This window comes from Pseudoduganella umbonata (genome assembly GCF_014192225.1).
GTDB lineage: Bacteria > Pseudomonadota > Gammaproteobacteria > Burkholderiales > Burkholderiaceae_D > Rugamonas > Rugamonas umbonata.
On record NZ_JACHXS010000005.1, the window covers coordinates 346,029 to 403,699 of the forward strand.

Below are 57,671 nucleotides of genomic sequence, written 5' to 3' on the forward strand. Positions count from 1 at the left end.
AGACATCGGGATTGCTGTCGGGCTGGTAGGCATCCCGCACCACGACTTCGACCTTGCAGTTCATGCGCGCAAGTTCCGTGTACAGGTGCTCGGCGTGCGTTTCGACACCGCCCTGTACATGAGGGAAACCGCGCAGTCCCAGGACCATTACCGAAATGTTCTTTTCCATCCCTGCTCTCATCAATTTGGGTGGACTTCGAGCGCTGCGCGGTGGCGCGAAGTCTTAGTTCAATTAAGAAATTTATAATTCTTAGAACAAATTGTAAAGGAGAAATGCATATTGTCAACTTATAGTTACTGTTATCATAAAATATGTCCGATATTCAGTTGCAGCTCGTAAACTGTGTTGGCCGAGCGATACAACTTTTGTTTTGCTAGCTATATTGCAAAGCGCGTCGAACGGATGCTTCCTGACATCAACGGACGCTTGCGCTATAGTTTGCAAATTCTCATCGAGAACTAACATTGTCTTGCTGAAAGCCCCGAGTACATCACGCTCGACCTGCAGTTGCGATCCCGCCATCTCTTCCGTGCCTACCCACCATGCAACCGAAAAAAAACCCGCGCGTCGTTCTATTTCAGTACCGAATGTTTCACTACAGAACGGAGTTGGTACAACTGCTGCGTGACAAGCTCGCGGCCGCCGGTGTCCGGCTCGAACTGGTGTATGGCCAGGCCTACGGGAAGGAAGTGCTGAAGAAGGACGAGACCGAGATCGAATGGGGCCACAAGGTGCGCAACCGGTACTTCCCGATCAAGGAAAAGAAGGACCTGTGCTGGCAGCCGCTGCCGCGCGCCGTGCAGCATCCGGACATGGTCATCTTCATGCAGGAAAATCGCCTGCTGGCGAATTACTGGTGGATCCTCCAGGGCAAGCTGGGGCGTACCCGCACCGCGTTCTGGGGACATGGCCGCGATTTCCAGAGCCGCGCGCCCGGCGGGCTGCGCGAGCGCTGGAAGCAGGCCACGATCCGGTCGGTCGACTGGTGGTTTGCCTATACGTCGATCACGCTCGGCGTGCTCGAGGAAAGCGGTTTCGACAGCAATCGCGTCACGCTGCTGAACAACTCGATCGATACGGCCGGCTTCCGGCGCGAGGCCGAGGCGGTTCCGGCGGCGCGCCTGATGGAACTGCGCGCCGGTTTCGGCATCGCCGACGGCGCGCCTGTGGGGCTGTTCTGCGGCTCCATCTATCCGGACAAGAAGCCCGAGTTCATGGTCGCCGCGGCCGACCTGATCCACGCGCAATATCCGGATTTCCATTTCATCGTCATCGGCGACGGCCAGAGCGCGCCCGTGATGCAGGAAGCCGCCAGGTCGCGGCCCTGGATGCACTGCGTGGGCGCGAAGCGCGGTGCCGAAAAGGCCGCGCTGTTCCGCCTGGCGACCTTCGTCATCAACCCCGGCTCGGTGGGCCTGCACGTGCTCGACGCCTTCGCGCTGTCGCTGCCGATGCTCACCACCATCACCGCATTGCACGGTCCCGAGATCGCCTACCTGGAGCACGGCAAGACCGGCTTCGTGACCGAGGAAGATGTCGGCGCGTATGCGGAATGCGCGCTGTCGCTGATCCGCGATCCGGCATACGCCGCCGCCGTTCGCGCCAACTGCCACGAGGCCAGCCTGGAATACACCGTCGACCGCATGGCGACGCGCTTCGCCGACGGCATCCTGCGCTGCCTGCGCGAAGTGCCGAAGGGCGGACACGCGCTGTCGCCTGCACTGCACCAGCCGGAAACCAGGTAGCGGCCGGCGGAAGCCGCAGCGGTAGAATGGCGCTGAACCGGGCCGGCCCACGAAGCCGGCCCTTGCCAGGAGCCCGACATGATCTTCCGCCAGCTGTTCGACCCCACATCATCGACCTACACGTACCTGCTTGCCGACGGCGGCGAGGCGCTGCTGATCGATCCCGTCTACGAGCAGGTGCCGCGCGACCTGGCGCTGCTGCACGAGCTTGGCCTGGAGCTGCTGGCCACGCTCGATACGCACGTGCATGCCGATCACGTGACCGGTGCCTGGCGTCTGCACCAGCGTTGCGGCAGCCGCATCGCGCTGGCTGCCGAGGCGGGCGCGGAACTGGTCGACCGTCCGCTGCGGCACAGCGACCGTATCGCCTTCGGCGCGCGCCACCTGGACGTGCGGGCCACGCCGGGCCACACCAACGGCTGCCTGACCTACGTGCTCGATGACGCGAGCATGGCGTTCACCGGCGACAGCCTGCTGATCCGCGGCTGCGGCCGCACCGACTTCCAGCAGGGCAGCCCGCAGCAGTTGTTCACATCCGTGCGCGAGCAGATCCTGTCGCTGCCAGACAGCTGCCTGCTGTACCCGGCGCACGACTATCGCGGCATCACGGTGACCAGCGTGGCCGAGGAACGCCGTTTCAACCCGCGCCTGGGCGGCGAAGTGGACGTGGGCGATTTCACCGGCCACATGAACAACCTGCACCTGCCGCATCCGAAACTGATCGCGGTGGCCGTACCCGCCAACCTGCGCTGCGGCCAGCCGGAAGGCGGCGCGCTGCCGCCCGAAGCACCGGATTGGGCGCCACTGACGCTGCGCTTTTCCGGCGTGTGGGAAATCGAGCCGATGGCGCTGCTCGAACATGGGCCCAAGGCGCAGATCGTCGACGTGCGCGAGGCGCCGGAGTTCATCGACGAACTGGGCCACCTGCCTGGGGCGCGGCTGGTGCCGCTGTCGCAATTGACCGGGCACCTGGAAGAACTGGACAAGGAGCGGCCGGTGGTCGCCGTGTGCCGCTCCGGCGTGCGCTCGGCGCAGGCTTGCGTGCTGCTGGCCAAGGCGGGATTCGGCCAGGTGGCCAACCTGGCGGGTGGCATGCTGCGGTGGAAAATCGAAGGCATGCCGGTGGCGGCGGAGACGGATGCTGCTCCCATCCAAGCGTAAATCGAGCACCGGACAGCTCAGTTATAATCGCCCGTTGCCTTCCTTTCACCAAAATGCCCATGTCCGTACAGTCCCGAAACAACGTCCACGTCGCGGGTAACGGGTCGGCCACCATGGTGTTCGCGCACGGCTTCGGCTGCGACCAGACCATGTGGCGCTTCCTCGCTCCCGCATTCGCCGAGCGCTTTCGCACGATCTCGTTCGATCTCGTCGGCAGCGGTCGTTCCGACCTGGCGGCCTACGATCGCGTCAAGTACGGCAGCTTGCACGGTTATGCGGACGATCTGCTGGAAATCCTCGAAGAATTCGCCACCGGGCCGGTGGTGTTCGTCGGCCACTCGGTCAGCACGATGATCGGCCTGCTGGCCACGATCAAGGCGCCGGAACGCTTCGTTGCCCAGGTGATGGTCGGGCCTTCGCCGTGCTATATCAACGACGGCGACTACATCGGCGGTTTCAGCCGCGAAGACATCGACGAGCTGCTGGAAACGATGGATGCCAATTACCTGGGCTGGTCGAGCAGCCTGGCGCCGGCCATCATGGGCGCACCGGGGCAGCCGGAACTGCGGGCCGAGCTGACCGACAGTTTTTGCCGCAACGATCCCGAGATCGCCCGGCATTTCGCCCGCGTGACGTTCCTCTCCGATCACCGGGCCGACCTGCCGCTGTCCACCGTGCCGTCGCTGATCCTGCAATGCAGCGACGACCTGGTGGCGCCGCAGGAAGTCGGCCGCTACCTGCAGCGCCACCTGCCGAACAGTACGCTGCACGTGATCGACAATGTGGGCCACTGCCCGCACATGAGCGCACCGGCCGAGAGTTCGCGCGCCATCGAGACCTTCCTCGCGCAGACACTGCGCTGATCCACGTGAACCCCGCGCCTCCGGGAGACGATCGCCTGTTCGACCACGCCGCCTGTGCCCTGGTGCTGGCCGGCGAGGATGGCGTGATCCTGAAGGCGAATGCCACCGCCTGCGCCTGGCTCGGCTACGACGAGGCCGAACTGGCCGGCAAGGTGCGCATGCGCGACCTGCTGCCGGTCGGCGCCCGCCTGTTCTATCACACGCATTGCCAGCCGATCCTGGAAGTGCAGGGGTCGGTGGCGGAAATCCAGGTCAGCCTCGTCAATCGCCGCAAGGAACGGCTGCCCATGCTGGTCAACATCGTGCGCCGCCGCGAGGGCGACGCCAGTGTCGATCACTGGGCCCTGTTCAAGTCCGCCGACCGCCATGCCTACGAACGCGAACTGCTGGCGGCCCGCAAGGCGGCCGAGGCGGCGCTGGAAGCGCGCCGCGAAGCCGAAACGCGGCTGCAGGCCGCGAACGCCCAGCTGTCGGCGGCCGACCGGCGCAAGGATGAATTCCTGGCCACGCTGTCGCACGAGTTGCGCAATCCGCTGGCGCCGATGCGCAGCGCGCTGGACATCCTGAAATTCAAGCTGGGGAACAATACCGACCCGCGCCTGATCCAGGCCTTCGACCGCCAGCTGCACCACCTCACGCGGCTGGTCGACGACCTGATGGAAGTCTCGCGCATCACGCAGGGGCGCATGCAGCTGAGCCGCGCGACGGTGGAGCTCACTTCGCTGGTGCGCAGCGCCACCCAGGACGTCGCGGCAATGATGACCGCGGCGCGGCATACCTTGCACGTCAATCTCGCGGAGGCGCCGGTGTTCGTGGATGGCGATGCGACCCGCCTGGCCCAGGTGGTGATCAACCTGCTCACCAACGCGGCGAAGTACACGCCCGACGGCGGCACCATCGCACTGCAACTTGCCTGCACGCCCGGCGTGGCGGAGATCCGGATACGCGACAACGGCATCGGCATTCCCGCCGCCGCGCTGCCCACCGTGTTCGACATGTTCTCGCAGCTGGAACCGGCGCTGGAGCGTGCCAAGGGCGGGCTCGGCATCGGCCTGGCGCTGGTGCGCGGCATTGTCGGACTGCATGGCGGCACGGTGGAAGCGGCAAGCGACGGCCCGGGCCGCGGCAGCGAATTCACCGTGCGCCTGCCGCTGGCGGCGGCCGCGGACTGCCCGGCTGCCGGGCCGGCGGAGGATGGCGCCCCCGCCACGGTCACCACCGCCGATTCCATGCGCATCCTAGTCGTGGACGACAACCGCGATGCGGCCGACATGCTGACGATGGCGCTGGAAGTGTTCGGCTGCGAAACCCGCACTGTCCACACGGCCGCCGACGCCCTGGCCATCGTGCCCCGCTTCCAGCCCGGCGTGGCGCTGCTCGACATCGGGCTTCCCGACATGAACGGCTACGAACTGGCGCGCCGCCTGCGCCAGACGCCCGGCGGCAGCACCATGCAGCTGATCGCGATCACGGGGTGGGGGCAGCAGAAGGACCGCGAGCGGGCGCTGGAAGCCGGGTTCGACCACCACATGACAAAACCCATCGAGCTTGGCGTGCTGCGCGGCCTGCTGCGCAAGGATTCCCCGGACCGGTAAGCGGCATGCCGGCTGCGGCATGGCGGCCGGGCGCCTGATTCCGGCTCAGCGAATGGCCAGCAATGCAAACATCCTGTGGAGTTCGCGCACGACGGTGCGCTCCGGCGCGCCGGGCGATGCGGCTTCGCCTGATTGCTGCTGCGCAGCCGGATCGCATGGTGCGATCCGGTCCGAATGGTTACTGGGCGGTTCAGCGGCGGGTTGCTGGCGCACGGCGGCATTGTTCTTCATTTTATTTTCCCCGGTGACGACGTTATCGATCAATCCATGAATCCAGTATACCGGACGATATAATCTTGTATACTGGATTTTGTGTTCGATGTTTTTTTGCACAGGAGCCTTGCCTTGTCCCAGTCGCCACCTTCCATCGCACCCGACGACGAACCCGGCTGGAATGTCATCCGCCGGCAGTACACCCCATCGCCCGATTTCATCAACCTGGAAAACGGCTACTTCGGTGCGCCGGCCATTCCGGTACAGGCGGCATTGCGCCGCTACCAGGAACAGGTGGACCGCGAGAATTCGTACTTCCTGCGCGTGCGCTTTCCCGAACGGCTGGAACGGGTAATGGCGGCGCTGGCCGCGTTCACCGGGGCGGGCAGGGACGAGCTTCTGATCACCCGCAACGCGATGGAATCGCTGAACATCCTGATCCAGGGCTACCCGTTCGTGGCGGGCGATGCGGTCCTGCTGGCGCAACATGACTACGACAGCCCCATCGACACGTTCGGCATGGTCAGGGAGCGCAAGGGACTGGAACTGGCCGCCGTCGACATCCCGCTCGACCCGGACAGCGACGAGGAGATCGTGGCGTTGTACGAACGGGCGATCACGCCGCGCACGCGCCTCGTGCTCGTCACCCACGTGGTCCACCGCACCGGCCAGGTCATGCCGGTGGCGAAGATCGCCGCGATGGCACGCGGGCGCGGGGTCGACGTGATCGCCGATGCGGCGCATTCGCTGGCCCACCTCGACTACAAGGTGCCGGAACTGGGTGTGCAATTCGCCGCGTTCAACCTGCACAAATGGGTCGGCGCACCGCTCGGCACCGGGCTGCTGTATATCGCCAGGGACCGCATCGCCGACATCGCAGCCCTGTACGGCGATGTCGGGCATGCGCCCGGCGACATCGGCAGGCTCGGGCACTTCAGCGCGGTGCCGCCGGCGCCGATCCTGGCGATCGAGGATGCGCTGCGCTTTCACGGGTCGATCGGCACGCGCAACAAGGAAGAGCGGCTGCGCTACCTGGCCCGCTACTGGATGGAACGCGTGCGTGACGTACCGGGCGTCCGGCTGTACACGCCGCGCGATCCGCGGCGCCACGGCGCGCTGGCGTCGTTCGGCATCGCCGGCATCGCGGCGCGCGAAGTGGCGCAACGGCTGATGGACGACTACCGCATCTTCACCGTGGTGCGCGGCATCGGCGCCGAAGAATGCGTGCGCGTGACGCCGCACCTCTACACGTCGCTGGACGATCTCGATGCGCTGGTCGTGGCGATCCGCGCGCTGGCGGGCTAGTGCCTCACTGGCGTTCCACCACGGTGCGGGGAACGACGGGCGCCTGCATGACCTGGGCGATCAGGTAGCGCGCCGCGACGGCGCCGGGATTGTGATAGGTGCTCGGTTCGTCGAGGCGCATGAGAAGGCAGTCGCCGGCGGCCAGGTTCCAGCAGGTGTCGCCGACGGTGATTTCCATCTGTCCTTCGATCATCCACAGTTGCCGGTCGATGTCCTGGGACGAGGTTTCATAGGCGACCCGCGCACCCGCCGGAAAAGTGATTTCGACCATCTGGATCAGCGAAGGCACCGTGGGCGACAGCGTGCGGCGTACATAACCCGAACCCGGGTCGGTCCACACGGGCTGCTCATCGGCCCGCGCGACGGGCGAAGTGGCATCGACCGGCCTTTCGAACAGCGAAGCCACCGGCACGCCGAGGGCGGCGGCCAGCTTGTCGAGCACGGTCGCGGTGGCGCTGCTTTCGCCGCGTTCGATCAGCGAGATGTTCGACCGGCTCACGCCGCTGTGTTCGGCCAGCACCGCGAGGGTCATGCCGCGGGCGTTGCGCAGTTCGCGCAGGCGCTGGGCGATGATGTGATTGATATCCATGGGGCGCGAGTATACAGCTCACCGCCCAGCCGCACCGCCCAACCGCGCCGCCGCGGACCCGCTTCCGTGCCGGCTTGCCGCTAGAATATCGCCATGCCCCGCAAAACTCCGATCTTTCCCGGCCCCCGCACCGCCCGCGGCGCCGTGCTGGCCGTGCTGCTGTCCAACACCGACCAGGCCGGCGCCGAACCGCTGCGCGGGCGCGTCACGCTCGCCGCGATCGTGCGCGCGCTGAAGCGCAAATACCACTGGCCGATCGACACGACGAGCTTTCCGTCCAACGCCGCCGACGGCCGCGCCACGTGGGCCACGGTCTACAGCCTGCCGCCCGAGGTCATCGAGGCCGCGCTCGACGACAAGGGGCGGGACTGGCTGAAGGCGGCGTCGTAAACCGCCTGCCCGCGGTGCGGCCGATCAGATCTGGCCCTGGCCGCCATCGACGTACAGTTCGGAGCCGTTGACGAAGCTGGCATCGTCCGACGCCAGGAAGACAACCGCCTTGGCCACTTCATCCGGCTCGCCGACGCGGCCCAGCGGGATCTGCGTAGTGAGGTAATCCAGCAGGCCTTGCTGCGCCTGCGCATCGGTGCCGGCCAGTTCCACCAGCCCCGGCGTGCGGATCGGGCCCGGCACGACGGTGTTGATGCGGATGCCGCGCTCCTTCGTATCGAGGATCCAGTTGCGGGCCAGGGCGCGCACGGCGGCTTTCGACGCAGCGTACACCGAGAATGCGGCGGTACCCATGTTGGCGGCGGTGGAACCCGTGAGGATCACCGATGCCCCTTTCGACAGCAGCGGCAGTGCTTTCTGCACGGTGAATAGCACGCCCTTGACGTTGCGGTCGAACGTGTCGTGGTACTGCTCTTCGGTGATCTCGCCCAGCGGCAGCATGCCGCCGCCGCCGGCATTGGCGAACAGCACGTCCAGACGGCCGTAGGCGGCGCCGATGCGCTCGACCAGCGCGTCCAGGTCGGCCAGCCGGGAAGAATCGGCGCGCAGGCCGATGGCGCCGTGGCCGATCGCATCGACGGCCGCATCGAGTTCGGCCTGGCGGCGGCCGGTAACGATCACTTGCGCGCCTTCGGCGGCAAAGCGCCGTGCGGTGGCCAGGCCGATGCCGGTGGTCCCTCCGGTTACGAGTGCGATCTTGCCTTGCAGTTTGGCGGCGGCGGTGCTGGCGCTGGTGGTGGTGGTGGTGTTCATGTCCTGCTCCTTGAAGTGTTTGTCGATGGATGCATGGTAGCGACGAAGCCTTCACACTAAAATAGAAACTATCGCAAACCATCATTGCAGGAATGTCGATGTCGAAGATCCCCGATTTCGAAGGGCTGGCATTGTTTGCCAAGGTTGCCGAGGAACGTTCGTTTGCCGGTGCCGCCCGTGCGCTGGGCGTCTCGGTGGCTACCGTGTCGCGCGGCGTGGCGCGGCTGGAGGACCGGCTGGGTGCGCGGCTCCTGAACCGCACGTCGCGCCAGCTGGCGCTGACGGAATCCGGTGCATCGCTGGCCGAGCGCGCCGCCACGGTGCTGCGGCTGGCCGAGGAAGCGGAAGGCGCGGCGCGCGAGCAGTCGGCGCAGCCGCGCGGGCTGGTACGGCTGGCGGTACCGATGTCGTTCGGGCTGCGCTGGGTCGCGCCATTGCTGCCGGAGTTCTTCCGCCGCTATCCCGACGTGCAGATCGACCTGCATCTTTCCGACGCCACGGTGGACATCGTCGGCAACGGCTTCGATGCGGCGCTGCGCATCGCCGTACTGCCGGATTCGTCGCTGGTGGCGCGCAAGCTGGCACCGGTGGCGCGGCTGGTCGTCGCCGCGCCGGCCTATCTCGAACGGCACGGGATACCGGCGCATCCGTCCGGGCTGGCTGCCCACGCATGCCTCGGTTACGCCTACCGGGCCCGCAGCGACACCTGGCAGTTCTTCGACGCGGCCGGCGAAGAAGCCAGCGTGCGGCCGCGTGGGCCGCTGCGGGTGACGAACGCCGATGCGCTGGTGCCTGCCGTGCTGGCCGGGCTGGCAATCTGCGAGCTGCCCGATTTCATCGCCGCCGAGTACCTGCGCGACGGCCGGCTGGTGCCGATCCTTCCTGGCTGGTCGATGCCGGTGGGCGGGCTGTACTTCGTCACGCCGTCGGCGCGGGCGCGACCGGCCAAGGTCGAGGTGCTGGGTGCCTTTTTCGCGGAGCACCTGTCGCGGCCGGCATGGCGCCTGTGATGACCTGTTACCGAACTTGTTATCAGGATAAGTTTGTGACAGCATTGGCCCCATCACGATAGCCCGATGGAGGAACGATGACCCCGCACCGGTTGGCTTATGCAGCAGCGATCTTCCTGGCAGCTTCCGCGCAAGCCCAGATCGTGGAACAGCCATCCTCCACGTACACCGGACCCGGGCAATCGGCCACGCAGGCACTGTTCGACAAGGCCTATCGGCCCTATCCGCGCGCCTACGGCGGCAACGAAGCGGCAAGTCCCAACGACAAGGCATTCGCGGGGCTGTTCAAGCGGGATCCGCGCCTGGTCGGCGGCTATGAACTGTTCCCGAACCTGGCCATCGAGGCGGGTTATGTCTACCTGCTGGACCGCGGCTTCCACCCCATCGAACCGGGGCCCGACGAAGCGCCGGGCGGCCTGAACACCAATAACTTCAGCAGCCACCTGGCCGTCAAGTACACGCTGCCGCTGACCGACAGGCTGAGCGCCTTCGGCAAGGTCGGCATTGCCCACAGCGTCAGGACGCGGACCGGCCATCAGATGGCGCTGGATGCCGGCTATGACGGCGCCACGCCAGTGCGCAGGCAGGAGACCGACCGGGGCCGCTACCTCGGCGCAGGGGCACAGTACAAGCTGAGCGAGAAGGCGTCGATCGACGCGCAATACGGCAGGCACGGCGACGCGGCCAGCACGTTTGGCAAGGCCACCAACGCCACCGGCGCAAGGGCCAACCTGAAGATCGGTTTCTGAGCGCGCTGCTTCAGCGCACGCGCGGCGGCAGGACGGGCACGGCAGATACAGCAGGCACGATCTCCACACGGTAGCTTGCGGCGCCGGCGTGGAAGCCGATCCGCCACCCCATCGCCGCGGCGATCCGCGCCAGCAGGTTCTGGCCATGCTGGAAACCCTGCATCGCGGCCGCGCGGCCCGGGTCGACCGCATTGGTCATGCCCAGCACTCCGCCGTGCCACGCTACCCGCAGGCCGGGCGCACCGTGGAAGCGGGCATTGCCCAGGCAGTTATCGATGAGCAGCCTGGCCAGGTGGCGGTTGCCGGTGACTGCCAGCCGGTCGGGCAGGTCGAGCAGCGGCTCCGCGCCTTGCCAGGCGCCGTCGTCCATCAGCCGCAGCAGGCTTTCCTCGATGGTGCCGCGCAGGTCGAACGTCTCTTCGACGACGTGTTCCGCACGCGCCAGGGCGAACAGCACGTCGACGGTGTGGCGGATCTCGGCGAGGCTGGCCTGCAGCTGCGCCACCTCCTGTCCTGCGAGAGGGCGCGCGGATGCCTGGCCCAGCACGTTGTTCATCACCGTCAGCGGCGTGCGCAATTCATGGCTGACGTCGCGCGTAAACGCGTGCTCGCGGCCCAGGGCCGCATGCAGTCCGGCGATCGTGGTGCCCAGCTTTTCCGCCAGGTAGCCGATTTCGTCCCGGCGCTGCCGGGCGCTGAAGCTGGCCGCGCCGTCCGGCGTCACGGCGCGCACTTCCTGCGCCAGCACCAGCAGCGGCGAGACGAGCCGCCGGGCCAGCAGCCAGGCCAGCAGCAGCGCCAGCGCCACCAGCCCGAGGGCGACGCCGAGCAGCACGCCGCCGACTTCCCCGATCAGCGACGCCACCACCAGCAGCGGGCCGACATCGGCCAGCAGGTAGATGCGCTGCGTGCCACGGGTGCCAGCTTTTCCTTCGGCGTGCAGGTCGAGCGCGCGCACGTGGTAGTGCCGGCCCGGGCCCGCGAACACTTCGGCGCGCGCCTTGCCGGCGGCCTGCGCGCGCACGGCCGGCGGCAGCGTCTCGAAACGGCGATGGACGCTGATGAGATCCAGGCCCGGCGTCTTCACTTCGCCGTGCGCGTGGAAATGCGCCGCGATGGCGGCGGCCTCGCGTTGCAGCAGCCGGTCGATCAGCATGTCTTCCGTCACATACGCGATGACCAGCGCCAGCCCTGTATAGCCAACGCAGATCAGCACCGCGAAGCCGGCCAGTGCGGCGAACAGGCCGTGCCGGATCGACTTAAACATCGCCCGCCGCACCGGCCTGCAGCCGGTAGCCCAGCTGCGGGATGGTCACGATCGCGTGCGGCGCGCCGGCCAGCTCCAGTTGCCGCCGCAGCGCATAGATGTGCGATTTGAGGGCGTCGCTGTCCGGCGGGTTGGCGCCCCACAGCTCGTGCATCAGCGCCGACCGTGCGACGGCGCGCGGGTGGGCGGTGCACAGCATCAGCAGGATCCTGAAACCGGCCTGCGTCAGCGCGACCGGTGCGCCGTTGCAAAGCGCGCGCCGCTCCGCTGGCAGCAGCGTCAGCGGGCCCACGTGCAGTTCCCGGTCGGCATGCAGCTGTCCGCGCCGGGCCAGCGCTTCGCAGCGCAGTGCCAGCTCGCGCAGGTCGAACGGCTTGGTCAGGTAGTCGTCGGCACCGCCATGGAAGCCGCGTGCCTTGTCCTCGAACGCGTCGCGGGCGGTCAGCATCAGCACCGGCACGTTGCGCGGCGCCTGCGCCTTGATCGCGCGGCACACTTCGATGCCGTCGATGTCGGGCAGGTTCAGGTCGAGCAGGATCACGTCGTAGGGTTCGCGCATGGCCAGATCGATGGCCAGCGCGCCGGTGGCGGCATGGTCGGTCTGCCATCGAAGGCCATCGAGGAAGTCGACGATCTGGCGGGCGATCGCCGGGTGATCCTCGACGACGAGGATGCTCAGGGAACTGCGGTTCGTCATGCTGGCGGGCGGCTGTGGGTGCCCGCCAGTATAGCGGCACCGGTCAGTCTTCCCGGCGGCCGGCGGCCTCGCGATCGCGCTCGTAGCGTTTCGCCAGCGGGAAGGCCGGCAGCCACGGCTCGCGGCGGATCGTCCACAGTTCGTACGTGGGAGCGAACTGGCCGGGCGCATCCAGCGCGCCGAGGTTTACCTCGATTTCATCGGCGCTGCGCGAAAACACCGAGGCGCCGCAGCGCGGGCAGAAGAACCTGCCGGCGTAGTCGCGCGTCTCGCCTTCGATCGTTACCGCATCCTGCGGAAAGATGGCCGACGCGTGGAACAGCGCGCCATGGTGCTTGCGGCAGTCCAGGCAGTGGCAGATGCCCACCCGGTACGGGGTGCCGTTCGCCACGATGCGCACGCCGCCGCACAGGCAGCCGCCGCTCACCTTATCCACGACCTGGTCCATGGTCCGCTTACCGGCGGCTCAGCAGGCGCGCGGCGATCGCCACGCCGACCACGGCCGCGCCCACCGCCAGTGCCGTGTTGCGCTGCCCGCCGGCGCGGCGCTGGCCGCCGTGGATACCGCTGGCGGCAACGGGTGGCGTGTACATGGTGCCGGTGGTGTCCCGCACGGGCTCGGCGCGCTTCGACCACTTCTTCATGAAGCGGTTCATCAGCATGGCGGCAAGAGGGTTGGCGAACTGGCCCAGTTTCAGCACGGTCTCCGGCATGCCGATCACCGTCGTCGCACGCGGATGCCGTGCCAGTTTCACCACGGCGTCGGCCACTTTTTCGGGTGCCAGCGCGCCGGGCGGATACGTCAGCCGGGCACCCGTGTAGTTCCCGGCGTGGTAAATCGCCGGGGTATCGACGAACGTCGGATACACGTCGCAGATGTGGATGCGCGGGTGGTCGTGCATTTCGCCGCGCAGCGCCGCGCTGAACCCGCGCAGGCCGAACTTGCTGGCGGCATAGGCTGCCGCGTAGGGCGACGTCATGTAGCCGCCCAGCGAGATCATGTTCACCCAGATGCCATGGCCCTGGGCCACGAAGACCGGCAGCACGGCGTGCGCCTCGTTCATGTGGCTGACGAGGTTCGTTTCGACCACGTGGCGGTGATCGGTCATCGGCACGTCGAGATACCTGCCGACGACGCCGATGCCGACATCGCTGAACCACAGGTCGATGCCGCCCAGCGTATCGCGCGCATCGGCCGCGAATGCCGCGACCGCGGCGGCATCGGTGACATCGACCAACTGCACCTGCGCCTGGCCGCCCGCCTGCCGGCAGCGGCCGGCGATATCTTCCAGTCCCTCCCTGCCGCGGGCGCCGAGCACCAGGTGCGCGCCCTGCCTGGCGAACGCGATTGCCGTGGCGGCGCCGATACCGCTCGATGCGCCCGTGATGACGACCCGTAAAGTGTCCTGCTTCATGCTGACCACCTTTCTATGGATGCGGAAGCCGTGCAAGTTACCCGATCCGCGATGGGGGCGGCGCAGCGGTCGCGGCAGGCGGATTGCAGGCTTCCCGGCGGAAAGAGAGGCTTGCGATCGCCGCGCCATCCCCGGAAAGGGGCATCGACAAACTGTCGAGTTGCAATTTATAATTGCGATTGATTCTCATTTGTATTCTCATTTCCATCCATCTCCAGGAGTTGTCAATGTTTTCCGATCGCGCAGCCAGTCCCGCCCCGCACCCGTTCCGCCAGCCGTCACGCAGGCGCGGCACCCGGCTGACGCTGCTGTGCGCGAGCCTGGCGGTGGCTTATCCGCTGGCGCTGCATGCGGCGGAAGCACCTGCAGCGGAAGCACCGGAAGCGGAAACCACGCTGCAAACCGTCACCGTGACCGGAACCGCCGACAACAACACGGAAAACACCGGCTCCCTCGCTACCCGCAAGGCCAGCGTGATGAAGGGTTTCGAATCGATCCGCGATATCCCGCAACCGGTCACCGTGATCACCCGCCAGCTGCTGGACGACCGCAACCTGCTCGACCTGCATGACGTGCTGCAGAACACGCCGGGCGTGTCGGTCGACTACACCGACAGCGAACGCGTGTCGTACCACTCGCGCGGCTACCAGATCGATGCGCTGCAGGTGGACGGCATCACGTTCAGCCAGAGCGGTTCGGCCTTCGTGCAGCCGGATACGGCGGTGCTGGACCGCGTGGAAGTGCTGCGCGGCGCCTCGGGCATGCTGCGCGGCTCGGGCAACCCGTCGGCTACCGTGAACATGGTGCGCAAGCGCCCGACGCGGGAATTCCAGCTGTCCGGCGCGGCCACCGTGGGCCGCTGGGACCGCCATCGCGTGGAGGGCGACATCTCCGGTGCGCTGAATGCCACCGGCACGCTGCGCGCCCGCGCCGTGGTGGTGGCGGACGAGAAGGAATTCTTCCAGAAAGCCAAGCAGGAAAAGCGCGAAGTGCTGTACGGCGTGGTGGAATACGACCTGGCGCCGAAGACGACGATCACCGCCAGCCTGCAGCACACCGACCTGGATGCCACCGGCGCCTGGGGCGGCATGCCGGGCAACCTCGACGGTTCGCCGCTGTACCTGCCGCGCGATACCTACCTGGGCGTGGACTGGAACCGCTGGAACCGCTACAACGACGAAGCGTTCGCCGAAGTCGAACATCGCTTCGACAACGGCTGGACGGCGAAGGCCAGCGTTGCCTGGGTGCACCTGGCCCTGAAGAACGGCGGCTTCAAGCAATCGTATTTCACGCGCGTTCCCGGCACCAATCCTTACCTGTTCAGCGTGGCCTCGGCACAGTACACGGGCGCCGAAAGCACCCAGAAGGTGCTGAACCTGGTGGCCAACGGCCCGTTCACGCTGTTCGGCCGCAAGCACGAGCTGATCGTGGGCGGCGAAGCGCTGCGCACCGAATCGATCGACAGCTGGGGCCAGGGCACCCTGTACCCGCAAGTGGTGGACATCCGCACCTTCGACCCGTACACCACGTATGCCGAACGCGACGTGGCGACGCCCGGCGGCGCCAATCCGAACTACACGCGCCAGAAGGGCGTGTTCGGCACGGCCCGCCTGTCCGTCACCGACCCGCTGTCGCTGCTGGTCGGCGGCCGCCTGTCGTGGTGGGAATACGAGGTGCCGCGCACCCCGGCCAGCAACTACAAGATCGAGCGCGAAGCCACGCCGTTCGCCGGCCTGGTGTACGACTTCAACCAGAACCTGAACGCCTACCTGAGCTATACGGAAATCTTCACGCCGCAAAATGCAAAGGACGTGAACGGCAATATCCTGCAGCCGATCCGCGGCGAGGACTACGAAGCCGGCGTGAAGGGCGATTTCTTCGGCGGCAGGCTGACGGCATCGGCCGGCATCTTCCACATCACCAACGAGGGCAAGGCGGTCGAGGATCCGACGTCGATCAACCCGTGCACGCCGTACTACACCACCGGTTTCTGCCGCGTGGCCGGCGGCAAGACGCAAAGCAAGGGCTGGGAACTGGAAGTGGCCGGCGAGATCCTGCCGGGCTGGCAGGTGCAGGCGGGCTACACGAACACCCGCACCAAATACATCACCGACACCAGCAGCGCCAACACCGGCCTGCCGCTGCGCAGCATCGATCCGCGCCACAAGCTGAACCTGTTCTCCAGCTACCGCCTCGATGGCGTGCTGGCCGGCCTGACGGTGGGCGGCGGCGTGCGCTCGCAGGATGGCAGCTACGTGACCGCCGGCGGCCTGACGGCGCGCCAGGGCGGCTACTCGATCTTCAACGCGATGGCGAGCTACAGGTTCAGCGAGCGCTACTCGGTGCAGCTGAACGTGGACAACCTGTTCGACAAGACGTATTACAAGAAGTTCGCGCCGACCGGCATCAGCTACTACTACGGCGACCCGCGCTACGTCTCGCTGTCGCTGCGCGCCAGCCTGTAAGGCGCAAGCTTCACAAAGGCTGGCTTACAGCCCCTGGCCGCCCGACACCTCGATGCGCTGGCCCGTCACCCAGCGGTTGCCGGGCGACAGCAGGCTGGCGATCATCGGTCCGATATCGTCGGCCACGCCGACCCGGCCCAGCGCCGTCATCTGCGCCAGCGTGCGGTTCAGGTCGGCATTGTCGCGCACCGCGCCACCGCCGAAATCGGTTTCGATCGCGCCCGGCGCCACCGTGTTGACGGCGATGCCGCGGCCGCCGAATTCCTTGGCCATGTACCGCGTCATCACTTCCACCGCCCCCTTCATGGCCGCATAGGCGGCATAGCCGGGAAAGGTGATGCGCGTCAGCCCGGACGACAGATTGACGATCCGGCCGCCGTCGGCCAGCAGCGGCAGCAGCGCGCCGGTGAGGAAGAACACCCCCTTGAAATGGACGTCGACGAGGCGGTCGAACTGCGCTTCGGTGGTGTCGGCCAGCGGCGCGTATTCGCCGTGGCCGGCGTTGTTGACGAGGTGGTCGAACGTGTCGCGCTGCCACGTGTCGCGCAATGCGCCGTGCAGCGTTTCGGCAAAGGCCGGAAAGGATGCGGTGTCGCCGCTGTCGAGCCGGAACGCCAGCGCCTTGCGGCCCAGCGCTTCGATCTCGGCCACGACGGCCTGCGCATCCTCGGCGCGGCTCTGGTAAGTCAGGATGACGTCGCCGCCGCCACGGGCGATGGCGAGGGCGGTGTTGCGGCCGAGGCCGCGGCTGGCGCCGGTAACGAGGGAAATCGTGGTCATGCTGGGCTCCTTGGATGAATGCGTGGTGGGGAGCCGTCATGATGCGGCCGCGGGCACGGCGGGAATTTCCCGAAACCCCGCAGTTTTTGCCTGATCCTCCAAACGGCGGCGCAGCGCGCGGTTTTCGGGTTACGCTTGCTTCATGACCAGCCTGCTCGACGCCGTACGCCGCTACGCCGACATCCACACCGATGCCGGCGGTCTCGGCACCTCCGCCATTCCCGGCCTGATGACCGTGCGCGCCTTCGCGCCCAGCGGCTTGCAGCATGCCATCGCCAGGCCGATCGTCTGCCTGGTGGTCCAGGGCAGCAAGAACGTGGCGATGGGGACGACATCGGTCAATTTCAGTGCCGGCGAATCGTTGCTGATCACCGCGGATGTGCCGATCGTCAGCCAGATCACCCGGGCCAGCCTGGCCGCGCCCTACCTGTCGCTGGTACTGGAACTGGACCAGGCCCTGATCGCCGAACTGGGCGTGCAGATGGGCGCGGCGCCCGGCGAGACGCATGCGCCGCTGCGCGTCGACACCACCGATGCGGAAGTGGCGGATGCGGCGCTGCGGCTGCTGAACCTGCTGGACCGGCCCGCCGCCGTGCCGGTGCTGCATGCCCAGCTGGTGCGCGAACTGCATTACTGGCTGCTGGCGGGGCGGCACGGTGCCGCACTGCGGCGCCTTGGCTGGCCGAACGGGCCGGCGCAGCGCGTGGCGCGCGCGGTCGCGCTGCTGCGCAAGGATTTCGCCCGCACGCTGCCCGTCGAGCGGCTGGCGGACGTGGCGGGCATGAGTCCTTCCTCGTTCCACCAGCATTTCCGCGCGGTGACGTCACTGTCGCCGCTGCAATTCCAGAAGCAGCTCCGGCTGATCGAGGCGCGCCGGCTGATGCTGGCCGAAGGCGCCTCGGCCAGCAGTGCCGCCTTCGCGGTCGGCTATGAAAGCGTGCCGCAGTTTACGCGCGAATACGGACGGCTGTTCGGCACCACGCCGGTGCGCGACGCTCGGGCAGCCAGAGAGCGCCTGGCGACGGCATAGGGCAAGCCAGGGCTACGCAGGCGTGCGCCGCGAGCACGATTGGCGCGGCAATTGGTATTGCAGCCGGATTCGACATAGTATGGTCACTGCCGCGTATTTCCATCCATCGCATGCATTTTGCGCCGCCACCGGGCGCATCCACACATCCATCTTGGGCCGCCGACCATGACGAGCGAACTCCCGCCACCGCCAGCCGCCGAGCCGGGCAAGCCGGAGCTCACGTTCGGCCAGCTCCTGTATCGCTTCCTGTTCTTCGACTGGCTGTTCCGCGACGTGAACGCGGCGCGCGACCTGTTCGAGCGCCATGCCGCGCGCCAGCACAACCAGCGCATGAGCCGTTACCTGCCGGTCTACCTGCGCCGCTGGTCGGTGCTGGCGGCCTTCGATTTCTGCCTGGGCATCCTGTTTGAAAAGGTGGTGCAGGCCACCTTGCTGTCGGCCTGGTTTTTCACGTGGTCGTGCGTGACGGTGACGGGCATGGTCGTCATCACGGTGGCCTGGCTGTTCCTCGCCTTCGCGCGCATGCCCTGATTTACGGTCCGGTCGGGCCATGGTAGGTTAGCGCTCACGTCAACTCGTGGAGCAGCCATGCGCGTCGATACCAGCGGCGTTTCCAGCAACGTTTCCAGCAACTTCGCGCACCGGACCCTCGTCAATGCCGCGCTGGCACTGGCCGGCGGCGTCGCCATGCGGCTGGCGTTCGGGCTGGAGCCGGTATGGTGGCTGGCCTGGATCGCCCCCGCACCGGTGCTGGTCGCCGCATTGCGCAGCGGTACCGCCACGGCGGGCCTGCTCGCGCTGCTGGCGGCATTGATTGCCACCACCGGCCTGTTTCCCTATTTCTCGCTGCTGATGCCCGTGCCGCCCGCGGTACTGGTGACCGTGCTGCTGGCGCTGGCATGGGTGCTGGTGATCATGCTGGCCCGGCGCGTGATGCTGGGCACCGGGTCGCCCTGGTCCGTGCTGGCCTACCCGCTGCTGTGGTGCGCGGTGGACACGCTGCTGGCGGCCCTGCACCCGGACGGCAACTGGAGCAGTGTCGGGTATTCACAGGCGGACTTCGCGCCGGCCGTGCAGATCGTGTCGGTCACGGGCATGGCCGGGCTGGTGTTCGCGGTATCGCTGGTACCGTCGGCGATCGCGCTCGCGGTAACGCGCGGCTGGCATGCGACAGGGGCGGTGCTGGGCTGCACGCTCGCGCTCACAGCCATCCTCTTTGCCTTCGGCTACACCCGCATTCCGGGCACGGCGCCTGCGGGAACGGAACAGATCGGCCTCGCGGCGATCGACGATTTCATCGGCCCGCGCGTACCGGCGGCGCACGCCGCGCGCATCTGGTCGCAGTACGAGCGCCATGTGGACACGCTGGCCGCACAGGGTGCCCGCATCGTGGTACTGCCGGAGAAAATCGCGGTCGTGGCGCCGGCGGAAGCCGCCCGGCTGTCGGCACGGCTGTCCGCGCTGGCCGCCCGCCACCGGGTATGGCTGGCGGTGGGCATCGGCACCGACGACGCCGGCGTCAAGCGCAACCTGGCCTGGCTATTCGCGCCGGACGGCAAGCTCGATGCAAGCTATGCCAAGCACCACATGGCACCGCCCGAGCGCGAATTCCTGCCCGGTGCGGAATACGACGTGCGCAGCATCGGCGGCACGCCGTACGGGCTGGCGATCTGCAAGGACATGCACTTTGCCGGCATGGGCCGCGCGTACGGCCAGCGCCAGGCCCGGGCGATGCTGGTGCCGGCCTGGGATTTCAAGCTCGATGGGCATTATGCGGCGCGGCTGTCCGCGCTGCGTGGCGTGGAAAGCGGCTTTGCCATGGTGCGCGTGGCGCGCGACGGCCTGCTGACGGTGACCGATGCCTACGGCCGCGTCACCGCCGAAACCCGGTCGGCAGCGCTGCCCGGCGCGACACTGCTGGCGGCCGTGCCGCTGGAACGCGTCGACACGCTGTATGCCGGCACCGGCGACTGGTTCGGCTGGCTGTGCACCGGCGCCGCGCTACTGATGCTGCTGCCGCGCCGCGGCCCGCTTTATGCGGGAAAGGAAAATCCCGCCGGATAGGCGTGAAAGCCGTCGAAATCGCTTTTCCCCACCGGCACGCCGGCCTGCCGCGCAATCGCGTACACCATGCTGTAATGGAAAAAGAAGTTCGGCAGGCCGTACAGCAGGAAGTAATCCGGTCCGTTGAAACGCAGGTCGGCAAAACCGGCCACCGTGTCCACCTGGCGTGCGGCCGGATCGCCGAACGCTTCGGCGGGCAGCGTGGCCAGGTAGGCGGCCGTGCGCGCCAGCTCGCCACGCACGCCTTCCAGCGTGAAATCGTCGCCCTGGAACGAGACGATGGCGCGGCCCGCCAGCGGGCAACTGACGCGCAGCGCGAAGCCGATCGCGGTGCGCGCCTGCTGCAGCAGCGGCGCCATGTCCGGATGCAGCCGGTTTGCGGCCACGGCCGGGTCGGTTGCCGCGACGCGTTGCAGCAGCGTGTCCAGCCGCTCCAGGTAATGCAGGAAAACACGGGATGGCACGGTCATGCGGCGGCTCCTGTCGGCTGATGGGCGATGACGGCCATCATAGTCTATACTTTACGGCCGATACCGCTCACCGGTACCACTTACCGACACACGCACCGCCGGGCCACCATGCGTCGCTGGATCCTCATCATGCTGCTGCTGATCTACCCGTTCCAGGCCGCCCTGGCGATGGCGGACCGCTGCTGCCTGACGACGCCGCAAGGCGTGACGCACCATGCGGCGGCAGCGCAGCCCACCGCGCCATCCGCCGCCATGACGGCCGACGACCACGGCAGCGCCAGCGATCCCCATTGCGCCGCCTGCGTGTTCGTGCACACGATCAGTTTTCCACCGTCCATCGCCTTGCTTCCGGCCGTGCACGATTCCGGGCCCGCATCCTCTCCCGCCAGCCACTGGCTGACTTCGCACAGCCCCGGCCGCCCCGAACGGCCGCAGTGGCAGCCTGACGCCGCCGTCCAGTAGCGCAGGCCTTCGGCACGCCTGATCCGATTCCAACATCAGGAGCATCCATGTTCATCCAGTCCGGACGACGATTCGTCCCGGCCGTGGTGCTGGCCCTCGCCTGCGGCATTGCCGCGGCGCAGGTGACCGCCACGGCCATTCCGCTCGACCTGCCGGCCGCCATCGCGCTGGCCGCCGAGCGCCATCCCGCCCTGCGTGCCGCGGCCCACGAGGCCAGCGCCAGCGCGGCCGCCGTCGAGCAGGCCGGCCGCCTCCCCAATCCCGAGCTGGCCTGGCTGCGCGAAGGCCACCGCGCCGGCGCCAGGACCACCACCGTGCAGGTCAACCAGCCGCTCGAACTGGGCGGCAAGAGACAAGCCCGCATCGCCGTCGCACAGGGCGCCTCCGAGCTCGCCACCAGCGATCTTGCGCTGCGCCGGCAGGCATTGCGGGCCGACGTCATCGACGCCTTCCATACCACGCTGATCGCCCAGGAACGCGTGCAGCTAGCCCAGGCCACGGTGGCACTGGCCGGCACGGGCCTGAAAGCCGTCGATGGCCGGGTCGCGGCCGGCAAGGTCTCGCCGGTGGAGGCCAGCAAGGCGCGGGTGGCGCAAGCCGATGCCCGCGTCGAGCTCGAGCGCGCCACGGCGGACCTGGCGATCGCCCGCAATGCGCTGGGAGGGCTGGTCGGCGAGCCGCTCGACGCGCGCGCGCTGGCCGGCGGCACCGTCGACGCGCTGCCGCCGGTCGAACCGCTGGCGGCACTGCTGCGGCGTGCGGCCGGCGCGCTGTCCGTACGCCGTGCGCGCCAGCAGCTGACGTACCGGCAGGCGCAGGCCGATGCGGAACGCGCGGCCCGCGTGCCGGACGTCACGCTCACCATCGGCAGCCAGCGCGACGACCAGCTGGCGCAGCGCCAGGCCGTGGTCGGGCTGGCCATCCCGCTGCCGCTGTTCGACCGCAACGGCGCCAACCTGGCCGCGGCCATCGCCCGGTCGGACGGCGCGCGGGCGGACCTGGAAGCGGCCGAACTGGCGGCGCGTACCGGCCTCACGGCCGCCCACCTGCGCTATGCCCAGGCGCGTGGCGAAGCGCTGCTGCTGGAGCACGAGGTGGTGCCCGAAGCCCGTTCCGTGCATGAGCTGACCTTGAAAGGCTTCGAGTACGGCAAGTTCGCCTTCCTCGACGTGCTCGATGCCCAGCGCACGTATTTCCAGGCCCGTGCCCGCCAGTGGCAGGCCATGCTCGACGCGTGGCGCGCCCACGCCGAGATCGAACGCCTGGCCGGCCCCGCACAACCCGATTGAAGAGACGAACATGACGAAAAAACAGAAGTTGACGATCGCGCTGATGTGCGTGGCCGCCGCGCTGCTGGCGGCCCTGATGCTGTGGCGGCAGCCGGCCGGCACCGGACCGCACGGGCATGACGACCATGAGGAACATGGCCAGCACCAGGAAGATGGCAAGCGAGACGGCAAGCAGGACGGCCAGCACGAGGAACACGAGGATTCCCACGGCCACGACGACCGCCACGCCGAGGATGCCCCGCCGGCCGCCGCGACCGATGCGGTCGCCATGACCGACGCGCAGATCAAGGCCAACGGCATCGCCATCGACACCGCGCAGGCGGCCGCCATCCGCGAAACGCTGCACCTGCCGGCGCAGGTACGGGCCGATGCGGAGCGCACCGTGGCTGTTGCGGCACCGGCGCGCGGCATGGTGCAGACGGTGCACGTGTCGCCCGGCAGCGTGGTGCGCAAGGGCGACAGCCTGGTGACGCTGCAAAGCCCGGAAGTGGCGCAGTGGCGCGCCGAAGCCGCCGCCGCCGCGCAGCGCCTGCAACTGGCACGCACGGTGGCCGAACGCGAACGCAAGTTGTGGGACGAACGCATCTCGGCGCGGCAGGATCTCGACATCGCGCTGGCCGCGGTGGGCGAGGCCCAGGTGCAGGCCGATGCGGCGCGCCAGCGCCTGGCGGCGTTCGGCATCGCCGCGTCGGGCGGCGCCACCGTCACCGTCCGCGCGCCATTGTCCGGCGTGGTGACCGACCGGCCCGCCGTTGCCGGCATGGCGTCGGACGGCACGCAGCCGCTGTTGACGATCGCGGACCTGGGCAAGGTATGGATCGAGGCGGCGGTGCCGTCCGGCAGCCTGGCGCAGGTGGAAACCGGCATGCCGGCCACCGTGACCGCCACCGCGCTGGCTGAAGCGGTGCAGGGCACCGTGTCGTTCGTCGGCCCGGTGCTGGGCGAAACCACGCGGATGGCGACCGCGCGCATCACGCTGGACAACCCCGGCATGCGGCTGCGGCCCGGCATGCTGGCCACCGTCGACCTGCTGGGGCCGAAGGGCGATGCGGCCGTCTCCGTGGCGGCCGACGCGGTGCAGACGATCCACGAACGCAGCGTGGTGTTCGTGCGCACGGCGGGCGGCTTCGAGGCGCGCACCGTCAGCGTCGGGCGCTCGGATGGCCGGCGCACGGAGATCGTCAAGGGGCTGGCCGCGGGCACGCGCCATGCCGCGGCCGGCAGCTACCTGCTGAAGGCCGACCTGGGCAAGGCCGAAGCCGAGCACGATCACTAAGGGGCCGCCATGTATGAAAAACTGATTGCCGCGGTCATCGCGCGGCGCTGGCTCGTCGTGTGCGCGGTGCTGTGCCTGGCCGCGCTGGGTTTGTACAGCTACCAGAAGCTGCCGATCGACGCGGTGCCGGACATCACCAACGTGCAGGTGCAGATCAATGCGCCGGCGCACGGCTACTCGCCGCTGGAAGTGGAGCAGCGCATCACGTTCCCGATCGAGACGCTGATGAACGGCTTGCCGGGACTGGAGCAGACCCGGTCGCTGTCGAAGTACGGCCTGTCGCAGGTCACCGTGGTGTTCCGCGACGGCACCGACATCTATTTCGCCCGCCAGCTGGTGGGCGAGCGGCTGCAGCAGGCCCGTTCCCGATTGCCGCCGGGCGTGGAGCCTTCGCTGGGGCCGATCGCCACGGGGCTCGGAGAAATCTTCTACTGGACGGTGGAAGCGAAGGATGGCGCCCGCAAGCCGGACGGCACGCCCTACACGCCCACGGACCTGCGCGAGATCCAGGACTGGGTGGTGGCGCCGCAACTGCGCGGCGTGCCGGGCGTGACCGAGGTCAATACGATCGGCGGCTACGAGAAGGAATTCCAGGTGGCGCCCGACATGGACCGGCTGGCCGCGCATGGCCTGGGCCTGGCGCAGCTGATGACGGCGCTCGAGCGCAACAACGGCAACGCCGGCGCCGGCTACATCGAGCGGGGCGGCGAACAGTTCGTGGTGCGCACGCCGGGCCAGCTGCGCACGCTGGAAGAAATCCGCAACATCGTGCTGGACGTGGTGCAGGGCGCGCCGGTGCGCGTGCGCGACGTGGCCGATGTGGAACTGGGCCGCGAGCTGCGCACCGGCGCCGCCACCGAGAATGGCCGCGAAGTCGTGCTGGGCGCCGTGTTCATGCTGATCGGCGAGAATAGCCGCAGCGTGGCCGATGCCGCGCGCCACCGGCTGGAGGACATCAACCGCTCGCTGCCGGCCGGCGTGCAGGCCTTGCCCGTGTACGACCGCTCGGTGCTCGTCAACAAGGCGATCGGCACGGTGCGCAACAGCCTGGCCGAAGGCGCGCTGCTGGTGATCGCGATCCTGTTCGTCTTCCTCGGCAACCTGCGCGCGGCGCTGATCACGGCCATGGTGATCCCGCTGACGATGCTGATGGTGTTTACCGGCATGGTGCAGGCCGGTGTCAGCGCCAACCTGATGAGTCTTGGCGCGCTGGATTTCGGCATCATCATCGATGGCGCGGTGGTGATCGTGGAAAACTGTATCCGGCGCCTGGCCCATGCGCAAGGCGCGGCGGGCCGGCCACTGTCGCGCAGCGAACGCTTTGCCGAAGTGGCAGCCGCCGCCGCGGAAGCACGGCGCCCGCTGCTGTTCGGCCAGCTGATCATCATGACGGTCTACCTGCCGATCTTCGCGCTGACCGGTATCGAAGGACGCATGTTCCACCCGATGGCCGTGACGGTGGTGATGGCGCTGGTGGCCGCGATGGTGCTGTCGGTGACGTTCGTGCCGGCCGCGGTGGCGCTGTTCGTGACGCAGCCCGTGGCCGAGCGCGACAGCCGCATCATGGTCAAGGCGGGCAAGCTGTATGCGCCGGCCCTCGACTGGGTGCTGCGCAACCGCCCGGTGGCGTTGACGTTCGCCGCGCTGGCCGTGCTGCTGTCGGGGTTACTGGCCACGCGGCTGGGTACCGAGTTCGCGCCGAACCTGGACGAGGGCGACCTCGCCGTGCTGACGATGCGCATCCCCGGCACCAGCCTGCAGCAGTCGGTGCGCATGCAGCAGCGGCTCGAACAGGCGCTGTTGCAGCAGTTCCCGGAGATCGAGCGCATGTTCGCCCGCATCGGCACGTCCGAAGTGGCGACCGACCCGATGCCGCCGAACGCGGCCGACAGCTACATCATGCTGCGCCCGGAGAAGGAATGGCCGAAGCCGCGCAAGTCGCACGCCGAGCTGGTGGCGGCGATCACCGCGGCGGCCAACCGGATCCCCGGCAACAACTACGAGTTTTCGCAGCCGATCCAGCTGCGTTTCAACGAACTCATTTCCGGCGTGCGCAGCGACGTGGCCGTGAAGGTGTTCGGCGACGATCCGGAAGCGATGCAGGCGGCCGCCCGGCAGGTGGCGCAGCGTCTGCAGAATGTCGCCGGCGCGGCCGAAGTAAAAGTCGAGCAGACCGAGGGCCTGCCGGCGCTGACGCTGCAGGTCGACCGCATCAAGGCCGCGCGCTATGGCCTGAACGTGGCCGACGTGCAGGAAGCGTTCGGCACGCTGGTCGGCGGCCGCGACGTGGGCCTGGTGTTCGAAGGCGACCGCCGCTTCGCCATCACGGTGCGCCTGCCGGAAGGGCTGCGCAACGACGTCGACACGCTGCGCCGGCTGCCGATCGCGCTGCCGGCCAAGGACGGCCATTCGGCCAGCATCCCCCTGTCGGAAATCGCCACGCTGGCGTTCGTGCCGGAAGCCAACCAGGTCAGCCGCGAGAACGGCAAGCGGCGTGTCGTCGTCACGGCCAATGTGCGCGGCCGCGACCTCGGCTCCTTCGTGGCGGACCTGAAGGGTGAGCTGAAGCGCGTGAAACTGCCGGCGGGTACCTGGCTGACCCTGGGCGGGCAATTCGAGAACCTGGAAAAGGCGTCGCAGCGGCTGGCCATCGTGGTGCCGCTGGCGCTGGCGATCGTCTTCGCGCTGCTGTACCTGATGTTCGGCAGCCTGCGCGACGGCCTGCTCGTCTTTACCGGCATTCCGTTCGCGATGACGGGCGGCGTGCTGGCGCTGTGGCTGCGCGGCATGCCGCTGTCGATTTCGGCGGCGATCGGCTTCATCGCGCTGTCCGGGGTGGCGGTGCTGAACGGGCTGGTCATGCTGTCGTTCGTGCGCACGCTGCGGGAACAGGGCCGTTCTGCGGAAGAGGCGATCCGCGAGGGCGCCCAGGGGAGGTTGCGGGCGGTGCTGATGACGGCCCTCGTCGCCTCGCTGGGCTTCCTGCCCATGGCGCTGGCCACCAGCACGGGTGCCGAGGTGCAGCGGCCGCTGGCCACGGTGGTGATCGGCGGCATCCTGTCGTCCACGGCGCTGACCTTGCTGATTTTGCCGGCGCTGTACACGTTGCGCCGGAAGGAGAAGATGAGCGGGAGATGATTACCTTCCGGTATTGAATTTCCCCTTATCGCCGATCCCCCTAAAATTATCCGCCACTGACATGTCAAGCTTTCAGGAGGCGTTATGGGCAGGAAGGATGTTCCGGGGATCGGCGAATACGGCGGACCGGCCGGCGGCTGGGGTGCGCTGCAGGCGGTAGCGAAGGCACTGCGGGGCGAAATGACCGCCCACAGCACGGCGATCATGCTGCAGGTGAACCAGCCGACAGGGTTCGATTGCCCCGGCTGCGCGTGGCCCGATCCGCGCCACGGCTCGTCGTTCGAGTTCTGCGAGAACGGCGCCAAGGCCGTGTCGTGGGAGGCCACCAACAAGCGCGTCACGCCCGAGTTCTTTGCGCAGCACAGCGTGAGCGAACTGTGGCAGTGGGACGACTTCAATCTGGAATTCGAAGGGCGGCTGACGCACCCGATGGTGTACGACGCCGCCACCGACCATTACGTGCCGATCTCGTGGGACGACGCATTTGCCCGCATCGGCGCGGTGCTGCGCAATCTGCCCGATCCGGACATGGCCGAGTTCTATGCCTCCGGCCGCGCGTCGAACGAAGCCGCGTTCCTGTACCAGCTGTTCGCGCGCGAATACGGAACCAACAATTTCCCCGACTGTTCGAACATGTGCCACGAGGCCACCAGCGTGGGCTTGCCGGAATCGATCGGCGTGGGCAAGGGCACCGTGTCGCTGGAGGATTTCGACCATTGCGACGCGATCTTCTCGTTCGGCCACAACCCCGGCACGAACCACCCGCGCATGCTGGCCACGCTGCGCGCCGCGGCACTGCGGCATGCGCCGATCGTGGTATTCAATCCGCTGAAGGAACGCAGCCTGGAACGCTTCAAGTCGCCGCAAAGCCCCGTCGAGATGACGATCGGCAAGGCCGTGCCGATCGCCTCGCATTACTACCAGGTGCGCATCGGCGGCGACTGCGCGGTCCTGAAGGGCATGATGAAGACGCTGCTGGCGATGGACGCCGAGCAGGTGGCCGCGGGCGGCGAAAGCCTGCTGGACCGCGATTTCATCCGCGACCATACCAGCGGCTTCGAGACGCTGGTGGCGGATCTCGACGACACGTCGTGGGACGAAATCGAGCAGGTCTCCGGCCTCTCCCGCGCCGATATCGAGACCGCGGCCGGCGTGTATGCAAAGGCGAAACGGGTCATCATCTGCTACGGCATGGGCATCACGCAGCACCGGCACGGCACGTCGAACGTGCAGCAGCTGGCCAACCTGCTGCTGCTGGGCGGGCATATCGGCCGGGAAGGCGCCGGCATCTGCCCGCTGCGCGGCCATTCGAATGTGCAGGGCGACCGCACGGTGGGCATCACGGAGATCCCCAGCCAGGGCTTCCTGGACTCGCTGGAGCGGGTGTTCGGCATCACGGCGCCGCGCAGGCACGGCCACGGCGCGGTGGCGGCCATGGAGGCGATGCGCGACGGCCGGGCCAAGGCGTTGATCTGCCTGGGCGGCAACCTGCCGGTGGCGATGCCCGATCCGGAGGCCTGCTTCGACGCGGTGCGCGGCCTGGACCTGACGGTGAACATCGCCACGAAGCTGAACCGCTCGCACCTGCTGGTCGGCAAGAACACGTTCATCCTGCCGTGCCTGGGCCGCACCGAGCGCGACGTGCAGGCCACCGGGCCGCAAGCGGTGACGGTCGAGGACTCGATGTCGATGGTGCACTCGTCGCACGGCTCGCTGCCGCCGGCCTCGGAACACCTGCGCTCCGAACCGGCCATCGTGGCCGGCATCGCCAAGGCCACGCTGCCACAGTCGAAGGTCGACTGGGACTGGCTGATCGCGGACTACAGCCGCATCCGCGACAAGATCGAAGCGGTGTTCCCCGATTTCGACAACTACAACGAGCGCGTGGCCCAGCCGCGCGGCTTCCGCCTGGAAAGCCCGGCCATGCGGCGCGAATGGCGCACGGCGACCGGCAAAGCCAACTTCCTCGTGTTCGACAGCAAGCGCCAGCGCCCGCTGGCCCGGCCGGGCGAAGCCGATCCGCTGGTGCTGGCCACGATCCGCAGCCACGACCAGTACAACACCACGATCTATGGCAAGAACGACCGTTACCGGGGCGTGACGGGCCGGCGCGACGTGATCTTCGTGCACGAGGACGACCTGGCCGCGCGCGGCCTGGAACATGGCGACATGGTCGATATCGAGGCGGTGGCCGAGTGCGACCACCCGGGCGAGCCGCGCATCCTGCGCAACCTGGTGGCGGTGGCGTTCGACATCGCGCGTGGCTCGGCGGCCGCGTATTACCCCGAAGCGAACGGGCTGGTGGCGCTGTCGAACTTCGATGAGCGCAGTGGCACGCCGTCGTACAAATCGATTCCGATCGTGATCCGGCGCGCCGCGTCGGGCGGGCAGGACAGGGCGGTCACGGACAGATAATTCCAGGAAGCTACCGCGTGGCGGCAATGTGAAAACCGTTGCCGGCGATTTCGCCATCGTCGGCAACAGTGCGCGTGAGACCGGTCACGCGCGCGCCGGGCGGGCCGTGCCGCGACCATGCGGCCAACGCTTCCACCTGGTCTTGCGGGCCCCGCAGGCAAGCCTCCACCGTGCCGTCGCGCCGGTTGCACACCCAGCCGTCGAGCCCCAGGGCCGTTGCCTCGGTGGCCAGCGCGTGGCGAAAGCCGACGCCCTGGACGGTTCCTTCGATGATGAGCCGGATTGCCATGTCGTGGATACCTCGCGTTGTGTGGAGTTCGCCGGACCAGTGTAGTGCGCCCGATGGCGATATCCAAACGAATATCGGCACTTGTAAATTAGTCATTGGTGCACCCCTGGCGATGTGGGTACGATGTTTCCAATAATGCACCGCCATCAGGGCGGCAGACACAATAAGACATCGGAGACCCCCATGCACCGCATCGCCCATCGCGTAGCCGCTGCGCTTCGCCCCCTCTTTTCCCCATGACCCGGTAACGATGCCGGGCTGAATACTTTCGCCCGGCACGGACGCTGAACCATGCCTGCAAGTCCCGTCGCCCTGGCCAGCGGCGGCGACGGCGTTCGCGCGTCCATCCCCACGGCCTACCCGATTCACAAGGACTGTAATAACAACGCGGAGGATGACAATGCTGAAAAAAATGGTGGCGGGCGTACTGCTCGCATGCGGTGCCGCATCGGGCGGGGCCATCGAGCTGGCCGGCCTGCAGAATGCGCACGACCCGGGCACGATCACGAAGGACGGCGACACGTACTTCAACTTCACGACGGGTACCGGCATCTGGTATTCCACGTCGACCGACCTGCAGACCTGGCAGGGCGGGCCGGCCCCGGTGTTCGCCACCAACCCGGCATGGGTCGAGCAGAAGATCCCCAACTTCAAGGCCACCGGCTCGTCGTACTGGGCGCCGGACGTGATCCAGATGAACGGCGCGTACTACATCTACTATTCGGTGTCCCAGTGGGGCACCACCAACTCGGCGATCGGCGTGGCGCGCAGCCCGTCGTTGAAGAATCCCGTGTGGACGGACCTGGGCATCGTGGTGCAATCGTTCGGCCGCGGCAATGCCGAGATCAACGCGATCGACCCGGCGCTGTTCCGCGACCATGACGGCCGCGTCTTCATGAGCTTCGGCTCCTTCTTCGGCGGCATCGGCGTGGCCGAGATCGACCAGGCCACCGGCAAGCTGGCCAACTACGTGACGAAGATCGCCGGCGGCACCAATGCCCGGCGCGACATCGAAGCGCCATACATCACCCGCAATGGCGATTACTACTACCTGTTCACGAACCGCGGTGCCTGCTGCAAGGGCAGCGACAGCACGTACTACGTGGAAGTGCAGCGCGCCACCAGCGTGGACGGCCCGTACTCGGAGCCGCGCATCATCCTGCAAAACGTCGATGGCCGGCACAAGGGGCCGGGCCACGTCGGCGTGCTGAAGCAGGGCGGCTGCAACTTCGTCTCCACCCATTACTACGACACGGCCGACAACGGCTTCGCCAAGCTGCAGATCATGAAGATGGAGTACGCGACGCGCGGCACCGATATCGACTGGCCGGTCCTGACGCGCGATTTCGACAGCTTCACCGACGGCTGCGACGGCGTCAGCGACGGCCGCTACGCCTTCCTCAACGGCGCGAGCGGCAAGGCGATGACGGTGGCCGACAGGGCATCGCTGCGCGCCACCCAGCCGGGCGCGATGGTGCAGCAGAAAACCTTCGAAGGCCAGAAGAACCAGCACTGGTACGTGGTCGGCCACGGCAACGGCGACTACAGCGTGATCAACGAGAACAGCCTGCTGGCCATGGACGACTGGGAAGTGTCGATGTCGCCCGGCGCCAAGGTGGCGCAATGGTCCTACTGGGGTGGCGAAGGCCAGAAGTGGCGTTTCGCCGATGCGGCCAACGGCAACCACACGATCCAGAACAAGATCAATGGCCTGATGGCCGAGGTGACCGGCGGCAGCACGGCGAACAATGCGCCGGTCCTGCAGTATCCGCTGCACGGCGGCGCCAGCCAGCAATGGTCGCTGGTCCGTAAATAACCGAGGAGGACTGCATTCATGAATACCAGACTGGTTCACCTGGCCGCTGCCGCGCTGCTGGCTGCCGTCGCTGGCACGGCTTCCGCGGACGTCGTCTTCGTCGCCGAACGCGACGCGTTCAATGCGCTTGGCACGATTGCCCACAACAGCAACTTCGACGACTTCGGCCCCGGCTTCAGCTTTCCCGGCACGCCGTTTACGCGTGGCGACGTGACCTATACGTCCGACGAGAACCTCACCGTGGGCGCCGGGGCCGGCTTCGGCATCGGCTCGCTGCGCACGCTGATCTCGAACGATTACTTCACGGGCCTGACGGGCACCATCGCGGCCGGCTATACGCTGTTCGGCTTCGATGCCGCCGTATCCAGCGGCCCGGTCGACATCACGATCGCCACCAACCAGGCCACGTACACCTTCGATGGCGTCGCGCTGGCGGACGGCGTGAGCGGCCTGACGTTCCAGGGCTTCCAGGCGACCGGCGCCGGCGAGTACTTCACGGGCTTCCGGATCGACACGCTGGGCGACGGCTACCTGCCGGGCATGACCGACGTGGCCGTCGGCGTCAGCCCGGTACCGGAACCGGCCACCGGCATGCTGCTGCTGGGCGGACTGGGCGTGCTGGGTCTGGCGCGATGGCGCAGGGCACGCCGCTAGCCGCTAGCCGCTAGCCGCTAGCTACTAGGGGCGGGTACGAACGTCCCAGCCCAGCATCGCGACGTCGACGACCGATTCCAGTTCGGCGCGCGTGACGCCATCGCGCGCCAGGATCGACATGCCGTTCTGGACCGTCTGCACGAAGCGGGCAAGCGCCTGAACGTCTACCGAGGCTGGGATTTCGCCCTCCGCGACAGCCCGCTCCATCCGGGCTTTCAGGCGTGCCAGCGGCGCGGCCCGTGCCGCTTTCACGAGTTCGCCGAGCTCGTGATATCCCTCGCTGCCCACGGCCGACAGCGTCACCATGCAGCCGGTCGGGATATCGGCCTCGGCACCGGTCAGGCCCGCGGCGGAGTCCATCAGCCAGGCCCGCGCCGCTTCACGTGCCGTGGGGGCGGCGAGGAAATTCTTCCAGATCAGCGGCTCGAAGCATTGCTGGTAATGGCCCAGGGTCTCGGCATATAGCGCTTCCTTGGAACCGAAGGCGGCATACAGGCTCGGCGCCCCGATGCCCATCGCCTGCGTGAGATCGGCGATCGACGTGGCTTCGTAGCCCTTTTCCCAAAACACCCGCATGGCCCGTGACAGCGCGGCATCCCGGTCGAATGCACGGGGCCGGCCGCGCGCGCGCGATGCCGTCTTGCCGGCGTTCTTGGTGTCTTCAGGATTTTGCATCCGCGCAGTATACGTCCCCGCACGCCGGCGGCCAATCGTACGCCCAATATCATATCGATCGATACAAAAATCGTTGACAGCACTCGACCCTGGGCATACTATTTCTGTATCAACCACTACATAAAGATGAATCATGAGCGAACTGCATGGCAAACGCGCCCTGGTAACGGGCGGATCACGGGGCATCGGCGCGGCGATCGCACTGGCGCTGGCGGCCAAGGGTGCGGATGTGGCGATCACCTACGAGCGGTCGGCGGAGCGCGCCGCCGAGGTCGTACGCGGCATCGAAGGCGAGGGGCGCAAGGCACTGGCCATCCAGGCCGACAGCGCGGATCCGGCAGCGATCAGGCGCTCGGTCGACGCGGCGGCCGAAGCGCTGGGCGGCCTGGATATCCTGGTCATCAATGCGGGCATCGCCCTGTATGCCCCGATCGCCGAGATCGGTGTCGACACGATCGATGCGCTGCTGGACGTGAACGTGCGCGGGCCGATCCTCACGGCGCAGGCAGCGATTCCTTACCTGAAGGCGGGCGGCCGCGTCATCACCATCGGTTCCGCCGGCGCCGAGCGCATCGTGGGCGAGGGCGCGACGGTGTATTTCATGACCAAGTCCGCGCTGCACTCCTTTACCCGTGGCCTGGCCCGCGAACTGGGCGCCCGCGACATCACCGTCAACCTTGTCCAGCCGGGCTCCACCAACACGGACATGAATCCCGCGGACGGCGACTTCGCAGCTTACCAGCGCTCGCTGATGCCGCTCGGCCGCTACGGCGAACCGGAAGACGTGGCGGCGGCCGTGGCTTTCCTGGCCAGCCCCGCGGCGAAGCAGATCACCGGCACCTTCCTCACCGTCGACGGCGGCGCTCTTACCTGAGTGCGGGCACCGGCTGGAAAAGCAAAAACGGCCGGTTGCTCGCGCAACCGGCCGTTTTCATGTCCCGCTGAAGGCTATCAGGCGCCCAGTGCTTCCAGCGCAGCGTTGAACGTGGCGCTCGGACGCATCACGGCTTTCACCTTGGCGCTGTCCGGCTGGTAGTAGCCGCCGATGTCGGCCGGCTTGCCCTGCACTTCGAGCAGTTCGGCGACGATCTTCTGCTCGTTCTCGGCCAGCGACTTGGCCAGCGGCGCGAACTTGGCGGCCAGTTCCGCATCGTCCGTCTGGTTCGCCAGTTCCTGTGCCCAGTACAGCGACAGGTAGAACTGCGAGCCGCGGTTGTCCAGCTCACCGGTCTTCGGCGACGGCGACTTGCGGTTGTCCAGCAGCTTGCCGGTGGCCGCGTCCAGCGTCTTGGCCAGCAGTTTCGCCTTGGCGCTGCCCGTCTTGATGCCCAGGTCTTCCAGGCTCACCGCCAGGGCCAGGAACTCGCCCAGCGAATCCCAGCGCAGGTGGTTTTCCTCGGTCAGCTGCTGCACGTGCTTCGGTGCCGAACCGCCGGCGCCCGTTTCGTACATGCCGCCGCCGGCCATCAGCGGCACGATCGACAGCATCTTCGCCGACGTGCCCAGTTCCATGATCGGGAACAGGTCGGTCAGGTAGTCGCGCAGGATGTTGCCGGTGACGGAGATCGTGTCCAGGCCACGGATCACGCGTTCCAGCGTGTAGCGCATCGCACGCACCTGCGACATGATCTCGATGTGCAGGCCGGTGGTGTCGTGATCCTTCAGGTACGTGTTGACCTTCTTGATCAGTTCATTTTCGTGCGGACGGTACGGATCCAGCCAGAACACGGCCGGCATGCCGGAGTTGCGCGCGCGGGTGACGGCCAGCTTGACCCAGTCGCGGATCGGCGCGTCCTTCACCTGGCACATGCGCCAGATGTCGCCCTGCTCGACGTTCTGGGTCAGCAGCACTTCGCCCGTCGCCAGGTCGGTGATGTTCGCCACGCCGGCTTCCGGCACTTCGAACGTCTTGTCGTGCGAACCGTATTCCTCGGCCTGCTGGGCCATCAGGCCCACGTTGGGCACCGTGCCCATCGTGCGCGGATCGAAGGCGCCGTGCCATTTGCAGAAGTTGATGATCTCCTGGTAGATGCGGGCGAAGGTGGATTCCGGGATCACCGCCTTCACTTCCTTCAGGCGGCCGTCGGCGCCGTACATCTTGCCGCCGGCGCGGATCATTGCCGGCATCGACGCGTCGACGATCACGTCGTTCGGCGAATGGAAATTGGTGATGCCCTTGGCCGAGTCGACCATGGCCAGCGCCGGGCGGTTTTCCTGGCAGGCGTGCAGGTCACGCTCGACTTCTTCGCGCTGCGAGGCCGGCAGCGTGGCGATCTTGTTGTACAGGTCGGCCATGCCGTTGTTGACGTTGATGCCCAGGCTGTCGAACAGCGCGCCGTGCTTCTCGAACGCTTCCTTGTAGAACATGCGCACGCAGTGGCCGAACACGATCGGGTGCGACACCTTCATCATCGTGGCCTTCACGTGCAGCGAGAACATCACGCCGGTGTTCTTGGCATCCTCGATCTGCTTTTCGTAGAACTCCAGCAGCGCCTTGCGGCTCATGAACATCGAATCGATGATCTCGCCTTCCTGCAGCGCGACCTTCGGCTTCAGCACGATGGTCTGGCCGGACTTGGTGATCAGTTCCATCTTCACTTCGCGGGCGCGGTCCAGCGTCATCGACTTTTCGCCGTGGTAGAAGTCGCCGTGCGTCATGTGCGACACGTGGGTGCGCGATGCCTGCGACCACTCGGCCATCGAGTGCGGGTTCTTGCGCGCATATTCCTTCACGGCGCGCGGCGCGCGGCGGTCGGAGTTACCTTCGCGCAGCACCGGGTTCACGGCGGAGCCGATGCACTTGCCGTAGCGCGCCTTGATGGATTTTTCTTCGTCGGTCTTCGGATCGGACGGGTAGTCGGGCAGCTTGTATCCCTTGCCCTGCAGTTCCTTGATGGCGGCCTGCAGCTGCGCCACGGAAGCACTGATGTTCGGCAGCTTGATGATGTTCGCGTCCGGCTCCAGGGTTTTCTTGCCCAGCTCGCTCAGCACGTCGGGCACGCGCTGCTCTTCGGTCAGGTATTCCGGGAAGTTCGCGAGGATACGCGCGGCCACGGAAATATCGGCCTCGTCGACGCGGATGCCGGCGGGCTTGGTGAAAGTCCTGACGACCGGCAGGAATGCGTGGGTCGCCAGCAGCGGCGCCTCGTCGGTCAACGTGTAGATAATGGTCGGATCATTGCTCATGCGCATATTCCTCGGAATTCGTGGGGTTCCTGATACTGAAAATCGCCTGCCTGGTCGCGCGTCAACGCAACATCCTTCATTACCGAGACGCTCCGGCGGCGCTGTGCAGACTCCTGAAACAGCGCCAAATCATAACCCAGTCGCCCCGGGGCAGGGGTCCGGATGATCGCTGTTTCGCTATGCCGGAAGACGGGGCAGGCAGGCTAGCCTTCAATCAAGTCTTATATAAGATATAGGACAGGTCGGTATTATGCACGAGCTTGGGGTGGGATGCCAGTTTTTGCCCTGGCGGCAATGGTTCAGCTCGTGTCCCGGTGCCAGGCACGATGACACGGGCTCAGGCACGGAACCACCGCCTGAGCTCGTGTTGCCGGAGCATGCTCCGGCTGCCAGGCACGATGACACGGGCTCAGGCATGGAAGCACTTGCTGAGCTCGTGTCCCGGTGCCAGGCACGATGACACAGGCTCAGGCACGAAACCACCGCCTGAGCTCGTGTCCCGGTGCCAGGCACGATGACACGGGCTCAGGCACGGAACCACTGGCTGAGCTCGTGTCCCGGTGCCAGGCACGAGGACACGGACTCAGGCACGAAACCATCGCCTGAGCTCGTGTCTCGGTGCCAGGCACGAGGACACGGACCCAGGCACGAAACCACGGCCTGAGCTCGTGTCTCGGTGCCAGGCACGAGGACACGGGCTCAGGCACGAGGACACGGGCTCAGGCACGAGGACACGGGCTCAGGCACGAGGACACGGGCTCAGGCACGAGGACACGGGCTCAGGCACGAGGGCACGAGGACCCGGACTCGGTGGATAAAGATCAGCTGGCGTACTTCACCGAGCAGCCATACGGCTGCGTGACGGGCTTGCTGATGGCCTTGCCGGCCTTGACTTCGTCGATGGCCTGGATCACGTAGTTGGTGGAACCGGCGATGTCGGCGGCGTTGGAGCTGGGCTTGCTGTCGATCGCGCCGGCGTAGACGATCTTGCCGGCCGGGTCGATCAGGTACATGTGCGGCGTGGTCCTGGCGCCGTAGGCATGGCCGATCTTGCCGTCGTCGAGCACCAGCGCAGTCGGCGTGGCTTTCTTTTCCTTCGTCCAGCTGTTCAGCGAGCTGGCCACTTTCGGATCCTTCGTCGCGTTGCCGCTCGTGCTGACGGACAGCCAGACCACATCTTTCGATGCCGCGTGCTTCTGCGTGGCCGGCATGTTGCCGCTGTCATAGTGTTTCTTGACGAACGGGCAATCGGGGTTGACCCATTCCAGCACCACGTACTTGCCCTTGTAGCTGTCCAGCGAGACCGGCTTGCCGGCCGTATCGACGCCGGCAAAGGCGGGCGCCGCCTGGCCGACGGTCGCCTGCGCCGCGGCGAGGCTGCTGGCCGCCAGGCCGGCGATCAGGATTGCTGCTGTCGTCATCTTCTTCATCGGAGTTTCCTCGTTCAGGTCGATCACACTTACAAAACGCAGGTCAGATCTTGCCCAGGGCGGTCCGCACCTGCTCCACGGTCAGCACCTCGGACAGCACTTGCGGCGGCTGGCTGTCGTTCGGTCCAAACAATACATACACGGGCACGCCGCTGCGCCCCAGCTGCGCCAGCTGCTGGGTGATGGCCGGGTCGCGGCGCGTCCAGTCCGCGCGCAGCAGCACCACGTTCTTCGTGCCGAAATCCTTCAGCAACTGCGCATCGCTCAGCACGGTGCGCTTGTTGAACTGGCAGGTGATGCACCAGGCCGCCGTGAAATCGATGAACACGGGCTTGCCGGCGGCGCGCGCCTGGCCGACGGCCTCCACCGACCACGGCGCCCATTGCCCGGAAGCGGTTGCCTGCACCTGCGCCGGCTCCGCCTTCAGCAGCGGCCATGCGAGGTGCACGGCCCCGGCCAGCACCACCAGCCCGGCCGCGGCGAACGCGACACGGGTGCGGCGCGACTGCGCGGGCGTGCCGAGCGCCCAGCAGGCGAACGCCAGCGCGACGAGCACGCCGGCCACGCCCGCCATCGCGTCGATGCTGGTCTGCTGGCCCAGCACCCACAGCAGCCACACGACGGTGGCGAACATCGGGAAGGCCATCAGCACCTTGAAGCGCACCATCCAGGCGCCCGGGCGGGGCAGCAGACGGCCCAGCGCCGGCACCAGCGCCACGGCAAGGTAGGGCGCGGCCATGCCGAGCCCGAGCACGGCGAAGATGGCCAGCGCCTGCGGCGCCGGTTCCGTCAATGCCACGCCCAGCGCGGCGCCCATGAACGGCGCGGTGCACGGCGATGCGACGGCCACGGCCAGCGCACCGCTGAGCGCATCGTCGACCAGCGGATTTTTGGCCCGGTAGCCGGCCAGCGCGCCGGGCAGCACGCCGCCGAATTCGAACACGCCGGCCAGGTTCAGGCCGATCAGGGTGAACAGCGCCGCCAGCCCCGCCACGAACAGCGGCGACTGCAACTGGAAGCCCCAGCCCAGCTCGGCACCACCGGCGCGCAGCGCCAGCAGCAGCCCCGCCAGCGCGACGAACGACAGCACCACGCCGGCCGTGTAGGCGGCGCCGCCGGCCACCGCCCTGGCCCGCTCTTCCCTGTGCTGCACCAGGCTGAAGATCTTCAGCGACAGCACGGGGAATACGCACGGCATCAGGTTCAGCAGCGCGCCGCCGAGGAAGGCGAACAGCAGCGACAGCATGAACGACGTACCCGCGGCCGGCGGTGCGGCGGGCAGGATGGACGCGGCGGGCGCGGCAGGCATGGCGGCCGGTGCCGGGCTGGCACTGCCGAGCGCGGGCCAGGCCCCTTCGACGGGAATCGACACGGTCCAGCCGGCCGGCTGCCCGGGCGCCACCAGCACGGCGTTCAGGACCGCCGGGCTTTCGCTGCGCTGCGGCGACAGCGGCACCTTCAGGCGCAGGGTGCCGTCGGCCCACTGCTGCTCCACCTTGGCGGCGTAATCGATGACGCCGATGTCTTCGGCAAAGTACTGCACCTCGCCCGGCGGCGCCGCCGGCAGGCCGCGCACGTCGATCGCCAGCGCATTGCCTTCCACGCGCGCGGTGGCGCTGGCGCCTTCCAGCGCGGCCGGCGTGGCGGCACGCGTGGCGTCGAACAGGGCGCGGTGGCCTGCAACCGTTGCGTTGGCCGGCACGGTCAGTTCGAAGTCGCCGGATTCGGGCAGGCAGACCTCCTTGCACACCAGCCATTCGGCATGCAGGCCGATCTTCAGTTCACCGCCGGAGAAGCCGGCCGGCACCTGCACTGGTACCGGCAGCAACAGCTTGTTTTCGTAGCCGTAGTTGGTCAGCGGGCCGAGCGGCAGTTTTTTCGGCGTGGGCCAGGCGATGTCGCCGGCCTTGAAACCGGCCGGCAGCTTCCAGGCCAGCGTGGTGGCCAGCCCGGAATCGCCGGGATTTTTCCAGTACGTGTGCCAGTGGGGCTGGTGGTCGATGGCCAGGCCCAGCCACAGCGTCTTGCCGGCCTGCACGCCGTCCGGCGCATGCACGAGCAGTTCGCTGCGCACGTGATCGGTCACGACGACGGGCCCGGCGGCCTGCGCCAGCGGCAGGAAGGCAGCCAGCAGGCTGGCTGCCGCGAACTTGTACAGTGGCGTCACTTCCCATCTTTCTCGCTGATGTCGATGGGTCCATCATAAGGCTTAATGAAACCTTAAAACTTAAATCGCCCTGATACCCCCGCGCTCAATGGGACAGCGAGCGCTCCAGTTCGGCCATGCCGGCCGGCAGGTCGAGGCTGGCGCCGAGGGCTTTCATGCTGGAACCCAGCGCATGCAGCGTGCGGAACAGGTGATGCTCGCGGCTTTGCTCGCCCATCTGGCCGATGCGCACGATGTTCAGGCCGAACGCGCCGGAAATTTCCACGCGGTGCACGCGCGACATGTGCGCCAGCACGTCCGGCGCCGGCACGCTGTCCGGCACCACGATGCCGACGACGGAGTTGAGCCGGTGTTCCCTCGTTACCAGCAATTGCAGGCCCATGCCTTCGATGCCTGCCTGCAGCGCCTCCGAGCAATGCAGGTGGCGCTCGAAACGCTTCGGCAGCGTTTCGCCGCAGATCAGCCGCAGCGCCTCGTGCAAGGCGAGAATGCCCGATACCGGGGCCGTGTAGTGATATGACTTCTGGTTCCAGAACTTGTCCGCCAGGCCCGCATCCAGCACCCAGTGGAAGGGCAGGTCGGTGCGCGTGGCGATCTTCTTGGCCCAGGCCCGTTCGGAAAACGCCAGCAGCGACACGCCCGGGATCGACGACAGGCCTTTCTGCCCGCCGGTGATGACGGCGTCGATCTGCCAGTTGTCCATCTCCAGCGGCATCGTGCTGAGCGTGCAGACCGCGTCGACGATGACGAGCGCGCCATGCTCGCGGGCCAGGTGCCCGATGGCGGCCAGCTCGCGGTTGCAGACCGTGTTCGACGTTTCGCCCTGCACCAGCGTGATGGCGTCATAGCGCTTGCTGCGCAGTGCCCGCTCGACGGCTTCCACGCTGACGCCTTCGTTGGCGCCCACTTCGAGCAGCGTGGCCTCGCCCCGTACCCGGGCGACCATCTCGGCCAGGCGGCGGCTGAAGTAGCCGTTGCAGATGCACAGCACCTTGTCGCCCGGATGCACCAGGTTCGCCACCGCCATTTCCATCGCCGCGGACCCCGGACCGCCGACGCCGAGCACGTAGCGCGAATTCGTCTGGAACACGTAGCGGCCCATCTCCTTGACCTGGGCAATCACCCGGTTCATCGTCTCGCCCAGGTGGTTGATGACGATCGAGTTCGCCGACGCTACGCTTTGCGGGATCGGCACCGGGCCCGCGCCCATCATCAAAAGAGGTTCGTCGGGGAGGATCTCGCTCAGCGGAACGATATGGGGAACGCTGACGGTTTCATTCATGATGGACTCCTTGCGATGGGGGATCCTTCAGGATATCAGCCGCTTGTCAGCCCATCAACGTTGTATCGGCAGTCACGCCAGTACAGCGGTCCGTGGCGCACCGCCCGTCCCGGACCGGCTCGCTCAATCGAGCGGAATGCGCAGCACCTGCCCGCCATCGGGAAACGCCCCCGGCACCGGGCCCGGCACGATGCCGTTGTTGGTCACGTAGGCTGCGCCATCCGGCCCGATCGCCAGCCCGTACGGGTAATACAGCTGGTCGTAGACCACGGTGCGGGTGCCGTCCGCTTCCACGCGGATCAGCCGGCCCGGCGCCAGCAGCGGCGGCCCGCCGGGACCCGCGAAGCCGTCGCCGATCTGCAGCACGTGGAGCCGGCCGGCGGCATCGAAGGCCAGGCCGGTAATGTTCGTCAGGCCGCTGGCGTAGACCTCCGGTTCACCGCCCCCGGCGGGCACGCGGTACACATTGGCGGCGCCGGCCGGGAACGGGAATCCGGTCAGCTGGCCGACGTACAGCGCACCGTCCGGCCCCTGGGCCACCGACGTGGGCACGGCCTGCATCGGGATCGTGGCGCCGGGCGGCAGGCCGAGGAAGGGCGGCGCGGGCACATCGCGCGGGCCGAACGTGGCGAGCGTCGAAATCTGCCGGTCGCTGCCGAAGCGGAACAATGCGTTGGCGCCCGCATCCACGGCCAGCCACTGCCCCGGCAGCGCCAGCAGGCCGACCGGGTTGCTGTCGGAACCGTCGCCTGCCGGATCGTGCTGGTCTTCATAGGCGGCAATATCGATCCGCGCCTTGTCATTCGCCGCGGCGCCGGGGAACGGTGCGGGGCCGGCACCCGGCGTCTTGTCGGGCCCGAACCGTACCGTACCCTTTGCTTTCGGCAGCGCGATCAACTGCCCGAACAGGTGCGAATAACGGCCCAGTCCTTCGCGGGTGGCGCGCTGGGAACCCAGGCCCATGGCCACCTTGCCGGTGCCATCGGCGGCAAACGCCACCGCTTGCGGGCCGTTCGCGCCGAAGCCGCCTTCCGGTGCCAGCGACGGCAGGTTGCGCAGCACGTAAACCGGTGCTTTTACACCGGCGATGTCGATACGCAGCACGGCGCCCGTTTCGCCATAGCAGGCGTTTTGACCGTCGCCCAGCACGGCGCATGCGCCATTGCCTCCCTTGCCCGCCTCGGTCACGTACAGCGCCCCGTCCGGCGCGAAGGCAAGGCCGCGCGGATTGCTGAGACCGTTGGCGATCACCTCCACTTGCGGCGCCGCGCTGGCGGCCAGCGAAACCAGCAGTGCACATCCGGACAGGCAACGCAAACCATTCATGGCAGCTCCTTGGAAGAGAGAAGACGAGAAGAGAAGGGATGAGATGACGCGGCACAAGCCAAGTCACGTTAGCACAGCGGTTTCCAAAAGCAAGCCACTCCCGCCATTCAGCGCAGATACGCAAAAATGGTGGCGAAATTGTGACAGTTGGTGAAAGAAGAGGTGTGAATGAGGGGAATTGTCCGTTGATGCAGGCTATCGGACGAGGCCGCCCGGCAACCGTCAAGTCTGCGCGACAGTTTCATCCGTATACCGTGCACCAGCGTACCGACGATGCTGCCGCGTGGCGGCATCATGGAGCCATATCGTTACCACATCGAGAGGAGAAGGATCATGGGTAAATATCTGCTGGCATGGCTGCTGGGCGTTCCTGCCGTGGTACTGGTGCTGATCTACCTGATTTTCTGATGCGGCTACTGTGCCGCGCAATGAAAAACGCCACGTCACGTGGCGTTTTTCATTTTCGGCAGGAGTAAGGGGGCCTGGCCGGATACTGTTGGGCTAAGCTTGTGGCCGGACCAACCGGACAACCACTTCGCCATGACCGACCCGATACGCCGAACCTTCCTGAAGCAGTCCATCGTTGCCGCGGCCAGCCTGAGCGGCCTTGCAGCCCATGCCACCGCCGCGGGCGAATCGCCGGTCGCCACGACCCGCCACGGCCAGGTGCGCGGGTACCGCGACAACGGCGTCCACGTCTTCAAGGGCGTGCGCTATGGCGCCGACACCGCGGCGCGGCGCTTCATGGGACCGCTGCCGCCGCAGCCCTGGAGCGGTGTCCGCGACGCCGTCACGCATGGCGCATCCGCGCCGCAGTCGGACCGCGCGGAAGCGACGGGCGAAGACTGCCTGTTCCTGAACGTGTACACGCCCGGCCTGCACGACGGCGCCAAGCGGCCGGTCATGTTCTATATCCATGGCGGCGCCTACAACAACGGCTCCGGCTCCAGCCCGCTGTACGACGGCGTGCGGCTGTGCCGGCGCGGCGACGTGGTGGTGGTCACCGTCAATCACCGGCTGAACGCGTTCGGCTACCTGTACCTGGCGCGCCATGGCGATGAACGCTATGCCGATTCGGGCAATGCCGGCCAGCTCGACCTGGTACTGGCACTGCAGTGGGTGCGCGACAATATCGCCGCATTCGGCGGCGATCCGGACAACGTCACCGTGTTCGGCCAGTCCGGCGGCGGCGCCAAGATCGCCACGCTGATGGCGATGCCCGCCGCGGCCGGCCTGTTCCGTCGCGCCGCCACGATGAGCGGCCAGCAGGTGACCGCCAGCGGCCCGCTCAACGCCGCGCTGCGCGCCCAGGCACTGCTCGACGCGCTGAAGCTGCCGGCCGCCCGGATCGACGAGATCCGCACGCTGCCGTACCAAAGGATCGTCGAGGTACTGGGCACGCGCGATCCGGTGCTGCCGTTCGGCGGCATCTCGTTCGCGCCGGTGCTGGACGAACGCAACCTGCTGCGCCACCCGTTCTATCCCGACGCGCCCCCGCAATCGGCCCGCATCCCGATGATGATCGGCAATACGCACGACGAAACGCGCGCCTTCCTGGGCGGCGATCCGGCCAATTTCACCCTGACGTGGGACCAGCTCCCCGCGAAACTGGTGCCGAACATGCGTGTCGACATCCAGCCGGAATCAGTGATCGCCGCCTACCGCAAGCTGTACCCGGCGCTGTCGCCCGGCGACCTGCTGTTCAGGATCACCACCGCGTCGCGCTCCTGGCGCGGCGCCATCATCGAAGCGGAAGAACGGGCGAAATCCGGCAGCCCGGCTTTCGTGTACCAGCTCGACTGGGCGACACCGAAGGATGGCGGCAGGTTCGGCGCGCCGCACGCGTCCGACATCCAGCTGGTGTTCGACAATATCGCCAAGCCGGGCGCCACCGCCATCGGCCCGCAGGCGCAGCCGATGGCCGACATGATGAGCGAAGCATTCATCGCGTTCGCACGCCGCGGAGATCCCAACAGTAAATTGATTCCGCGCTGGGAACCTTACGACATGGCGCGGCGTCAAACCATGATCTTCGACGTGCCGCCCCGGCTGGAAGACGATCCGCGCGGCGCCGAGCGGCGCATCTTTGCCAAGGTGCCTTACGTGCAGCCGGGGACATGAGTGATCACTGAGTCGTCAGCTTGAAAGGCCGCGAATGCGACGGCAATAATGGTGCATTCATCTGCCCTGCCATCCTTCTGTCATGCATTTCTCCATCGATCAGATCGCGCACCATTTCGATACCGCCACCTTTGCCCGCGGCGAGGATTACGTACGCCGGAGCAAGGTCATCAGCTTCGAGTGGGACGATGGCTTCCTGCATGGCGAGGTCGAGGGCAGCGGCCGGACAGTGTACGAGCAAAGCATTTACCTGCATGAAGATCGGCGCGGCCTGCAAGTGGAGGGCGACTGCACCTGCCCGATGGACTACAACTGCAAGCACGTGGTGGCGGTGCTGCTGGCCAGCATCGGACGCCAGGGCGCAGCGCCTGTGGTCGCACCCTCGGACTTGCCGGCCACGGCCGAACGCTGGCTGGAACGGCTGGCGCTGACCGTCGCGCAGGCTGGTACGGTGCCGGCACCGACGCGCGGCCCGGAGTACCGTCTCGCCTATGTGCTGATGCCCGACAGCGGCGATGGCGCGCTGCGCCTGAACCTGTGCAAGGCACGCCTGCGCAAGGATGGCAGCATCGCCAGCGCGACCATCCACAACGATTTCTACAGCGTGCTGTCGATGAGGCCCGGCTATCTGCGGCCGGACGACGAAGAGCCGGTGCGCCTGCTATCCGCGCTGCGCACCGGCAGCATGTACGCCGGCGATACCCGGCCCACCGGCCGCATCGGTACCCGCCTGCTGGAGCAGTTGCGTGCGGAAGGCCGCCTGCTGTGTGCGGAATCGGCCGCCGCGCTCAAGAACGGCAAGGTGCGGCCGGTCCGCACAGGGCCGCCACGCCATGCTGCGCTCGGCTGGCATGGCGACGGAAACGGTGGGCAGCAGGTCCGGCTGGGCTGGCGCTTCGACGATGGCACACCGGTTGGCCACGTGCTGGCTACCGAGCCGGCGCACTACCTGCACAACGACATGCTGGGCGAGCTGGCACTGCCGCAGGAAGTGGCCACCGTGCCGCTTGCCGATTTGCTGGACCTGGTGGCGAGAGCGCCACCACTGGCACCGCAGCAGCGTGCCGGCATGGCGGCACGCCTGGCCGCGCAAGGCCTGGACCGGGTGCTGCCACCGCCCCTGGAAATGGCAACGCGCCAGCGCCGCGATATCGTGCCGGTACCTTGCCTGTTGCTCGACACCTTGCCCACCGAGATTGACGGCGAACTGGCATGGGACGATTACGCAACGCTGTCCTTCGATTACGACGGCATGTCCACCGTGGGGGTGACCGCGCCGGTATTGCGCCGGATGAGCGGCGCTACGATCGAGCTGGTCGAGCGCGACCTGGAGGCCGAGCGGGCGGCGGCCGGCATCCTCGCCGGCCTGGGGTTTTCCACCCGGCCGGGCGGATCGGCGCTGGACGACCCGCCCGGCGCGATGCGGCTGCCCGCGCCGGAAGACTGGATCGGCTTCATGCGCCACGGCGTGCCGCGCCTGCGCGCCGCCGGCTGGCAGGTCGCGTCGGACGCGGGCATGCACTTCGACATCCACGATCCGCAGGAATGGTATGCCGAACTGGACGAGGAAGGCGAGGGCGTCAATGCCTGGTTCGCCCTCGAACTCGGCTTCGTCATCGACGGCCAGCGCCACGCGCTGCTGCCGCTGCTGCTGCAAATGATCCGCGACGCGCCGCACGACTTCGCCCCTGCGGCGCTGGCAGCGCGCCCTGACGGCAGCGAGGTCCTCGTCAGCCTGCTTGACGGGCGGCGCGCCGCACTGCCGTGGAGCCGGATACGGCCGATCCTGGCCACGCTGGGCGAACTGTATTTCGCCGAGCGCCTGGGTCGCACGCTGCGCCTGCCCGTGGCCGACGCTGCCCGGCTGGCGGAACTGGAACGGGCCGCGCAGCTGCGCTGGCTGGGCGGCGAGCGCCTGCGCGAACTGGGCAGGAAGCTCGACGGCTTCACCGGCATCGTGCCGGTAGCCGCGCCGGCCGGCCTGCGGGCCACGCTGCGCGCCTACCAGCACGATGGCCTGGCCTGGATGCAGTTTTTGCGCGAATACGATTTCGCCGGCATCCTGGCCGACGACATGGGGCTCGGCAAGACGATCCAGACGCTGGCCCACATCCTGGCCGAAAAGGAAGCGGGCCGGCTCGATGCGCCGGCGCTGGTGGTGGCACCAACCAGCCTGATGGGCAACTGGCAGGCCGAGGCTGCGCGCTTCGCACCGGGCCTGCGCGTGCTGCTCCTGCATGGCAAGGACCGGGCGGCACTGTTCGACAAAATTGGCCAGACTGACCTGGTGCTGACGACCTACGCACTGCTCGGCCGCGACGAGGATGCGCTGCGCCAGCGGCGCTATCACCTGCTGATCCTGGATGAAGCGCAGTACATCAAGAACAGCCGTTCCCGCACCGCCCAGGTGGCGCGCCTGCTCGATGCGCGGCATCGCCTGTGCCTGACCGGCACCCCGGTGCAGAATCACCTGGGCGAACTGTGGTCGCAGTTCCATTTCCTGCTGCCGGGCCTGCTGGGCGACGAAAAGGCCTTCAATGCCCATTTCCGCAAGCCGATCGAGCAGCAGGGCGACGCCCTGCGCAAGGACCTGCTGGCGCGGCGCGTGAAACCGTTCATGCTGCGGCGGACCAAGGACCGGGTGGCCACCGAACTGCCGCCGAAGACGGAGATCGTGCTGCCCGTGGAACTGGGCGGCGCCCAGCGCGACCTGTACGAAACGGTGCGCGTGGCCATGGACCGCAAGGTGCGCGACGAGATCGACCGCAAGGGCCTGGCGCGCAGCCAGATCGTGATCCTCGACGCGCTGCTCAAGCTGCGCCAGGCATGCTGCGATCCGCGCCTGCTCAAGGGGCACGCCACCGCCGGTGCCGGCTCGGCCAAGCTGGACACGCTGATGGAACTGCTGGACACGCTGCTGAGCGAAGGGCGCAAGGTACTGGTGTTCTCGCAGTTCACCAGCATGCTGGCGCTGATCGCGGAAGTCCTGCAGGCTCGCGCTGTCGAGTTTGCGTTACTGACGGGCGACACGGTCGACCGCGCCGCGCCGATCGCCGCCTTCCAGGAGGGCGATGCCGGCGTGTTCCTGATCAGCCTGAAAGCGGGCGGCGTCGGGCTGAATCTCACCGCGGCCGATACGGTAATCCACTACGACCCCTGGTGGAACCCCGCCAGCGAAAACCAGGCCACCGACCGCGCCTGGCGCATTGGCCAGGAAAAGCCGGTATTCGTCTACAAGCTCATCGCGCGCGGTACGGTGGAGGAAAAAATCCAGGAGATGCAGCGCCGCAAGGGGGAACTGGCCAATGCCGTGCTGGATGCCGAGGGTGGATTGGCGCCGGCGCTTGGGGTGGACGAATTGCGGGCGATCTTCGCGTAGCTGCGCTTGCGAACAGGAGTCCTGATCAGGTCGAGAGCATTTACGTTTTCACTGCTGAGCGCAAGAAATCGACAAATGCACGCACTCTCGCCGACAGGTGGCGGTTCTGGGGATAGAGGATCGAAAACGGACGGGAGCGGCCGCCGTACTTTCCAAGGACTTCCACCAGGTCGCCACGCCGCAGAGCGTCACCTACCGCAAAGCGATATGTCTGATAGAGACCTCCGCCCGCGTTGACCCAGGCGACAGCCCCTAACGCATCGTTAAGTACACGCATCCTGCTGCTGATCGGCTTCTCGATTGCAGTACCTTGATCATCGGTGAACAGCCACTGCAGCGGCCGCCCGGTATTCGGCGATATGTACTGGATACAGTCGTGTTCACTGAGATCATCAATACTGCGTGGTTCGCCTTTCCTTGCAATGTATGCCGGGGTACCAAATACCCCCAGCATAGCGTCCTCGAGCTTGAACGCGACAAGACGGGAATCTTGTTGAATGCCAAGCCTGATCGCCAGGTCGAAGCCTTCTTCGACAAAGTCGATGATCTTGTCCGAAATGCTGATCTCGATGTCGATCTGCGGATAAAGCTCAGTAAACCTGGGCATCAAAGGCAGCAACCGAAACGTTCCATAAGCAGCACTGACGCTGATGCGTAGCGGCCCGCTCGGAACAGTCTGGGCACCTGTAATCGCACGCTCGGCCTCGACAATTTGCTCGAGTGCGAGCTGGCATTCCTTCCAATAGAGCTCGCCTTCAGCTGTCAGCTTGACGGCGCGGGTAGTCCTCAAAAAAAGGCGTACACCAAGGCGCTGCTCGAGCCGGCTGATCGACCGGCTGACCGCGGCCGGCGTTAAACCAAGCATCTCGGCAGCACTGGTAAAGCTGCCAGTCTCCGCTGCTCTACAAAACTGTTCAATGCTGCCCAGCTGAAGTGCGTTGCCTGCTGCCATATTCATTACCGTTTGTAATAAATGAATTGATTATCACATGGTTTATCGACTAAGAACAACGCATTACAGTACGTCTACTGCTTCAGCAACAACGCGCCAAGGCCTCGCTACTCAGCAGTACACGGTTTGGCCTACACCTCGACCTACTTAAAGGAATTCAAAAATGACCAGCAAATTGAACGTTTTTACCTCGCCGTCGGCTTTCCCCAACCCGCAGCGCCTGCGCCTGTTCATGCACGAAAAGGGCATCGCTGATCAGTTCCAGGAGACCGTTTACGACATGACGCCAGTGGGTGAACAGCGTGGCTGGCGTCACCTGAAGATGAATCCCTGGGGCGAGACACCGACCCTCGAGCTCGCTGATGGCAGCTACATCTCCGAAACGGCAGCGGTCGTCCGTTACCTGGACCAGTCCTACCCCGGCCGCAAGATCATGGGGGACACGCCGCTGGAACAGGGCCTGGACAACATGTGGGATAACCGCATCTGGGTTCACATCCTGTATCGCATCGTCACGGCCTTCCATGTTCTGCATACCGGTCTCGGCTTCAAACTCGAACTGACGAAGAACGAAGCTTGGGGCGAGCACTGCCGCAAAGAAGCGCTGGCCCATGCCGCACTGGTCAACAAACATCTTTCGGACGGACGGGAATGGTTGCTGGGGGGCGACGAGCCTACTTTCGCCGACATCACGCTGGCAACCGCCATTGCGTTCTCGAAGTTCCCCGTGAACGCTACGCCGCTGGACGAGCGTTTCGAGTTCCTGGATGCCTACTGGCAGCGCTGGCAGCAACGTCCGAGCTTCCAGGCCGCGTATGCGGATCGTAGCAGTGGCATCCCTGAACTGGACAACAAGGCTTGATGCAACCTTGAAGTCGCGCGCTGTCCAGGCAATGGATTTCGCGCGACTGAGCGGATCAAATCGGGGTTGCAGTGCGACGAGCAGACATCCATCAGGCGTTCTTTCGCTCGCTTGCTCACTCATCTGTCGGCATTATGTCGAGCGGTTTTGTCAGGCGCTCTTTAGTCCCACAGCCGCAGCGGCAGCAATTCCCACGCCGCCAGCCCGATGGCCAGTTGCAGCACAGCCGCCATGGCCAGCGCATCGATCCGGTTGCCGGTCCTGCTGCCGGTGCTGCGAAGCGCCATCGCCAGGCCGGCCAGCATCGTCACCGGCAGTGCGGCGGTGACGATTGCCAGCAGGCCGCTGGCCGCCGTCAGGTCGCCCAGCTGGAGAAATGACTGCCGGTAGAACAGCGGGAGCGGCACGAGCAGCGCCAGCGCGCCGGCCAGCGGTGCCGCCAGCGGATCGCTCGGCGACATCCGCCGTGCCGCCAGGCGTGCCATACCTTTCAACACGATCCAGGCCAGTCCCAGCAAGCCGGCACCCACGCTGAGCCACAGCGAAGACAGGTACAACATGGATACCTGTTCATGGCTCTGCGTGCCATTGGTGACAATGCGCTTGCCGTCGGCCGAGACCAGCAGCGCATGGGAGGGCAGTACCTTGCCGGGCGCGCGGAACAGCGCATTGCCGGCGTGCTGCAACGTCACCGCCGGGCCCTGGAACGGATGCAGCGACAGTGCCGAGCCGTCGCCGCGCAGCCGCATGAAACCGAATACGGTATCGATGAAGCGCACCGTGTCGAAACGGTTCGGCGCCGGAACATACACGCCCTCCCACGGTTGCGGATCAAACGCGGGCGCTTCGCCCGCCGCGGCAGCAGGCATGGCCGGCATCAGCACGCCCGCCAGCAGCGCATCGAAGCGCTGGTAATCGGCCGTTTCATTGTCGGTGTTGAAGGCAATGAAGAATGCCTTGTGCGCCTCAGGGAACAGGCACAGCATCGCCTTGAAGCCGATCGTGCTGCCGCCGTGGCACTTCGCAACGACGCCGTGGCGGTCGAACTTGCGCAGGCCCAGGCCATAGCCCACCTGCAATCCGGCGCGCGCGGCTTCGGTGCCGGTGGGCTCGCCCATGCGGCGCAGCAGGGCCGGATCGATGAAGGGCCGTCCGCCGGCACTGCCGTCGCTCATCAAAAAGCGCGCGAAGCGGGCCATGTCGGCTGCGGTCGTAGTGAACTGCCCGGCGGGGCGCACGAACGACGGCACCGCCGGGTGCACGGCGCCGTCTTCAAAGTGCCCCATCGCCAGCCGCGGGTCGCTGGCCTGTTCGACGAAGGCGAAGGTGCTGTCGTGCATGCCCAGCGGCGCCAGCAAGGCGGCGTCCAGGTAGCGCTCGTAGCGCTGCCTGGCGACCGCTTCGATGACCATGCCCAGCAGCGTGTAGCCCATGTTCGAATACGAATGCCGCGTGCCGGGCCGATGGCGCACGCGCAGCAGCCCGCTGCCGGCCGGGAAGGTGGCGGCAAGCGGCGCGTCGGCCCGTGCCTTCATCGTAAAAACTTGCCAGAAATGGACATCGTCCAGCCCGGAGGTGTGATCGAGCAGGTGCCGGATGCGCACCGGGTCGCTGGCGTGCCACGGATTGTCGAACGCCATGGCCGGCAGCAGCGCCGCGACGGGCATGTCCAGGCCCAGGCGCCCCTCGCTGGCCAGGCGCAGGATGCCGGCCGCCAGCAGCGTCTTGGCAATGGAGCCGACCTGCATGCGATGGTCCGGGCGCATCGGCGCGCGGCTGCGGGCATCGCTGATGCCGGCGGCACCCTGCGTGTCGAGTGTGGTCCATACCGCACCTTCGAGCGCCTGCCCGTGCAGCATGGCAGCGATTTGTCGCGTCAAGTCTGGTCGTGCCGGGTTCGGCGCGGCGTGAAGCGGCAGCGCGGCAAGCAATACCGCCATAAGGGTGATCAGGGTTTTCAAGGGGACGCTCGGGGAAATATGCAGCGAGCAGGATACGAACCCGGTGGTGAAATCGCGGTGAAATTTGCCCGGTTTGGGACATCTTCTTTGCGGAGATTTCCGAAGGAGACAGGCTGTTCGACAGGCGCCATCTTCTACGTTTGATTTTTCTCAAACTGCGGTAAGATTCTGAATAATTGCAAATTTGATACTTTTAACATAAAAGTATCCATGCGGTACCCACGCATCGGCAGTCGCAGTTATGTGCCCGCTTCGCACCTCCGGAGCGCTTTTTTCATTGAGAAAATATGACACTGCAAAAGATCACTTCGTGCCTGCTGCTGGCAGGCCTGGCAGCGGCTGCCGCGACGGCCCAGGCGGATGTAACGTTCGAGACGCGCCTTTCCAATACCGCATTCAGCGTGACGGACCTGACGCCGGACGATGGCATTGCGGCTGGCTACAGTTACAGCCTGGCCCCCAGTGTTTACCGGCTCGGCCTGTACGGTCCGGGCGCGGCGGAGAAGGAATTCGAGGACGTCGGGACCGACGTGAAAGCGGTACAGCACGAACTGACCACTGGCAGTTCGACGGTCAGCCTCAGCAGCGCCAGCGCGCCTGGTGAATACACGCTGCAAGGAGCAGTACGGGACAATCTGGGCGAAAATGGCGGCGGCTCGGCCTGGATCGACCAGAATTATGTATTTACGCTGGCGGCCAACAGCGCGCTGAACCTGTCCGCGCACCTGTTCATGCAGATTTCCCCCAGCTCGAATCCGTACCAGGAGGGCTCGGCCACCACGTCGTTCACGTTGTGGAGTCCGGACATTGAAACGCGTATCAATCAATTCGACATTCTTTATTCGCCCTGGAACGGTGGCGAAGTGATCGACCAAGACTATTCGTTCGCGTATGCCAACACGACCGACCAGGCCATCACGGTCAATGTGTCGTTATGGTCCACCTCCGATTCCTTCATCTCCGCGGTGCCCGAGCCGTCCACCTATGCCATGCTGGGTCTTGGCCTGCTGACGCTGGCAGCGGCGCGGCGCCGCCGTCAACCTGCCGCCTGATCCAGGCGCGCTTTCCGGCGGAACGGACAACACGCTGTCCGCCGGGATCGAACACTAAGCTGCTCCAGCGAGCAGCTTTCTCCCCCTCGCAATCCTTTGCCGGCCAGCGGCAGGCATCCGTTCGCGCCATTGTCATCATTCGGTCATCAATCGGTCACAGCCACGTCATGTATTAAATTTAAAATCTTGTCGTTTTGCAACCCACCAGGCATAGGACCCAGCAATGAACAAGCCGAACGACTTGACGCACCTGCCCCTCGAGGCCGCCGATACCGACGACAACTCGTCGAATCATTTCAACGCCGTGCTCAGCGCGCGCCTGAGCCGCCGCAACATGCTGCGCGGCGGGTTTGCCACGGCAGCCACCGCGGTCCTCGGTGGCATGGGCCTGGCCGGCTGCGGCGGTTCGGACGACGATCCGGTCGCGCCACCCACCACCAGCCCGACCCCGACGCCTGCACCGGCCGAAAAGCTGCTGGCGTTCGCCGCCGTGCCGAAGAGCCTGGCGGACAGCGTCAGCGTACCGGCCGGCTATACCGCCACCGTGCTGTATGCACTGGGCGATCCGCTGCGCGCCGGCACCCCGGCCTACAAGAACGACGGCACCGACACCGATTTCGACAACCGCGCCGGCGACCACCATGACGGCATGGAATTCTTCGCGCTGTCCGCCACCGGTACGCCATCGACCACCGCGTCGGATCGCGGCGTGCTCGCCATGAACCACGAGGCGACCACCGACGAAAAACTGTCGTCGCACTTCCTGCACGCCAATGGCGGCACCACGTCGCTGCCGCGCCCGGCCGTCGAAGTCGACAAGGAAGTCGCCGTGCACGGCATCAGCGTGGTCGAAGTGAAAAAGACCGGCACCACCTGGGCCACCGTCAACGACTCCACGTTCAACTACCGCATCACGCCGCTGACCGACGTAGAAATCGGCGGCCCGGCACGCGGCAACTCGCTGCTGTTCACCAAGTATTCGCCGACCGGCACCCGCACCCGCGGCACGCTGAACAACTGCGGCAATGGCCGCACGCCATGGGGCACCTACCTGTCGGGCGAAGAAAACTGGTCCGGCTACTTCGCGCGCTCGGCCACCGACGATGCCGCACGCGGCAACGACAAGAGCGTGGTATCGCTGCGCCGCTATGGCCGCGCCCAGGGTTCGACGTCGCGCCACGGCTGGGAAACCGGCGGGGCGGACGACAAGTACCAGCGCTGGGACATCAGCAAGAAGGGCGCCTCGGCGGACGGCACCGATGACTACCGCAACGAGATGAATGGCCAGGGCTACATCATCGAAGTGGATGCCTACGACAAGACGAAGCTGGCCAAGAAGCGCAGCGCCCTGGGCCGCTTCGCCCATGAAAGCGCCGCCTTCGGCATCGCCACCGCGGGCCAGCCGCTGGCCGTGTACATGGGCGACGATTCGCGCAACGAATACATCTACAAGTTCGTCTCCGCCGCCGCCTGGGTCGCCGCCGACGCCACCCCGGCCGATCGCATCGCCACCGGCGACAAGTACCTCGATTCGGGCAAGCTGTATGTCGCCAAACTGGCCTCGGACGGTACCGGCCAGTGGATCGAACTGTCGATGAACAATCCGCAGATCCAGGCTTACACCGCCTACAAGTTCGCCGACCTGGCGGATGTGATGGTCAACGCCCGCCTGGCGGCCGATGCCGTCGGCGCGACGAAGATGGACCGCCCGGAATGGTGCTCGGTCAACCCGGCCAACGGCGAGATCTACTACACGCTGACGAACAACTCGAACCGCAACGTCAACCCCACCGGCTCGTCGCAGCTGGTGCCGGATTCGGCCAACCCGCGCGCCTATACCGACATGAAGGGCACCAGCGCGCAGAACGGCAATCCGAACGGCCACATCATCCGCTTCAAGGAAGGCACGGGCGCCGGCGCGGCCACCACCTTCACGTGGGACGTGTACCTGTTCGGCGCCGAGAGCGGCGCGGATGCAACGAAGATCAACCTGTCGTCGCTGACCGCCGACCAGGACTTCTCCAGCCCGGACGGCCTGGCCTTCCTGAAGAGCACCGGCATCTGCTGGATCCAGACCGACGACGGCGCCTATACCGACGTGACGAACTGCATGATGCTGGCCGCGCTGCCGGGCCAGGTGGGCGACGGCGCGAAGACGACGCTGACGTACGACAAGGCCGACGGCAGCAAGCTGGCCGTGGACACCTTCGTCGGCAAGAAGGCCAGCGCCGACACGCTGAAGCGCTTCCTGGTGGGCCCGGTGGGTTCGGAAATCACCGGCATCACGGAAACGCCGGACGGCAAGGCGCTGTTCGTCAACATCCAGCACCCGGGCGAAAGCACGTCGCTGGCCAACATCGCCGATCCGACCAAGTACACCAGCCAGTGGCCAAGCAATGCCGGCTACGGCGCGGGCAAGCGGCCGCGTTCGGCAACCATCGTCATCACCAAGAACGACGGTGGCCGTATCGGTACCTGATCGCCCCTGGGCGTGAACCAAGAAGCCGGCACCTGCCGGCTTTTTTTTCGCCCCGCGCCGTCAGGCCGACAGGAGGCCGGCCGCGCGGTAGCTGTCGATCAGCGCATCGAACAGGGCGATATCGGCCCGGCCGCGCGCCATCAGCTGGGCCCCGGACACGGCGGCGAAGATCGCATGCGCACGCACGTCCGCCTCTGCCGGCGCCATGCCCGCCGCCTGCAGCATCTTGCCCAGCCACGCGACATTGATCTCCGCGAATGCCTGCACTTCCTGCTGTGCCACCGGGGGCAGGTCGTCGTATTCGGCCGACATGAAGCTGCACAGGCAGATGCGGTTGCCGTTCTCGAGCGACCTGCGGAAGGTCTCGGGATACCGGCGCAGGCTGGCCTCGGGCGTGCCGGCTTCGACAGCCAGCGCGTCCAGCGTCGCCGCGGAATTCTCCCAGTAGCGCCGTGCCACCGCCGCCGCCAGGTCGGCCTTGCTGGGAAAGTGGTGGTACAGGCTGGCGGCTTTCACGCCCACCTGTTCGGCCAGCGCGCGCAGGTTCAATCCGCTATAGCCATGGGCCTGCGCAATCTCGGTGGCGGCCGCCAGGATCCGGTTCCTGGAAGTCGCGCCTGGGTCGTTGTTCACTGGTCGGTCCTTTAAAAAACGGTTGACGAAGCGGATTATAGCGCATATCGTCCAACCTAACGAACGTTAGGTAGTCTAGTAGCCAAGTCTGTTAGCACCAACGTCGCCATGCGTCATCACTTTTCCAACTACTTTTTCGAGGCAGACATGAACCAGGAACTCGTTTATCTGGACGCCACCAGAATGGCCGAACTGATCCGCACTAAAGAAATCTCGCCCGTGGAGGTCATGCAGGCCCACCTGGACCGCATCGCCACCGTGGATCCCCGCATCAATGCCATCGTCACGATCGCCGATGGCGCGCTCGACGCGGCCAGGGCGGCGGAAGCGGCGGTACTGTCCGGTGCGGAACTGGGGCCGCTGCACGGGGTGCCGTTCACGGTGAAGGATTCGATCGACACCGCCGGCGTGGCCACCCAGCGTGGCTCGCCGATCTTCCGGGGCCGCGTTCCCGATACCGACGCGACCAGCGTGGCGCGCATGAAGTCCGCCGGCGGGATCCTGCTGGCGAAGACGAACCTGCCGGAATTTTCGTACTGGATCGAGAGCGACAACCTGCTCTCGGGCGCCTCGAACAACCCGTGGGACGTGACCCGCACGCCGGGTGGCTCCAGCGGCGGCGAATCGGCAGCGATCGCCGCAGGCATGTCGCCGCTCGGCCTGGGTACCGACCTGGCCATATCGGTGCGCGGCCCGGCCGCGCAAACCGGCATCACGTCGATGAAGGCGACCCACGGCCGTGTGCCGATGACCGGCATCTGGCCGCGCGCACCGCGCCGCTTCTGGCACGTCGGCCCGATGGCGCGCTCGGTGCGCGATATCGCGCTGGCCTTCTCGCAGCTGGCCGGCCCCGATGGCCAGGACGCCTTTGCGTCCAGCGCGGCGCCTTTCGATGCGGGCAGCGGCGGCCTGCCTTCCCGCCCACTGCGGGTGGGCTGGATGGTGGGACCCGGCTTCGGCCCTGTCGACCCCGAGGTGGCGGCGACCGTGAAGGCGGCAGCCGAGACATTGCAGGCGATGGGCGTGCAGGTCGAGCACGTCGGCATTCCTGCGCTGGAGCGCGATTTCGCCCTGGACGTGTTCAACAAGCTGCATGTGATGGAAATGAAGCCCGCATTCGCGGCGGCCACAGCGGGACGGCGCCCGGATGAGCTCTACAAGATGGCCAGGACCATGCTTGCGCTGCCCGACACGTCGATGGCCGACTACATCGAGGCCGAACAGGCGGCCGAGCGGCTGCGCGACGGCTTTGCCGACTACTTTTCACGCTACGACGCACTGATCACCCATGTGCTGCCGATCCCGGCCCACAAGCACGGCGTCGATACGTTCGTCATCGATGGCCAGAGCGTGGACGCAACTTACCTGCAGGGCGCGACCGTGCCGCTCAACGTGACGGGCCTGCCCGGCGTGGCCATGCGGTTCGGCACCAGCAAGGAAGGGCTGCCGATCAATGTGCAGATCGTCGGCAAGTGGCATGCGGAAGCGACCATCCTGCACGTCGCTGCGCTGCTGGAAAGCGCGAGCCCGGTGCGCGGGCTGCATCCGGCGCTGTGATGGCTGGCGCGTTCGGGGGCATGTCGTCCACGAACGCGCCAGGAAATCAGTTGATGAGGCTATACGAATCAGGATTCGAGGCGCGGAAGGCAATGAGTTCGGCACGCACCTCGGCGCGGGTCTTGCCTTGTACGCCGGTGTCGACCGGCTGGGCCGGATACTGTTCCCCGTCGACCAGTTCGCCGCGCTGCCGGGCGAGCAACACTTCCGCTTTCACCTGTTCGCGCGTCTTGGTCGAGACGGTTTCGAAATAGGTGCCTGCATACAGCTCGCCGTATGCTGCGTTGCCTGCCGCGGCATTGCGCTCGGCGACGACGTGCACATGGGGGATACTTGCGCCTTCGTGGGCCGACACGGCGGCGGAAGCGGACAAGGCGGCGATAGCGAGGATGGTGGCGATGGTTTTCATGGTGAGGCTCCTTGAATGATTGATGCAGGTTTGTCTTCGGTGCCGTTTGAGTAGATAGCTACTAAATAGCGCACTACTTATTTACTGCTTGCCGGGCTGTCTGAAGACCGATGAACGTACTTTACATCGTGCGCGATCAAATAGCTAGCTAAATATCACTATGGATGCGATAGCATTTTCAAGGGAAGCGAATGACCGGCCTGGCGCCTGTTGCGGCGCCACGACAGGGGCGGACCTGG

Annotated in this window: 47 protein-coding genes (1 of these 47 only partly in view); 26 read left to right on the forward strand and 21 right to left on the reverse strand. The window is 66.7% G+C overall.

Annotated elements, in window-relative coordinates; genetic code table 11:
* On the reverse strand, positions 1 to 169 hold the start of the coding sequence (locus FHS02_RS15665; protein WP_217496845.1) for a glycosyltransferase family 4 protein. It extends 1,004 nt beyond the left edge of the window; 169 of the gene's 1,173 nt are visible here — the first part of the coding sequence; it begins with the start codon at positions 167 to 169; its stop codon lies beyond the left edge, outside the window.
* Positions 170 to 609: 440 nt separating this feature from the next.
* On the opposite strand from FHS02_RS15665, the gene FHS02_RS15670 reads away from it, so the two are divergent.
* From FHS02_RS15670 to FHS02_RS15685, 4 genes are all read left to right on the forward strand, one after another.
* Positions 610 to 1,746, forward strand: coding sequence for a glycosyltransferase family 4 protein (locus FHS02_RS15670; RefSeq protein ID WP_221403865.1), 1,137 nt, complete (start codon positions 610 to 612; stop codon positions 1,744 to 1,746).
* A 78-nt stretch (positions 1,747 to 1,824) separates the two neighbouring features.
* Positions 1,825 to 2,907 (forward strand): rhodanese-like domain-containing protein, encoded by a 1,083-nt coding sequence (locus FHS02_RS15675; protein WP_137315398.1) that lies wholly within the window; start codon positions 1,825 to 1,827, stop codon positions 2,905 to 2,907.
* A 59-nt stretch (positions 2,908 to 2,966) separates the two neighbouring features.
* The gene (locus FHS02_RS15680) at positions 2,967 to 3,770 is read left to right on the forward strand and encodes an alpha/beta fold hydrolase (RefSeq protein WP_137315399.1); all 804 of its coding nucleotides are present in this window, start codon (positions 2,967 to 2,969) and stop codon (positions 3,768 to 3,770) included.
* Between the two features lie 5 nt (positions 3,771 to 3,775).
* Positions 3,776 to 5,365, forward strand: a complete 1,590-nt coding sequence (locus tag FHS02_RS15685; protein WP_137315400.1) for a hybrid sensor histidine kinase/response regulator — start codon at positions 3,776 to 3,778, stop codon at positions 5,363 to 5,365.
* A 45-nt stretch (positions 5,366 to 5,410) separates the two neighbouring features.
* Here the strand turns inward: FHS02_RS15685 and FHS02_RS15690 are convergent, their stop codons facing one another.
* The gene (locus FHS02_RS15690) at positions 5,411 to 5,629 is read right to left on the reverse strand and encodes a hypothetical protein (protein WP_137315401.1); all 219 of its coding nucleotides are present in this window, start codon (positions 5,627 to 5,629) and stop codon (positions 5,411 to 5,413) included.
* Between the two features lie 81 nt (positions 5,630 to 5,710).
* Between FHS02_RS15690 and FHS02_RS15695 the strand changes: the two genes are divergently transcribed.
* Positions 5,711 to 6,883 carry an aminotransferase class V-fold PLP-dependent enzyme gene (locus FHS02_RS15695; protein ID WP_175424875.1) on the forward strand — a complete coding sequence of 391 codons (1,173 nt, stop codon included), beginning with the start codon at positions 5,711 to 5,713 and terminating at the stop codon, positions 6,881 to 6,883.
* Between the two features lie 4 nt (positions 6,884 to 6,887).
* Here FHS02_RS15695 and FHS02_RS15700 read toward each other — a convergent pair whose 3' ends face one another.
* Positions 6,888 to 7,472 (reverse strand): helix-turn-helix domain-containing protein, encoded by a 585-nt coding sequence (locus FHS02_RS15700; protein ID WP_137315403.1) that lies wholly within the window; start codon positions 7,470 to 7,472, stop codon positions 6,888 to 6,890.
* A 93-nt stretch (positions 7,473 to 7,565) separates the two neighbouring features.
* On the opposite strand from FHS02_RS15700, the gene FHS02_RS15705 reads away from it, so the two are divergent.
* Positions 7,566 to 7,862 (forward strand): hypothetical protein, encoded by a 297-nt coding sequence (locus tag FHS02_RS15705; protein WP_137315404.1) that lies wholly within the window; start codon positions 7,566 to 7,568, stop codon positions 7,860 to 7,862.
* A gap of 24 nt (positions 7,863 to 7,886) precedes the next feature.
* Here the strand turns inward: FHS02_RS15705 and FHS02_RS15710 are convergent, their stop codons facing one another.
* Positions 7,887 to 8,675 (reverse strand): SDR family oxidoreductase, encoded by a 789-nt coding sequence (locus tag FHS02_RS15710; RefSeq protein WP_137315405.1) that lies wholly within the window; start codon positions 8,673 to 8,675, stop codon positions 7,887 to 7,889.
* Positions 8,676 to 8,773: 98 nt separating this feature from the next.
* Between FHS02_RS15710 and FHS02_RS15715 the strand changes: the two genes are divergently transcribed.
* Together FHS02_RS15715 and FHS02_RS15720 are read left to right on the forward strand one after the other, a co-directional pair.
* Positions 8,774 to 9,685, forward strand: a complete 912-nt coding sequence (locus tag FHS02_RS15715; RefSeq protein ID WP_137315406.1) for a LysR family transcriptional regulator — start codon at positions 8,774 to 8,776, stop codon at positions 9,683 to 9,685.
* A 77-nt stretch (positions 9,686 to 9,762) separates the two neighbouring features.
* The gene (locus tag FHS02_RS15720; protein WP_137315407.1) at positions 9,763 to 10,434 is read left to right on the forward strand and encodes an outer membrane beta-barrel protein; all 672 of its coding nucleotides are present in this window, start codon (positions 9,763 to 9,765) and stop codon (positions 10,432 to 10,434) included.
* Positions 10,435 to 10,444: 10 nt separating this feature from the next.
* Here the strand turns inward: FHS02_RS15720 and FHS02_RS15725 are convergent, their stop codons facing one another.
* Genes FHS02_RS15725 through FHS02_RS15740 form a run of 4 tightly spaced genes read right to left on the reverse strand, consistent with a single transcriptional unit; the run spans position 10,445 to position 13,813 of the window.
* Positions 10,445 to 11,701, reverse strand: coding sequence for a sensor histidine kinase (locus FHS02_RS15725; RefSeq protein WP_137315408.1), 1,257 nt, complete (start codon positions 11,699 to 11,701; stop codon positions 10,445 to 10,447).
* A complete protein-coding gene (locus tag FHS02_RS15730; protein ID WP_137315409.1) occupies positions 11,694 to 12,398 on the reverse strand; it encodes a response regulator transcription factor in 705 nt (234 codons plus the stop codon). The genes FHS02_RS15725 and FHS02_RS15730 overlap by 8 nt, the downstream gene beginning before the upstream one ends.
* Before the next feature lie 43 nt (positions 12,399 to 12,441).
* Positions 12,442 to 12,834 (reverse strand): GFA family protein, encoded by a 393-nt coding sequence (locus FHS02_RS15735; RefSeq protein ID WP_137315410.1) that lies wholly within the window; start codon positions 12,832 to 12,834, stop codon positions 12,442 to 12,444.
* A 19-nt stretch (positions 12,835 to 12,853) separates the two neighbouring features.
* A complete protein-coding gene (locus tag FHS02_RS15740) occupies positions 12,854 to 13,813 on the reverse strand; it encodes an SDR family oxidoreductase (protein ID WP_137315411.1) in 960 nt (319 codons plus the stop codon).
* A 227-nt stretch (positions 13,814 to 14,040) separates the two neighbouring features.
* Here FHS02_RS15740 and FHS02_RS15745 point away from each other — a divergent pair, with 227 nt between their 5' ends.
* Entirely contained in the window at positions 14,041 to 16,278 is a 2,238-nt protein-coding gene (locus FHS02_RS15745; RefSeq protein ID WP_137315412.1) for a TonB-dependent siderophore receptor, read from the forward strand.
* A gap of 24 nt (positions 16,279 to 16,302) precedes the next feature.
* On the opposite strand, the gene FHS02_RS15750 is transcribed toward FHS02_RS15745, so the two are convergent.
* A complete protein-coding gene (locus tag FHS02_RS15750; protein ID WP_137315413.1) occupies positions 16,303 to 17,058 on the reverse strand; it encodes an SDR family NAD(P)-dependent oxidoreductase in 756 nt (251 codons plus the stop codon).
* A gap of 142 nt (positions 17,059 to 17,200) precedes the next feature.
* Between FHS02_RS15750 and FHS02_RS15755 the strand changes: the two genes are divergently transcribed.
* The 3 genes from FHS02_RS15755 to FHS02_RS15765 all read left to right on the forward strand — a co-directional run bounded on the left by FHS02_RS15755 (position 17,201) and on the right by FHS02_RS15765 (position 20,152).
* Positions 17,201 to 18,088, forward strand: coding sequence for an AraC family transcriptional regulator (locus tag FHS02_RS15755; RefSeq protein WP_137315414.1), 888 nt, complete (start codon positions 17,201 to 17,203; stop codon positions 18,086 to 18,088).
* Between the two features lie 165 nt (positions 18,089 to 18,253).
* Complete coding sequence (locus FHS02_RS15760; protein WP_137315415.1) at positions 18,254 to 18,619, forward strand: hypothetical protein; 366 nt, start codon at positions 18,254 to 18,256, stop codon at positions 18,617 to 18,619.
* Positions 18,620 to 18,676: 57 nt separating this feature from the next.
* The gene (locus tag FHS02_RS15765; protein ID WP_137315416.1) at positions 18,677 to 20,152 is read left to right on the forward strand and encodes a nitrilase-related carbon-nitrogen hydrolase; all 1,476 of its coding nucleotides are present in this window, start codon (positions 18,677 to 18,679) and stop codon (positions 20,150 to 20,152) included.
* On the opposite strand, the gene FHS02_RS15770 is transcribed toward FHS02_RS15765, so the two are convergent.
* Positions 20,122 to 20,622, reverse strand: a complete 501-nt coding sequence (locus FHS02_RS15770; protein WP_137315417.1) for a DUF1993 domain-containing protein — start codon at positions 20,620 to 20,622, stop codon at positions 20,122 to 20,124. The genes FHS02_RS15765 and FHS02_RS15770 overlap by 31 nt on opposite strands.
* 129 nt (positions 20,623 to 20,751) lie before the next feature.
* Here FHS02_RS15770 and FHS02_RS15775 point away from each other — a divergent pair, with 129 nt between their 5' ends.
* From FHS02_RS15775 to FHS02_RS15795, 5 genes are all read left to right on the forward strand, one after another.
* Positions 20,752 to 21,084 (forward strand): hypothetical protein, encoded by a 333-nt coding sequence (locus FHS02_RS15775; RefSeq protein WP_137315418.1) that lies wholly within the window; start codon positions 20,752 to 20,754, stop codon positions 21,082 to 21,084.
* A 47-nt stretch (positions 21,085 to 21,131) separates the two neighbouring features.
* Positions 21,132 to 22,373: a TolC family protein gene (locus tag FHS02_RS15780; RefSeq protein ID WP_137315419.1), complete on the forward strand. Its 1,242-nt coding sequence runs from the start codon at positions 21,132 to 21,134 to the stop codon at positions 22,371 to 22,373.
* A gap of 10 nt (positions 22,374 to 22,383) precedes the next feature.
* Complete coding sequence (locus FHS02_RS15785; protein ID WP_175424876.1) at positions 22,384 to 23,649, forward strand: efflux RND transporter periplasmic adaptor subunit; 1,266 nt, start codon at positions 22,384 to 22,386, stop codon at positions 23,647 to 23,649.
* Positions 23,650 to 23,658: 9 nt separating this feature from the next.
* A complete protein-coding gene (locus FHS02_RS15790; protein WP_137315421.1) occupies positions 23,659 to 26,787 on the forward strand; it encodes an efflux RND transporter permease subunit in 3,129 nt (1,042 codons plus the stop codon).
* Between the two features lie 84 nt (positions 26,788 to 26,871).
* Positions 26,872 to 29,202 (forward strand): FdhF/YdeP family oxidoreductase, encoded by a 2,331-nt coding sequence (locus tag FHS02_RS15795; RefSeq protein WP_137315422.1) that lies wholly within the window; start codon positions 26,872 to 26,874, stop codon positions 29,200 to 29,202.
* A 10-nt stretch (positions 29,203 to 29,212) separates the two neighbouring features.
* On the opposite strand, the gene FHS02_RS15800 is transcribed toward FHS02_RS15795, so the two are convergent.
* Entirely contained in the window at positions 29,213 to 29,491 is a 279-nt protein-coding gene (locus FHS02_RS15800; protein ID WP_137315423.1) for an acylphosphatase, read from the reverse strand.
* Between the two features lie 400 nt (positions 29,492 to 29,891).
* Here FHS02_RS15800 and FHS02_RS15805 point away from each other — a divergent pair, with 400 nt between their 5' ends.
* Positions 29,892 to 31,307 (forward strand): family 43 glycosylhydrolase, encoded by a 1,416-nt coding sequence (locus FHS02_RS15805; RefSeq protein WP_137315424.1) that lies wholly within the window; start codon positions 29,892 to 29,894, stop codon positions 31,305 to 31,307.
* Positions 31,308 to 31,325: 18 nt separating this feature from the next.
* Complete coding sequence (locus tag FHS02_RS15810; RefSeq protein ID WP_175424877.1) at positions 31,326 to 31,961, forward strand: PEP-CTERM sorting domain-containing protein; 636 nt, start codon at positions 31,326 to 31,328, stop codon at positions 31,959 to 31,961.
* A 24-nt stretch (positions 31,962 to 31,985) separates the two neighbouring features.
* On the opposite strand, the gene FHS02_RS15815 is transcribed toward FHS02_RS15810, so the two are convergent.
* Entirely contained in the window at positions 31,986 to 32,636 is a 651-nt protein-coding gene (locus tag FHS02_RS15815; protein WP_137315425.1) for a TetR/AcrR family transcriptional regulator, read from the reverse strand.
* Positions 32,637 to 32,769: 133 nt separating this feature from the next.
* Between FHS02_RS15815 and FHS02_RS15820 the strand changes: the two genes are divergently transcribed.
* The gene (locus FHS02_RS15820) at positions 32,770 to 33,510 is read left to right on the forward strand and encodes an SDR family NAD(P)-dependent oxidoreductase (RefSeq protein ID WP_137315426.1); all 741 of its coding nucleotides are present in this window, start codon (positions 32,770 to 32,772) and stop codon (positions 33,508 to 33,510) included.
* Between the two features lie 77 nt (positions 33,511 to 33,587).
* Here FHS02_RS15820 and FHS02_RS15825 read toward each other — a convergent pair whose 3' ends face one another.
* From FHS02_RS15825 to FHS02_RS15845, 5 genes are all read right to left on the reverse strand, one after another.
* The gene (locus FHS02_RS15825; protein WP_137315427.1) at positions 33,588 to 35,822 is read right to left on the reverse strand and encodes an NADP-dependent isocitrate dehydrogenase; all 2,235 of its coding nucleotides are present in this window, start codon (positions 35,820 to 35,822) and stop codon (positions 33,588 to 33,590) included.
* A gap of 821 nt (positions 35,823 to 36,643) precedes the next feature.
* Positions 36,644 to 37,252 carry a redoxin domain-containing protein gene (locus tag FHS02_RS15830; protein ID WP_137315428.1) on the reverse strand — a complete coding sequence of 203 codons (609 nt, stop codon included), beginning with the start codon at positions 37,250 to 37,252 and terminating at the stop codon, positions 36,644 to 36,646.
* Positions 37,253 to 37,295: 43 nt separating this feature from the next.
* Positions 37,296 to 39,419 (reverse strand): protein-disulfide reductase DsbD family protein, encoded by a 2,124-nt coding sequence (locus FHS02_RS15835; RefSeq protein WP_137315429.1) that lies wholly within the window; start codon positions 39,417 to 39,419, stop codon positions 37,296 to 37,298.
* Positions 39,420 to 39,504: 85 nt separating this feature from the next.
* The gene (locus FHS02_RS15840; protein WP_137315430.1) at positions 39,505 to 40,701 is read right to left on the reverse strand and encodes a pyridoxal-phosphate-dependent aminotransferase family protein; all 1,197 of its coding nucleotides are present in this window, start codon (positions 40,699 to 40,701) and stop codon (positions 39,505 to 39,507) included.
* A 123-nt stretch (positions 40,702 to 40,824) separates the two neighbouring features.
* A complete protein-coding gene (locus tag FHS02_RS15845; RefSeq protein ID WP_371861484.1) occupies positions 40,825 to 41,958 on the reverse strand; it encodes a ScyD/ScyE family protein in 1,134 nt (377 codons plus the stop codon).
* A 609-nt stretch (positions 41,959 to 42,567) separates the two neighbouring features.
* Between FHS02_RS15845 and FHS02_RS15855 the strand changes: the two genes are divergently transcribed.
* Positions 42,568 to 44,148 carry a carboxylesterase/lipase family protein gene (locus tag FHS02_RS15855; RefSeq protein WP_137315432.1) on the forward strand — a complete coding sequence of 527 codons (1,581 nt, stop codon included), beginning with the start codon at positions 42,568 to 42,570 and terminating at the stop codon, positions 44,146 to 44,148.
* 82 nt (positions 44,149 to 44,230) lie between these two features.
* Entirely contained in the window at positions 44,231 to 47,527 is a 3,297-nt protein-coding gene (locus FHS02_RS15860) for a DEAD/DEAH box helicase (RefSeq protein WP_137315433.1), read from the forward strand.
* A gap of 40 nt (positions 47,528 to 47,567) precedes the next feature.
* Here FHS02_RS15860 and FHS02_RS15865 read toward each other — a convergent pair whose 3' ends face one another.
* Complete coding sequence (locus tag FHS02_RS15865) at positions 47,568 to 48,479, reverse strand: LysR family transcriptional regulator (RefSeq protein WP_137317587.1); 912 nt, start codon at positions 48,477 to 48,479, stop codon at positions 47,568 to 47,570.
* 163 nt (positions 48,480 to 48,642) lie between these two features.
* On the opposite strand from FHS02_RS15865, the gene FHS02_RS15870 reads away from it, so the two are divergent.
* Positions 48,643 to 49,341 carry a glutathione S-transferase family protein gene (locus FHS02_RS15870; protein ID WP_137315434.1) on the forward strand — a complete coding sequence of 233 codons (699 nt, stop codon included), beginning with the start codon at positions 48,643 to 48,645 and terminating at the stop codon, positions 49,339 to 49,341.
* Between the two features lie 161 nt (positions 49,342 to 49,502).
* Here FHS02_RS15870 and FHS02_RS15875 read toward each other — a convergent pair whose 3' ends face one another.
* Positions 49,503 to 51,221, reverse strand: coding sequence for a serine hydrolase domain-containing protein (locus FHS02_RS15875; protein ID WP_175424878.1), 1,719 nt, complete (start codon positions 51,219 to 51,221; stop codon positions 49,503 to 49,505).
* A 368-nt stretch (positions 51,222 to 51,589) separates the two neighbouring features.
* Between FHS02_RS15875 and FHS02_RS31595 the strand changes: the two genes are divergently transcribed.
* Complete coding sequence (locus tag FHS02_RS31595) at positions 51,590 to 52,354, forward strand: PEP-CTERM sorting domain-containing protein (protein ID WP_137315436.1); 765 nt, start codon at positions 51,590 to 51,592, stop codon at positions 52,352 to 52,354.
* A 223-nt stretch (positions 52,355 to 52,577) separates the two neighbouring features.
* Complete coding sequence (locus FHS02_RS15885; RefSeq protein ID WP_137315437.1) at positions 52,578 to 54,833, forward strand: PhoX family protein; 2,256 nt, start codon at positions 52,578 to 52,580, stop codon at positions 54,831 to 54,833.
* Between the two features lie 60 nt (positions 54,834 to 54,893).
* Here the strand turns inward: FHS02_RS15885 and FHS02_RS15890 are convergent, their stop codons facing one another.
* The gene (locus FHS02_RS15890) at positions 54,894 to 55,466 is read right to left on the reverse strand and encodes a TetR/AcrR family transcriptional regulator (RefSeq protein WP_137315438.1); all 573 of its coding nucleotides are present in this window, start codon (positions 55,464 to 55,466) and stop codon (positions 54,894 to 54,896) included.
* A 147-nt stretch (positions 55,467 to 55,613) separates the two neighbouring features.
* On the opposite strand from FHS02_RS15890, the gene FHS02_RS15895 reads away from it, so the two are divergent.
* Complete coding sequence (locus FHS02_RS15895; protein WP_137315439.1) at positions 55,614 to 57,023, forward strand: amidase; 1,410 nt, start codon at positions 55,614 to 55,616, stop codon at positions 57,021 to 57,023.
* Between the two features lie 46 nt (positions 57,024 to 57,069).
* Here FHS02_RS15895 and FHS02_RS15900 read toward each other — a convergent pair whose 3' ends face one another.
* The gene (locus tag FHS02_RS15900) at positions 57,070 to 57,432 is read right to left on the reverse strand and encodes a DUF4148 domain-containing protein (RefSeq protein WP_137315440.1); all 363 of its coding nucleotides are present in this window, start codon (positions 57,430 to 57,432) and stop codon (positions 57,070 to 57,072) included.
* Positions 57,433 to 57,671 lie beyond the last annotated feature (239 nt).

Coding starts and splice junctions, on each gene's coding strand:
- FHS02_RS15790 (WP_137315421.1), top strand. CDS start 23,659: ATGTATGAAAAACTGATTGCCGCGGTCATCGCGCGGCGCTGGCTCGTC.
- FHS02_RS15895 (WP_137315439.1), top strand. CDS start 55,614: ATGAACCAGGAACTCGTTTATCTGGACGCCACCAGAATGGCCGAACTG.
- FHS02_RS15830 (WP_137315428.1), bottom strand. CDS start 37,252: ATGAAGAAGATGACGACAGCAGCAATCCTGATCGCCGGCCTGGCGGCC.
- FHS02_RS15745 (WP_137315412.1), top strand. CDS start 14,041: ATGTTTTCCGATCGCGCAGCCAGTCCCGCCCCGCACCCGTTCCGCCAG.
- FHS02_RS15700 (WP_137315403.1), bottom strand. CDS start 7,472: ATGGATATCAATCACATCATCGCCCAGCGCCTGCGCGAACTGCGCAAC.
- FHS02_RS15725 (WP_137315408.1), bottom strand. CDS start 11,701: ATGTTTAAGTCGATCCGGCACGGCCTGTTCGCCGCACTGGCCGGCTTC.
- FHS02_RS15840 (WP_137315430.1), bottom strand. CDS start 40,701: ATGAATGAAACCGTCAGCGTTCCCCATATCGTTCCGCTGAGCGAGATC.
- FHS02_RS15720 (WP_137315407.1), top strand. CDS start 9,763: ATGACCCCGCACCGGTTGGCTTATGCAGCAGCGATCTTCCTGGCAGCT.
- FHS02_RS15755 (WP_137315414.1), top strand. CDS start 17,201: ATGACCAGCCTGCTCGACGCCGTACGCCGCTACGCCGACATCCACACC.
- FHS02_RS15800 (WP_137315423.1), bottom strand. CDS start 29,491: ATGGCAATCCGGCTCATCATCGAAGGAACCGTCCAGGGCGTCGGCTTT.
- FHS02_RS15885 (WP_137315437.1), top strand. CDS start 52,578: ATGAACAAGCCGAACGACTTGACGCACCTGCCCCTCGAGGCCGCCGAT.
- FHS02_RS15765 (WP_137315416.1), top strand. CDS start 18,677: ATGCGCGTCGATACCAGCGGCGTTTCCAGCAACGTTTCCAGCAACTTC.
- FHS02_RS15865 (WP_137317587.1), bottom strand. CDS start 48,479: ATGGCAGCAGGCAACGCACTTCAGCTGGGCAGCATTGAACAGTTTTGT.
- FHS02_RS15760 (WP_137315415.1), top strand. CDS start 18,254: ATGACGAGCGAACTCCCGCCACCGCCAGCCGCCGAGCCGGGCAAGCCG.
- FHS02_RS15785 (WP_175424876.1), top strand. CDS start 22,384: ATGACGAAAAAACAGAAGTTGACGATCGCGCTGATGTGCGTGGCCGCC.
- FHS02_RS15780 (WP_137315419.1), top strand. CDS start 21,132: ATGTTCATCCAGTCCGGACGACGATTCGTCCCGGCCGTGGTGCTGGCC.
- FHS02_RS15825 (WP_137315427.1), bottom strand. CDS start 35,822: ATGAGCAATGATCCGACCATTATCTACACGTTGACCGACGAGGCGCCG.
- FHS02_RS15820 (WP_137315426.1), top strand. CDS start 32,770: ATGAGCGAACTGCATGGCAAACGCGCCCTGGTAACGGGCGGATCACGG.
- FHS02_RS15770 (WP_137315417.1), bottom strand. CDS start 20,622: ATGACCGTGCCATCCCGTGTTTTCCTGCATTACCTGGAGCGGCTGGAC.
- FHS02_RS15715 (WP_137315406.1), top strand. CDS start 8,774: ATGTCGAAGATCCCCGATTTCGAAGGGCTGGCATTGTTTGCCAAGGTT.
- FHS02_RS31595 (WP_137315436.1), top strand. CDS start 51,590: ATGACACTGCAAAAGATCACTTCGTGCCTGCTGCTGGCAGGCCTGGCA.
- FHS02_RS15710 (WP_137315405.1), bottom strand. CDS start 8,675: ATGAACACCACCACCACCACCAGCGCCAGCACCGCCGCCGCCAAACTG.
- FHS02_RS15870 (WP_137315434.1), top strand. CDS start 48,643: ATGACCAGCAAATTGAACGTTTTTACCTCGCCGTCGGCTTTCCCCAAC.
- FHS02_RS15860 (WP_137315433.1), top strand. CDS start 44,231: ATGCATTTCTCCATCGATCAGATCGCGCACCATTTCGATACCGCCACC.
- FHS02_RS15730 (WP_137315409.1), bottom strand. CDS start 12,398: ATGACGAACCGCAGTTCCCTGAGCATCCTCGTCGTCGAGGATCACCCG.
- FHS02_RS15855 (WP_137315432.1), top strand. CDS start 42,568: ATGACCGACCCGATACGCCGAACCTTCCTGAAGCAGTCCATCGTTGCC.
- FHS02_RS15775 (WP_137315418.1), top strand. CDS start 20,752: ATGCTGCTGCTGATCTACCCGTTCCAGGCCGCCCTGGCGATGGCGGAC.
- FHS02_RS15805 (WP_137315424.1), top strand. CDS start 29,892: ATGCTGAAAAAAATGGTGGCGGGCGTACTGCTCGCATGCGGTGCCGCA.
- FHS02_RS15740 (WP_137315411.1), bottom strand. CDS start 13,813: ATGAAGCAGGACACTTTACGGGTCGTCATCACGGGCGCATCGAGCGGT.
- FHS02_RS15795 (WP_137315422.1), top strand. CDS start 26,872: ATGGGCAGGAAGGATGTTCCGGGGATCGGCGAATACGGCGGACCGGCC.
- FHS02_RS15750 (WP_137315413.1), bottom strand. CDS start 17,058: ATGACCACGATTTCCCTCGTTACCGGCGCCAGCCGCGGCCTCGGCCGC.
- FHS02_RS15675 (WP_137315398.1), top strand. CDS start 1,825: ATGATCTTCCGCCAGCTGTTCGACCCCACATCATCGACCTACACGTAC.
- FHS02_RS15705 (WP_137315404.1), top strand. CDS start 7,566: ATGCCCCGCAAAACTCCGATCTTTCCCGGCCCCCGCACCGCCCGCGGC.
- FHS02_RS15680 (WP_137315399.1), top strand. CDS start 2,967: ATGTCCGTACAGTCCCGAAACAACGTCCACGTCGCGGGTAACGGGTCG.
- FHS02_RS15815 (WP_137315425.1), bottom strand. CDS start 32,636: ATGCAAAATCCTGAAGACACCAAGAACGCCGGCAAGACGGCATCGCGC.
- FHS02_RS15900 (WP_137315440.1), bottom strand. CDS start 57,432: ATGAAAACCATCGCCACCATCCTCGCTATCGCCGCCTTGTCCGCTTCC.
- FHS02_RS15810 (WP_175424877.1), top strand. CDS start 31,326: ATGAATACCAGACTGGTTCACCTGGCCGCTGCCGCGCTGCTGGCTGCC.